The following is a 57,671-nucleotide window of genomic DNA, read 5'->3' as shown; positions in this document are numbered from 1 at the left end:
GTCGCCAGCATGGCCGCCATCGCCAGCGACTACTTCGCCACCATCCAAAAAATCACCGGCGCAACCATGGGAAAATAACCGACCTCGCCCGATTCATCCGCGACCACCGACAAACCATCACCGCAACCCTACGCGAAAAATACGGAATCGGCATCAACCAAATCGGCACCCAAATCACCTGGCAAGAAACCGACGACCTCATCACCCAAGCCGCCAAAGACACCAACACCCCACTCTGCGCCGAACTCGCCGGCTGGGCCTACCCATCCACCCTCGTCGAACTCCTCCAACTCGCCGCAACCCTGCCCGACAGCAAAACCGCCGACCGCATCATGCCCTGGAACATGAACACCCGCATCAACCGGGCACAAGCCACCCAACAGGAAATCGACCAGGCGCTCGCGGAACTCGACGAGGAAATCATCATCCAATCCATAGATCCATGACGTCAAAGGAGGTACGGGGATGGCAAAGATAGTGGCGACCGCGGCGGCCCGCATCTATCCGATCATGACCGGCTTCAAGAAGTCGGTGCGCAGCGAGATGCAGTCCGCCGGCAGCGAAGGTTCGAAGTCGTTCGCCGATGCGACCAAGGGATTCGGCGCGAAGGCCGGATCCACGCTCGGCAAGGAATTCAAGAACAGCGCCAAGGACGCCACCAAAGGCCTGGGCGACAGTGTCGGCATCAAGCAGCTGCAGAAGGACGTGGCCAGCGCCAGCCAATCCCTCAGCAAGGCGCGCATCGCCCAAGCCAACGCCAGCGCCCAGGCCATCAAGGCCGAGGACGCGTACACGCAGGCCGTGCAGAAGCACGGAGCCGAAAGCGCTCAAGCCCGTGCCGCGGCCGAAAAGCTGACCGCGGCGCAGGAACGCCTCAAGCTCGCCAACATCTCCGTCACCGCCGCGACCGGCAATCTCAAAGACGCTCAGGATACGCTCAAGACCGCGCAGGAGGAGCTGACCGCCGCAAGTCTTAAGAGTGGATCCTCGTTCAAGACGATGGCCAGCCAATTCACGGCCGGATTGTCCAGCCTGGAACGCGGCAAGTCGACGTTCACCGGTTTGGCGGGCAGCATGGGCGGCCTTGTCCGCGCCGTTTCCGGCGTCGACCTGTTCCAGCCCATCATCAATAAGGCCAACGGCTTCGTTTCCAGTATCGCCAATACGGCCAAGTCCGCAGGCAACGCGTTCACGGCGGGATTCAGCGGAACCGTTATGGCCGGCTCGACCGGGATCACCGGAGCGTTCAACAGCATCGGGCTGAAAGCGCAAGCGGCTGCCGTCAAAGTCACCGGATCGTTCAAAACCGTCGGCACCGGCATCACCGGAGCGTTCGGCACGGTCAAGACCGGAGTCGGTAACGCGCTTTCCGGCGTCAGCACGGTGGCGTCGAACGTGGCCGCGAAAGTGCCGGCCCCGTTCCGCACCGTGGGATCGGCGATTGCCGCGCCCTTCAAGGTCACCGGCTCTCTCGTCGGATCCTATCTCGGCAACGTGGGTACGGCCGCCAGCGGCGTGCTGCGCCAACTGCCGGGTTACGCCTCGTCGGCCGCATCCAGCATCTCCGAACACTTCCGCCAAGGCAGCAAAGGCGCCGAGGACAGTCTCGACGAACTTGAAAAGCAGGGCAGCGCCAAACTCGAATCGCTCAAAGCCGTAGCAGCCTCCGCGGCCACGGCGATCGGCGCCGCGCTGCTCGGAGCCGGCAAGGAAGCACTCGACGCGTACGCAACCTACGAACAGGCCGTCGGCGGCGTCGACACGCTGTTCAAGGACTCGTCCAAAACCGTGCAGAAGTACGCGGCCGAAGCGTACAAGACCGCCGGCGTGAGCGCGAACGACTACATGAACCAGGTCACGTCGTTCGCCGCCTCCCTGGTCGGCTCACTGGGCGGAGACACAGCCAAGGCCGCCGACATGGGCAACAAGGCGCTGGTCGACATGTCGGACAACGCCAACAAGATGGGCACCGATCTGGGCTCCCTGCAAATGGCGTACCAGGGCTTCGCCAAGGGCAACTTCACCATGCTCGATAACCTGAAGCTCGGCTACGGCGGCACCCAGACCGAAATGCAGCGGCTCATCAAGGACGCCTCCCAGATGACCGACGTGCAGAAGAAACTCGGCGTCACCGTCGACGGCTCGTCCACGAGCTTCGCCAACGCCGTCGCCGCAATCCACGTCATGCAGGAAAAGCTCGGCATCGCAGGAACCACCAGCCGCGAAGCCGCGACCACCATCGAAGGCGCGATGGGCATGATGAAAGCCTCGTGGTCGAACTGGCTCGCCGAACTCGGCAAAGACGACGCCGACATGTCCGGTCTCACCCAGCAGCTCGTCGAAAGCATCGTGACCGTCTTCAAAAACGTGGTCCCACGCATCGGGCAAATCGTCAAGGGCTTCGTCTCCGCGATCCCCGACATTTTCAACGAGCTCAAATCCCTGCTGCCGCAGCAATTCCAGGAAGCGTTCAGCGGACTCGGCCAAGTGGCCGCGTCGATCGCCCCCATGCTCGCGCCCATCACCGCGGCATTCGGCGCATTCACCACCGGACTGCTCGGAGACCTGCTGGTCAACATCCCCATCATCGGCGAAGCGTTCGGCGGACTCGGCGGAGCCCTGAGCATCGTCGGCGGACCGCTGGGCATGATCACCGCAGCGCTCGCCGCGCTCATCGCCACCACTCCCGCATTGCAGGAAGCGTTTGGCGCGCAGATGAGCATGCTGATAGCAAATCTCGTCATAACGCTGCAGACGCTGCAACCCATCTTCGACCAGCTGATCGCCACGGTCCAAGGCATGATATCCGCCATCATGCCGGCCATCATCGAATCGATCGGCATCCTCCTGCCCATGGTCGGCAGCATCATGCAGGCCCTCCTGCCGCTCATCCCGACGATCCTCACACCGCTCATGAGCCTGATCAGCACGCTCATCCCGATCATCGGCCAGATCGTCGCCACGGCCCTGCCTCCGCTTGCAACACTCATCGCGAGCTTCGTGCCATTGATCGTCAACGTGATATCGGCCATCGGCCAGATCATCGCCACGATCAGCAGCGCGCTCATGCCGATCATCCAAACGGTACTGCAAGCGATCAGCGGACTCATCTCCACGATCACCCCGCTCATCCTGAGCATGCAACCGGTCGTCCAGCAGGTCGTCCAAGCCGTGGTGAGCCTAATCAACCAACTGCTGCCCATCATCCAAAGCATCGCCACCAAAGTCGCCAGCGTGGTCAGCGCCGTCGTCAAATTCATCACCGGCACGCTCCTGCCCGCATTCCAAAGCATGGTCCCCTACATCACCGGCGTCATCAACAGCGTCGGACAGATCATCCAAGGAATCGTCACCGTCATCCAAGGCGTCGTCAACGTGGTCTCCGGCATCATCAGCGGCAACTGGAACCAAGTCTGGCAAGGCTTCAAGCAAATCGCCAGCGGCGCCGTCAAAGCACTCGGCGGCATCCTCGGCGGCATCAAAAACGCCGTCATGGGCGCCGTGACCGGAGCCGGCACGTGGCTCCTCAACGCCGGACGACAAATCATCAGCGGCCTCTGGAACGGCATCAGCGGCGCAATCGGCGGCCTCTACAGCAACATCCGCAACGCCCTATCCGGCCTCGTCGACAAAGCCAAAAACGCACTCGGCATCCACAGCCCGTCCCGAGTCTTCCGCGACCAAGTCGGCAAACAAATACCCGCCGGCGCAAGCCTCGGCATCAAACAAGGCACACCCGCCATGATCAGCCAAATCGACGACATGACCCGCAAAGCCACCGCCGCAGCCCAAACCGCAGCCCAAACCGTCCAAAACCAATACGAAACCGCACTCACCCCAACAACACCCACCACCACAACACCCAACAACCCCACCACCCAAACCACACCCAACCAACTCACCGAAACCGCCATCACCACCGCCATCATCACCGCACTCACCCAAACCATCCTCAAACTCCAACTCGACCCCAAAACCCTCGCCTACACCCTCGCCCCAGCACTCAACAAAGAACTCGGACGCCTACAGTAAAGGAGCCAACACACCATGAGCCAATACCACCGCTCGCTCCTCCCAGTAGACAACCAAAGCCTCACCCTCAACAACACACCCATCAGCCACTACGGCACATGGCTCACCAACGCCGCCCTCGAAATCGACGCCACCCAACCCACCACCACCATCACCGAAATCCCCGGCCACACACCCATCGACCAAAGCCTCGAAGACGCCATCGGATCCGCCATACCCAACCGCCGAACCATCACCCTCCACCTACGCACCATCGGCGACGAAAACGACGCACTCCAAACCAAAACCAAAATCGGAGCGCTCGCCGGCACCCTCGGCACCATACGATGGCGAAACCTGCCGGGCGAATACCGTGGCCGCATCACCGTCGGAGCCTGGCAGGACGTGTGGTCGTGGGGCGTATGGACCTACGCGGAATGCGACCTGACCATCGACGCCGACCCGTACCTGTACGACCGGCAGCGGTCGAAACCCCTGAAAGCCGGCGACAACCTCGTCCGCGTCGACGGCAACCGCCCCGCATGGCCCACCTACACGCTCACCCCGGCCAACGGGGCGAAATCCATCACCGTAGCCGACAAGCGCGGCCACCACATCACCATCAACCGCGGGACGGCCATCACCGGCCAAATCGTCATCGACACCAGCCAATCCACCGCACGGATAGCCGGCAACCTCGTCCCCGTCACCATCGACAGCGACTACTTCCCGATCCTGCCGAAAACCACCACCATCACCTGCACCAACTGCACCGGCACCATCGCCTACCAGCCACTCACCCTCATCTAGAAAGGACACCACCATGCGCCTCTCCCAATACAGCCGATGGGACGCCTATCTGGGCGAAATCATCCCCATCGGCACGGTGACGCGCACCCGCAACATCGACGGCACCGATAAAATCGAATTCATCACCGACCAGGACGTCGAAAAAGGCGACCGACTCGTATTCGCCGACTCCATGAACCGGATCCGCGAATACGAAGTCGATACCACCGACGCCAACCGCACCAACGGCACCCCGGCCACCACCGTCACCGCCGTCGACGCCGTCAACGAACTCGCCACCACACTCATCGAAGACAAACGCAACCGCGACACCACCGCCGGCGGCTGCCTCGCCAAAGCCCTCGAAAACACGCGCTGGACCATAGGCACAGTCCAGGCCGGCACCACCACCCAACGAGCCGACCTCGCCTTCTACCACATCAGCGTGCTCGAAGCCCTGCAAAACATCTGCGACACCTACGGCCTCGAACTCGAAACCAGCTACACCGCCAACCAAACCGGCGACGGCATCGGCGCCAGAACCATCAGCCTCCTCGAACGACGCGGCACTCCGGACACCGGCAAACGCTTCACCTACGGCAAAGACCTCACCGGCATCCGCCGCACCGTCAACACCGAACGACCCATCACCCGCCTCTACGCCTACGGCAAAGGCGTCGAATCAACCGACGACGACGGCAACAGCACCGGCGGCTACTCGCGCAAAATCACCTTCGCCGACATCAACAACGGCAAACCCTACATCGACGACAACACCATGCTCGCCACGTGGGGACTACCGGACGGGCAAGGCGGACGCCGGCACAGCGAGGGCCAGTACGACAACGGCGACTGCGAGGATCCCAAACAGCTCCTCGCCGAAGCCAAGACATACCTCAAGGAACACAACCACCCGTCCGTCAGCTACGAGGCCGACGTGATCAGCCTGGGCCAAGCCGGATACGACGCCGAAGGCACCGACATCGGCGACGGCGTGCAGATCATCGACACCACCTTCCCCACGCCGCTGCGACTGGAAGGCCGCATCCTCGAGATCGAGGAACACCTCGGAGGCGGCAACGCCGAAACCACCATCACCCTCGGCAACATCGTCCAAACCCTCACCGGCAGGCAGGACACCCAACGCCAGCAGCTCGACAAGCTCATCAACAGCAGCGGCGCGTGGAACAGCGCCGCGGCCGGCAGCGGCCCGTACATCGGCGATCTGATCAACCGCGTCAACGAGATCATGAACGCGACCGGCGGCTACACGTACCTGGTACCCGGCCAGGGCATCTACGTGTACGACAAGCCACGCGACCAGCAGCCCACCCAGTGCATCCAGATCGGCGGCGGCTACTGGCGCATCGCCGACAGCAGGAAAGCGAACGGCGACTGGAACTTCCGGTCGCTCGCCAACGGCAAGGGCATCTTCGCCGACACGCTCTTCACCGGTCGCCTCGCGGACGCGGCCGGGTTGAACTACATCGATCTGGACACCGGCGAGGTCAGTCTCGCGGCGCGGGCGCTGGTCGGCGGCAAGACCGTGCAGCAGTACGCGGACCAGACGCTTTCGGACGCGAACTCGTACGCCGAGACCAAGGCATCGGATGCGCTGGCCGCGGCGAAGGCCCAGTCCAAGTCGGACAGCGACGCGGCGAAGGCGGCTGCCCAGGCCTACGTGGACGCGCTCGACGAGTCCCTGGGCCAACGCAGCATTTTCGACCGGTTGACGAACAACGGGGCCACGCAGGGCATCTACCTGCAGGGCGGGCTCCTGTATCTGAACGCCACCTATATGAAGACCGGCGTATTGGACGCGGCGCTCGTGAAAACCGGCCGGCTGACGGACAAGAAGGGCCTGAACTACATCGATCTGGATACCGGCGAGATCAGCCTGTCCTCGCAAACCTCGATCGGCGAGGACACGACGCTGGGCGACCTGTCCACGAAAAGCTACGCGCAGCAGCTCAAACAGGAAGCACAGCAATGGGCCCAGGAGCAAGCTCAGGCCGGCGACAAGACCACGCTCGACAGCGCGAAGGCCGACGCGACCGCGAAGGCGAACACGGCTGAGGCGAACGCGAACAAGCACAGTGACGCGAACGACGCTGCCACGCTCGCCTCGTCGAAAGCGTACGCGGATAATGGGGACACGGCCGTATTGGCCGCGTCGAAGGCGTTCGCCACGGACCAGTCGAAGTCGCAGGTCGACAGTTTCGAGAAGGAACTGACCCAGACCTACATCTTCAACAAGCTGACGAACAACGGTCAGGCGCAGGGCATCGCCCTGTCCGCCGGGCTGCTGTACATCAACGCGACCTATATAGACACGGGCATCCTCCGTGGCGGCAACTCGTACTGGAACCTCGACACGGGGTACGTGTACGTGCGCGACGGGCGCATCCAGATCGACGGCAGCCTCGGCAGCATGAACGTGTCCACGATCATCGACTCGAACGGCTTCCAGATCAGCACGTCCACGGGCGTCGTGGCCGGGCTCATGCTCGACTCGAACGGACGCGTCGCCCTGCGCGCCAACACCGTGGGCCCCGACGACCGCAACTACATCACCATGAGCGGATCCACGGCACTGAGCCTGTACTCAAGCGGCAGCGAACTGTTCTCGATCGCCGGCAGCTCGTCGAGCAGCACGGGATACATGCGCCTGCAAGCCAACGGGACCACATTCCTGAAAACCGGCACCACCAGAAGCAGCACCGCCAACAGCACCATGCTGACCGACACTGGTGGCGTGGGCAGCAGCCTCAACTACGTGATGGTCTCCCCGACGGTCAGCATCCTGTCCCACGACTCCGGCGGCCTGACCTTCAGCGACGGCGGCTGGGGATACATCTACGGCGCGCAACTGCAGACAAGCGGCAGCGACGTCGAAATCGTCAACGGCAACCGCGCAAACCTGACCCTCGAAGGCAACACCGCCCACATCCGCTCCACATCCTCGGGCGAGGTCCGCATGGACATGAACCAGTCCTACGCGGCCCTCATCGCCGGCAGCTACAACATCATGGTCCACAAAACCAGCGGAGTATCCCAGACATCCAAGGCCGCGGCCGCCAGCCTCGCCAGCACGGCCGTCCTGGAATCCCGCATGATCGCTCTCGCCTCGGACGGCGTCGACCTGGACGACGCGAGCTCGTACGACACGGTGCCCGCTGGCATCGAGGAACTGTCCGTGGACCAGCTGCACGACGTGCTGCGCCTGCTCGCCGACGGGGACACGGCGGAGGCGAAGACCCTGCTCGACCAGTACGAAAGCGCGCAGAGGGTGTGGACCCAGAGGGACTACGACCTTTTGGACGCCGGAGTCGCCCAATAACAAGTGAAAGGAGCAACCATCATGGATATTGATCCGAACAAGCTCATAGACAAATTGAAGCTCATGCTGGCCGACGCGAACCTGCAGATCGCCGTCCTGCAGACCGCCACGGACCAGCTGCGAGCGGAGAACGAACGGTTGAAAAACGGAAACGGGGAGACTGCTGATGGCGAGTCTCGATGAATACCGCACCATCGACCTGACGCTCGATTCGGCGAACGACTGGCTTCCCTCGGTCCGGTTGAACGCGGGCGACGAGCAGGGGCGAGTCCTGCGCGTTGCGGTCACCGACCAGGGCGTGCCCATACCAGCCACCGGACTGTCGGCGTCGCTCCAGTACAATCTGAATCCCGGTCAGGATCTGGGGTTCGAGGAACCCATGACCGCGGTCAGCGGCGCGGACACGGCCACGTTCGAGGTTCCCGTGCCCCGCCGCGCCCTGTCGAAAGTCGGCAGGATCGCGATGGGCGTGCGCATCGCCAAAGGCCCGACGGCCGTGATGACGCGCACGTTCGACGCGTTGGTGGAGCGCGCGGTCTACGACCCGTCGTCCCCGGACGCTCAGGACAAGCTCGACGACATCCGCGAGGCGATCGACGATCTGCACGCGAGCATCGACCGAGCCAACAAACTCGCCGCCAGCGTGCAGATCACGATCGGCACCGTCACCACCCTCGACCCCGCCGCCAAAGCCACGGCCACGCTCACGAGCGGCTGGCCGAAAACCCTGAACCTCGGCCTGCCCAAAGGCCACGACGGCGCGAACGCCGACGCGAACGGCGGCATGGTCATCCAGGACACGACACCGGACAAGCCCGTCCGCGGTCAGATCTGGATGAAAACCAACGACGCGAACACACAGATCATCGACATCCAACGCTACGACGGGTCCAAGTGGGTGCCGTACGTGGTCAACACGGACCGCCGGCAGGTGTTCAGCGTGCCGGTCGGTGATAAGGGACGCGCGTGGTTCGACCGGCGCGGATACGAGGTCGACTGTTGGGTCACGTTCGAGCCGTTCACCACCGCGTCGACCTCGTCCGCCGCGTTGGATCGATTGCTTGCCCCGCAGATGTCCGGCGTGTTCCCGACCGTGACCGTCGGCCCGGCCTTGTCGGTGCCGATCGGCGTTTCGATGCCTGCGTTGGACGCGACCGCGGTCGGCCCGCAGATGATGCTCCAAATCGCCGACAAACTCGTGTTGACCCGCGTCGACTCGAAGACCGTGATGCCCGCCCTCGCCAGCGGGCACCTGTACTACATGCACATCAGGTATCGGGCCACCAACGAAATGACCGAGTCCAAGCCGGTGTATTTCACCCAGCTCACCGCCTCCGGTTCGAGCGTGCTCACGGACATGTACACGTTCGCCACCAGCGCGGAAGGCAACAGCCCGTCCGTGCTCTACATCATGGATTGAAAGGAGATCAATCGTGGATATCGAGAATCTGGACACCGATCCGCGGTGTCAGACCAAGCGGGAGTGCTGGCGTTGCGACGCAACCAGACAGGCGGAGGGCGACTGGTATTACGCGCGGCAGGACGGCGAGGACTCGTTCGCCGTCCAACCGTCGCAGAAACCGATCCCCGCTAACGGGATCGCGGTCGTCCACTACGCGAGCTCGGGGAGCGCCATGCTCGCCGCTGATGTTCCCGGCCTGTGCCGTGTCCTGTCCGACAACGGGTGGCTGCTCGTCCTGCAGGCACTCGAACGCAACATCTGCGCCATCAAGGTCACCGGCGGCAACATCACCCTCCGCCACGTGACCGTACTGTCAACCATCGAGGAGTACAACCAAATGACCAAACTCGGACGCTTCTACATCGACGAAACCATCCGACCACTAACCCATAATGGGGGGGGGATGTAGATCCGGCGGTCATGCTCGCCGCCTTGCTCACTCTTACTGGGTGGTGGCGGCATGACCAAGATCGTGAACATGTCTCAGGACCCCGCCTGCCTGTCCAATCACAGCGTGTATCAGGGCAAGGCCACGCAACAGCCGAACGGCCTGTGGAAGTACGAGCAGAAGGACGAAACGATCACCTGGTCGACGTTCATGGGCCTCAGCAATCCGGCCCGACAGCTGCTCGCGTCCACGCCGCTGGTGGTCTACCTCGAGTTCGAGAAATCGGATGCGGCGAGAATCGACATCTACAACGGCGGCACGCAGATCCTGAACGAGACGACTCGCTGCGCGTTCCTCGTCGAAACGAAATGGGCGACCGCGAAGGACGGTCCCGTGCTCTCGTTGGGCGGTCCGGCCGCCACGGCGTGGGTGATTCCCCACGCGCACGCCGAGTTCACGCAAGCCGACTGGCAGGCATGGCAAGCCGGCCACTGGCCCGTGCCGGACAGCACGGAACAGCGGCTCTTCCTCTAACCGCCTCCCTCCTCGGTTTGGGGGTGGCTGCATGAAGCTGAACAACTACTATCCCAATGCCCGGTTCCTGGATACCGGGAGGCAGCTTGTCACGACGCGCTGCACGGTTTACGCGTCCTCCGACTACAATCCGGCCGTCGGCCAGCATCCGGGCATCATGCTGACGGCGACCGAGGACGGGGACAACTGGGCCCAAATGGACATCAGCGTACCCGCCAACATGAAGATCGTTGCCGCATGCACATCCGTCGGGTATTCGGCGGAGACCGCGTCGTCCACCGGTTCGGTCATGCAACTGTGGGCAACGGACGGCAAAACGCCGATCGCGAACGTCGACCCCGGTTGGAACAAGGTCTCCCCCGAGTTCACGGCTCCATCGAACGGCGTGCTGCGCGTCACGTTCCGAGCCCCGAAAACCAACGGCAAGAGCTTCAGCGTCATGAACGTGTTCATCGGCACGCTCGCGGACTGGCAGCAGCTCGGCAAAATCCTGCCGACGCCGTGGTTTGACCTTTCGATCATGCGGCTCATTGGGGGGGGGGCTTAGCTTCCGCATCGTTCTTGCTGCTGACCCTCGAGTCTGGGGGTTGGCGGCATGACGTACCTCGAGAATCTGTGCCCGTGGGCGGATGGCAAGACCAAGGGCTACACGTGGCAGTTGCAGACGGTACAGGACACAGCCACCGGCTTGTGGACGTACACGGACGCCGGCGGGAACGGCACGGTCACCGTGGCTCCGCAGAATCTACTGACCGTCGGCTCGTACGTGGCCGTTCTGGAATCGGACTCGATCCCCTCGATGGGCTTGCGGTTCGCGTTGGGCGACAACGACACCCGGAAGATCAAAGAGCTGGAGCGCACCGAGACACGACTGGTCACGCAGGTCAACCGCGACTACGAGTCCCCAATCTGCCTGTGGCTGATGGACGGCGTCTCCGTCACTCCGCGCCGTGCCGGCCTGTTCACGCTCGACGGCTGGCAGGCACTGCAGAAACTCGCCCTCGACATCCCCTACTACCGGGACTACCCCTTGTTCAAGCAGTAGCTGCCTCCCTGTGGGAGGTGGTCGCATGACGCGCATCGAGAATCTGTCGTTGGACCCGGCGTGCCAGCGCGTGCATGCGGCATGGCGGTGTTCCGGCTCGCAGGCCAACGGCGTTTGGACGTACTCCCCGACAGACACTTTCGATCGGTATTCGATCGGATTGGAAGCCGGCGGTCTTCCGGTCGGGGATTACGTGGGCGTCGCGGTCGTCGACGAGACATTCCCGGAACTGTCCATAGGGCGTGGCGATCTCGCGTATGTCCGCCAGTTCATGCGCACGGACACCATGATCGCCTACCAGTTCCGCATCGACTCGTCCAACCAGTCAACGGCTCTGCTGTGGGTCAACGGAGCAACCCGCCCGGTCACCCTATACCAGTGCGCCGTCTACACGGCCAACGACTGGCAAGCGCTCCAATCCCAGAACCTGACATGGTTCGACAAAACCAGCCACCCCCTGTTCAAACAGTAAGTAGGAAGGAAAGAAGGCTATGACTTGACAGAGACGATTCCCGTGTGGGCGGTGGTCCTGACCGCCGTGATCGGGTCGGGGGCCACCGGCACGTTCACCGCGTGGATCCTGCGCCGGTTCGAGAAGCCCAGCGCGCTGGAACGGGCGATGCGCCTGATCCTGTTCCTTCGATTGGAGGAAATCAACGACCAGCAGGTCGAGGACGGGCACGTGTGCCCCATCCACATCAAGGAACGCGCGGAACAGATCTACTCGGCCTACCACGATCTGGGCGGCAACGGGCTCGGCACCGCCATGATCGAGGACATCAGGGACGCGCACATCAAACCCGACCCCCAATAACACAACCAAACCCTAAAGCCCGAAGGCAACCTCGCCTCCGGGCTTTTCTCATGCCCGAAACCGGGCGGAAAGGAGCACCTATGGCGTTGAACGGCATCGACATCGCCAGCTGGCAGGCCGGCATCGATCTCGCCAAAGTGCCGTGTGATTTCGTCATCGTCAAAGCGACCGAGGGCACCGGCTACGTGAGCCCGACATGGAACGCACAAATCAACGGCGCGGCAAGGGCCGGCAAGCTACTCGGCGCGTACCATTACGCTCGCGGCGGCACCGCCACGACGGAGGCCAATCATTTCCTCGCGACGTTCAATCCGTGGCGAGGCAAAGCCATCCCCGTGCTCGACTGGGAGTCCGGGGACAACACGGCGTGGGGTGACGGCACATGGGTGCGAGCATGGGTGGAGCGAGTCCACAAACGTACCGGCGTCTGGCCGCTCGTCTACGTGCAGTCGTCCGCGATCAGTCAGATACCCGATGATGTGAGGAAAAACTGCGGTCTGTGGATCGCCCAGTATCCGAACTATGAGACCACCGGCTACCAGTCGACCCCATGGAACGAAGGCGCCTACCAGTGCGCCATGCGCCAGTACACGAGCAGCGGCAAGCTCGACGGCTGGAACGGCAGCCTCGACCTCAACAAGTTCTACGGAGACCGCGCCGCATGGCAGGCCTACGCCACCGGCGGCAAAACCACAACCACCACCAAACCAACCACCAATACCAGTCTCATCGAAGGAGTCATCAGCGATATGAAAGCAACCCACATTCTCTTCCAGTACAGCGGCGCGATCTGCGTGGCCAACGTGCTCGCCGGCACATGGCGCGCATTCCACGACCCCGAAGACCAGAAGGACACGCTCAACGTGCTGCGCCAGGCCGGCGCCAAGGTCGTCGAATGGGGCGCGCTGCGCGGCAAGCCCGGCCAGAACAAGGTCGAAAACCCCGACGCGTTTGGCATCCGCATCGACGAGTAAGGAGCATGATCATGGTCAAGAACGACGGACGCCCCGATATCGACGACCTCATCGACGGCAGCGAGGCCGAAAACCTCATCCTCTGGTTCAAAGCCGCGGCGATTCGAGCGGTCAAAACCGCCGCACAGAGCGCGGTCGCCGCCATCGGCACCACCACGCTCATCGGCTCGGTCGACTGGCGCGTCATCGCCGGCACCGCCGGACTCGCCGCAATCCTCAGCCTGCTCACCAGCACGGCAGGCATCCCCGAGGTAGACGACGGCCACAACGTCGCCACCATCGCAGGACAGTAAACCCGGTCGACACCCTAGAAAGCGCCCCGTTCAACATTGCCGGCCACGACCGGCGGTGCTGAACGGGGCTTTTTTGCTTGCGTGCGAATGCCGGTATCATGGCTGGTAGCTGGAGCCAATCCAGCGCCAAAAAGCAACAAAAACGTTAGCATGACCATAGTGTGACCTAACCGGATCGTTGGGCCGTGAACGTCAACTGGCAGTAAGGATTACGGGAGTAGCGTAATCAGTCTTCCAAACTGATTACGCGGGTTCGATTCCCGTCATCCGCTCCCAGCTGAGAGGCCGGAAACCCAATGATTCCAAGGGTTTCCGGCCTCTTCTGCTTTTTCACGTCAGGTCTCGGCTCACGGCACGATTCGGAGTGTTCCGACACGATAGGGCGATCTCAGCCACGATACAAAATGAAATCCATGGGTTAATAGACAAAACGTGGGTCTTATCCGCGCGTGTCATAAACACCCAAAAAACGACTCGCACCCCGCCCAACAAGCACGACAGGCCATCAGCATATACAATCAACACCAACTCATCCAAAGGAGACCAACGATGGCCACACCCACCACCCCTGAGGTTCTCTTCGACGCCGGCAATTTCCGTCTCTATCGCAACCGCATCGAAATCGACCGACACGGCCTCTTCGGCAGGATCACACGAACCGACATCATCTACTACAACGACATCACCGGCGTCCAAGCCACCGGCAAAACCATCCGCCTCTACCGCAGCGGACTCAAGCCCAACATCACCATCCGTCTCCGCAACAAACCGGACGCACAGGCGGCGCTCGCCATCATCAACGGCAACAAGGCCTGACGGCCGGGACGTGAACCGCGCCCGGCCGTCGACTACTTCCGTTTCCTCTTGAGGCTGGTCGAATAGGAGATTCCGGGCGCGATCCTCGTGGTCACACGCCCCGTGGAACTGAACGTCGTATTGCCGACCTTGACGCTCACCGAAACGCCCTTCTTGCCGAGGTTCAGCCGCAGACCCTTGCCCAACGACTTGCTCTTTCTGAACGAAAAACCCATCGCAAGCCCTCCTCACGCATCCTGCAGAGCACGATACCGGCTCTCAAGCCCCTCGCGCAGCACCTGCGAATAGTTGATGTTGTGGCGCTCGCCGAACGTGTCGAGCCATGCGGGAATGGTCACGTTCTTGCGCACCGCCTTCTTGCCGTATTTCTCGGCGTACGCGTCCATGTCCAGGGAAATGAGGCTGACGATGCCGTTCGGCTCGTCGGGCGTCACGTCCGCGATGTTGCTGGCGTGCGGAACGTCGCGACCGTCCTCGAGTTCGGTGAGCACCCAGCCGCTGGCGGCGTCGCGCGCCATGTCCAGCGCTTCGGCGAGATTGTCTCCGCCGGTGACGAGGCCGGGCATGTCGGGCGCGGTGACGACGTAGCCGCCGCTGTGGTCCTCGTACGGGGTGAGGATGATCGGGTAGACCAGTTTCATTTCGTCCTCTTTTCGTTGATGCCGGCCTGTTTCCATATCGATTTGACGATGTAGGGGTTCACGTCGCCGAGATGGTCGGGCACAGTGACCTTGCCCGGCTTCGTCGGGTGGACATACTGGCGATGGCTGCCCTTCTGAGCGATGGACGTCCAGCCGTCCGCCAGCAGTATCTTCTCGATTTCCTTGAACCTCATACCCCATACTATACGTATAATGCGCATAATATCAAGATAGGCAGAAGGCCCCCGATGCTCATTGGCGAGCGCCGGGACGTTTCATTGTTCCACTTCCATAGGGGAGAACCATGCGGGTTTTCTGGATTGACCTCCACGCGTCTGGCCATTTCTTGCATGATTTGCGGCCACGTGGGGGGGGGCGAGGCTCCGCCAGCATCGTGATGCGTTGAATACTGGCTTGGGCGGCGGCATTGCTGCCACCGGTAGCACAACATCGCGCGATAGCGCGATATCGATATCAACGAACAGCAGCACCACGCGCCACGAAAAACGCGCCGCCCGCGCACGATGCGGGCGACGCGTCCATTTCAGGGAAGCACGGAGCAGGAGCGGCTCCGCGACGTCATCGGCGGATGATCTTGGCCTCGTACGGTTCGAGGTCGGCGTCGAGCGCGTCCATCACGTACTGGGAGCCGTTGAGGTGGGCGTGCTGCGGGTAGCCGGAGAAGTTGAACAGGCCGACGATCGTCTCGCCCGGAATCTGGCGGACGACGGCGAGCACCGCGTCATTGAACGTGTCCCACGTCGACACCCACGCGTCGGGCGCGAAGCACGGGTCGTCGCGCATCTCGCGCAGGCTTGCCATGCCTTCCCACAGGCGGTTCTGCAGCGTGCCGGGATCGTGGCGCAGTTCGGCCTTGGACCAGTCGAACTTGCTGCGGTGCAGGTTGCGGCTGTCTTCGATGCGGTCCGGGTCCTCCTTGTAGTCCCAGCCGTTGAGCTGGGCGATTTCGTCGCCGCAGTTGAGCATCGGGAAGCCGCGCAGGAACGCCATCGCGCGGTGCATGAGCAGGTCGCGGTCGACGGCCTTGTCGAGGGCCGGCTTGTCGTGCGTGATGATCGCGCGTTCGATGCCGCACAGGCTGGCGGTGGTGCCGCAGCTGCGCGCGTCGGACGTGGCCGCGTCGTAGTTGTACAGTTCGCCCATGGCCCAGCTGCCGGGGACCGCGCCCTCGTAGAAGTGGTACAGGAATTCCTTGTGCTTGAGCGGGTCGATGCCGATCTGCCGCTCCACGTCCTCGTCGAGGCCCCAGCCGATGTCGTCGTGGCAGCGCAGGTAGTTGACGAACCAGCAGTTGTCGGGCAGGGCGTTGAGCTTGTCGATCTGCGCCTTGAGCAGGCGCGTGTCCTGGCTGGCGAGCGCGCTCCACAGGTTCACCATGATCGACACGTTGTACAGCATGTGACACTCGGGCGCTTCGGGCGTGCCGAAGTACGCGGCGAGCTCCTTGGGGGCCATGACGACCTCGCCCTTGAGCACGACGGCCGGGCACACGCATTCGAGGATGATGCGCAGGATGCGCACGATGGTGTGCACGGTGGGCAGGTTGCGGCAGTTGGTGCCGAGTTCCTTCCAGATGTAGGGCACGGCGTCGATGCGGAACACTTCGACGCCGAGGTTGGCGAGGTGCATGACGCTCGACATCATGGCGACGAGCACCTTCGGATTGCGGTAGTTGAGGTCCCACTGGAACGGGTAGAACTGGGTCATGACCCACTTTTGCATCTGCTCGTTCCACGTGAAGTTGCCGGGCGCGGAGCCGGGGAAGACCTGCGGCACGACGGCGTCGTACTGGTCGGGGATGGTGCGGTCGTCGTAGCAGAAGTAGTAGTCCTGGTACTCCGGGTCGCCGGCCTGCGCGGCCTTGGCCCAGCGGTGGGTGGACGCGGTGTGGTTCATCACGAAGTCGAGGCACAGGCTGATGCCGGCCTTGCGCAGTTTCTTGGTGAGGGCGGCGAGGTCCTCGTTGGTGCCGATGGACGGGTCGACGTTGTCGAAGTCCTCGACCGCGTAGCCGCCGTCGTTGTTCGGATGCGGCATCTGCAGCAGCGGCATGAGGTGCAGGTAGGTGAGCTTCTGTTCCTTGAGGTACGGGATCTTGTCGGCGAGTTTCCTGAGGTTGCCGGCGAACAGGTCGGTGTACATGGTCATGCCGAACATGTCGCCGCGCTTGTACCATTCGGGATCGGCCTCTCGGGCGACGTCGAGCTTCTTCAAATCGGCGGGGCGGTCCTTGGCGGCGCTTTCCATGGCCGCGAGCAGCGTGCCGAACGCCTCCTCGTTGTGGTAGAGGCTCATGAACAGGCGCTCGAGTTCGTCGCGGTGACGGGCGAGACGGGTGGTGAAGATGTCGTCGGTTGCGGTTGCCTGTGCCATATGCGAAACTCCTTCGTCTGCGATGGGCTCTTCTTCTCGTCAATCCTTTGACGTACGGGTTTCGTTATATCAAACCGGTTCGACATAAAACCGGTTCGACACGCGGCGCAACGCACGATCCGCGAACGACGACCAGCTCCGGTCGGTGACCGCCGACCGGCCGGCGACGGACGATCGCGACCGAATACGTCAGTCGACCTGCAGCATCGCGACCGCGGACGCGACCGGACCGTCGTGCGACAGCGACACGTGCCATCGGATCGCGCCCGCTCCCCCGGCCGACAGCGACAGTCGCAGCTCGCGCGCGACGTCGTCGGCGAGCACGACGTGCGGCACGCCGATCGCATCGTCGAGGATCTCGATCTTCGACCACGGGAAATCGTCGATCGTATACGGCATCGACCGCGCGGCCGAGAACGCGGGCATCGCCTCGCACCACGCCTTGAGCACCGCCTCCTTGCCGGCCCACTTGGCCGCAAGATGCACCGGCTCGCCGTCGTGCTTCAGCCGCGACCGCTCGACCGCCTGCCGCAGCTCGCGCACGGAGAACAGCGCGCGCATCCGCGAGCCGGGTTCCGCCAGCTGCTCGGCGAACACCGCAACGTCGACCACGTCATGGCCCAGTCCGATCGTCGTCACGGTCGCGTCTCCCCTCTCCGGAATGTCCATGCTGCCGGTCGAACACGCACCGCAGTCCGTCCGGCATACCCAGAATACCCGGCAGATACCCGGCATGCCCATCACCATGACAGAGGCGGGGTTGCGAGCGACCGAACCAGCCGTCCGCAACCCCGCCTCAACAGCTCAACAACTCAACAACTCAATGGCTCAAACTACTCACCGGCAGCTCACAGCTCACTTCTGCCAGCCGACGTCCTCGACGTGCAGCAGCATGCCGCTGCCGGACGCCTCGAATCCGGCGGGGCCGAAGTTGGCGAGCCCGTCCTTGACGGCGAACGAGGTCGGGCCGTTCCACATGGGCAGGCGCGTATAGCGCTTCATGGCGCTCTTCTCGAGCTTGTTGAACAGGTCGCGGGCCTTGTCGGCGTCCGGCTCCGCGGACACTTGGTCAAGCACCTTCTGCTGCTCGGGCGTGCCGCCCCATTCGTTGGCCGCGTCGGAGCCGTAGGAACCCGAACCGGCAGTGGAGTAGCCGAACGGGTCGGTGTTCTCGCCGCCGAGGGCCATGGCCTGCCACGAGGCGTCGGCGAGGACCTTGGAGAAGTTCGCGCCGGACTGCACGTCGAGGTCGGCCTTGATGCCGCTCTTCTTGAGCATGCTCTGGAACGCCTTCGCGATGGCGGTGGTGGTGCTGTCGTCGCTGAACATCGTCCACTTGACCTCGAGCTCCTTGCCGCCCTTCTCGTAGTAGCCGTCGGAGCCCAGCTTGTAGCCGGCGGATTCGAGCGTCTTCTTGGCGCTGGCCGGATTGTAGTTGCCCTCGGACGGGAAGTTGTTCTCATAGCCCTTCTGGAACGGCAGGATGACGTTCGACGTGGTCACCGGCTGGTTCCAGTCGGTGCCCTGGAACTTGATGGTGGACAGCTGCTTGCGGTCGACGGCCTGGCTGATGGCCTTGCGCACGCTGAGGTCGTCGAGCGGCGCGGACTTGACGTTGAGTACGATGTAGTACAGCGAATTGCCGTAGCCGATGCGCAGCGACACGTTCTTCATGTTGCGGGCGCTCTTGATGGTGTCGGCGGTGCTGGCGCCGGACGCGTCGATCTCGCCGTTCTGGAAGGCGTTGGACGCGGCCTGGACCTCCATGGCCTTGAACGTGACCTTGTCAAGCTTGGGCTTGTTGCCCCACCACTTCGGGTTGGGGGTGAACACGATCTGCGACTCGTCGAAGCTGCTCACGACGAACGGGCCGGCGCCCCACTCGTTGTGCGGATTGTTGGCCCAGCCCTGCGCGAAGACGGTCGGATCCTGGTTCTTCGGGTGCATGAGGTAGCCGAACAGCGACTCGTACGGGTAGAACGGCTTGGAGAAGGTCACCACGGCCTGCTTGTCGTCCTTGCCGCGCTTGACGCTGGCGATGTTGCTGTAGCCGGTGGTGGTGGACGCCGAGTACGCGGCGTTCTTGCCGTTCATGGTTTTCCAGACGGTTTCGAACGCGGTCCAGTCGATCGGCGTGCCGTCGTTCCAGTTGGCTTTCGGATTGATGTCGTAGACGACGGTCTCCGGGTTCGTGGAGGTCAGCTTGACCGACGTGAGATAGTCGGGGTTCGGCGTGACCTTGCCGCCGTCGATGCTGAAGTCCCACAGCCGCGGCAGGTACATCTGCCACAGGTAGCCGGTGTAGGCGGTGAAGCCCGCGGTGGTGTTGAGGTTGAAGTTGGGGCCGATGGACGAGATCGGCAGCGTGAGCGTGCCGCCCTGCTTGATGTTGTCGCGCGGCTGCGTGTTGTTGTACGCCTTGCTGGCCGACGGCATCGGCAGCGCGCCCTTGTACGACGACGGCGTGCCGGAGGCCGCCTCCGTCTTCAGCGTCGCGGTGCTTCCGCCGTTCGTCGCCCCGCACGCTCCCAGCGATACGGCGAGCGCGACGGCGCCGAGCGCCGCGACGGCCGGGCGGATGATGCTGCGCCCGATGCGTGTGATAACGGAAACCGAATATGCCATGATGTGCTTCCTCTCGTTGGCGACCCGCGTCCGTTGCACAGGTTTGCACCGCATTGTAGAACGCAAACATCATGCTTTGTCCGGTATGGTTCACGGCGGTAACGCAAACGGCCATCCGCACGAAACAGGTTCGTAACATGCGGATGGCCGTCATGCGGGAAGTCCGATGGGCTTCCCGCAGTCGAAACGGACGGGCGCACCGAGGGCGCCCGCCCGCGAGGGGATTCCGATGACCGCCGAGGCGGATCAGGCCTCGTAGAAGCCGGATTCGGCGAGGCGGGCGTTCGGATCGAGCAGCATGGCCTTCTCGACCTCGTGCGCGTCGTAGCCGTGGCCGTCCTTGCGGAAGCGACGGTTGTCGATCGGCTCGTAGAGCGCCGCACGGCCCATCATGCCTTCCTCGAGCCGGCGCTGGCCGGCGGCCAGCCGGGCGTTGGCGCGCTCGCGCCATTCGTCCAGCGCGGCCTCGCCGTCCGTCTTCGCCACGGCCGCCTCGAAGGCGCCGGGGTGCACGAGCGCCACGAAACCGGACACGTGGCCGAAACCGAGGGACGTGGCCAGGCCGGCCTTGACCGGACGGCCGGCGCTCTTGCGGCCGAACTCGTCCTCGCCGCCGCCGATGCGCAGCGGCTTGCGCAGCCACACCATGTGGTCGTCGCGCCGGAGCTTCGGGTCCACGCAGTCGAGCGCCGCGTTCGCCGGAATCACGCCGGACTTGAACAGCTGCGTCAGGCCGTTGACCTGGAAGATGCAGGCGCCGCCCTTCGCGTGGCCGGTGAGCGTCTTCTGCGAGATCACGAACAGCGGGTTGCCGTCGGTGCGGCCGATGGCGTGCGCCAGCGTGTTGTGCAGCTCGGATTCGTTCGGATCGTTGGCGTTCGTGGACGTGTCGTGCTTGGAGACCACGGCGATGTCGTCCGGCGTGACGCCGAGCTTCGCCAGATCGCGCACGAGCTTGGAGTCGCGCCCGCCGAGGCCGGCCGCGAGCGCGCCCAGTCCCGGTGCCGGGATCGACGTGTGCGCGCCGTCCGCGTAGGAGTGGATGAAGCCGACCACGGCCGCGACCGGCAGGCCGAGCTTGAGCGCGATGTCGCCGCGGGTCACGAGGATCGTGCCGCCGCCCTGCGATTCGAGGAAGCCGCCGCGGCGACGGTCGTTCGCGCGGGAGAAGAACCGCGCGTCGATGCCCTTGCCGTACATCTCCGCGGAGTTGGCGGTGGCGTTCATGTTACCGAAGCCGATCACCGATTCCACGCCGATGTCGTCGATCGCGCCGGTGACCACGAAGTCGGCCTTGCCGAGGGCGATCTTGTCGACGCCCTCCTCGAGGGAGACGGCCGCGGTGGCGCAGGCGGAGACGGGCTGGATCATGTTGCCGTAGCCGCCGATGTACGACTGCATGACGTGCGCGGCGACGACGTTCGGCAGCGCCTCCTGCAGGATGTCGGTGGGGATCTCGTGGTTGAGGAAGCGGTCGAGGTACAGCTTGCGCATCGACATCATGCCGCCGAAGCCGGTGCCCTGCGTGCTGGCCACCAGCGAGGGGTGGATGGACCGCAGGATTTCGGCCGGGGTGAAGCCGGCGGACAGGTACGCGTCCACGGTGGTGACGATGTTCCACAGCGCGATCTCGTCGACGTCGCCGACCATCGAGGCGGGGATGCCCCAGCGGGTCGGGTCGAAGCCGGTCGGGAACTGGCCGCCGACCGTGCGGGTCATGGCGGCGCGGCGCGGCACGCGGATCATCGAGCCGGCGTGGCGGGTCACGTTCCATTCGCCGGATTCCGCGTCCGGCGCGATGGTGGTGTGCGCCTCGTCGAGCTTGACGTATTCGTCGGCGGCTTCGCGGGTGGGCACGGAGAAGGTGACGTCGTGGTCGAGGAAGACCTCGGCCTCCTCCTCGTCGGCGCCGTCCTTGTAGTCGTTGCCCATGCCCTCTTCGAAGGGGCGGATGCCGGAGCGGGCCACGACCTCGTCGTGGTAGCGTTCGGCGATGTCCTCTTCGGGCACGAGGTTGCCGTCGGTGTCGTACCAGCCGGGCTTCGGGCTGTCCTGCCACGTGAGCAGGCCCATGTTCCACGCGAGTTCGAGTACGGCGCCGGCGTTGAGGTCGACGGTGCCGTCGGAGTGGATGCCGAGTTCGGCTTCGGCGCGCGTGCGGCCGGAGCCCCACGGGCCGAGCTCGCCGATGGAGACGATGACGATCTCGTCTTCCGGACGCGCGGTGACGTTCGTCCAGTCGTTGAGATCGACCGGCGCCTGCTCGGCGACGATCGGCGTGGGCAGCGCTTTGAGCACAGATTTCTTGGACGTATCGGGTGTGACGCTCCCCCAGCCAGTTTCGCTGACAGCCCCCTCAGCCGAGGGGGCCGAGGCTACCGCCTGCTTCTGAGCCGCGTCCGCTTCCGCCTCGGCGCGCAGCGCCTTGATGTCGATCGGCTCGTTGCCGAGACCGCCTGTCAGGTCGACGTCGAGCGGCGCCTTCGCGGCGGCCGCGCGCGATGCGGCGGTGCACAGGTCAAGCAGTTTGGCCGCGATGTCGGCGGTCGAGTACGTGCGAATGCCGTGGCGTTCGACGACGTCGACGAGCGGATCGTTGCCGCCCATGAGTCCGGTGCCGCGCACCCAGCCGATCTTCGGGTGGGCGAACGTCACGCGATCGGACCACACGCGCTCGGCGCGGGCGCGGTTGACGATCGCGTCGAACGCGGACTTGACCTCGCCGTACGCGCCGTCGCCGCCGAACACGCCGCGGTTGGGCGAGCCGGGCAGCACGACGTGCATGCGATGCTGCACGTCCGTGTCCGCGCCGATGGACGCGAGTCCGGCGATCGCGCGTTCGACGCCCCACAGCATGAGTCGCGCCTGCGATTCGAACAGTTCGCCGGAGTCGGCCATCGTGCCGTGCACCGGCGGCGCGGCGAACGGGAAGAACAGGGTCGGCTCATACGCTGGCTTGAGGATCGTCGTGGTCGCGCCGCTCGTCTTCTTCTGCTCGTTGCCGACCCACTGCACCAGCGCGTCGACGTCGCGGTAGCTGGACAGGTTCGCCGGGACGAGCCAGAGCTTCGCGTCGCCCGCGGCGTGCTCGCGGTACGCCTGCTTGGCCCATGCCTTGACGGACGGCTTGAAGCTGTGCGACGTGGCGATGACGGTCGCGCCGCCGGCGAGCAGGCCCTCGACGACCTGCGCGGCGATCGAGTTCGGGCTGACGCCGGTGACGATCGCGACGTCGCCCGCGAAGCGCGACGATGCCGGGTCGTCGGACGCGGGTTCAAGCGCTTCGGCCGCGATGCGTTCGAATGCGGTCTTGAGATCGCCACTCGCCTTGCCCGCGAACCAGCGGGCCTCGTCGGCCACGGCCTTGCCGAGGCCGCGGAAGCCGCCGTCCAGCAGCGCCGGGTTGCCGTCGTAGAACGCGCGGGCGAGGTCCTCGCGGGCGGATGCCCAGCGGTCGTCGAACAGAATCGCCTTGTTCTGGTCGAAGCGCGGTTCCACCTGCTTCGGCCAGTCGGAGCCGAGCTCGGCGGTGACCGCGTTGACCACGGCCGCGTTGCGTGCGGCCTCGTCGGCGTCGAAGTCGACGGCCGGCGCGGAGAGTCCGAGGTGGTTGAGCACGGTGCGCGCGGCGGTCGCCAGCACGCCGTTCTCGCCGGTCACCTTCGCGGCGAACGCGTCGAGCGCGGCGGAATCGACGACCGCGCCGCCGGCCGAACCGCCGGCAGACGGCTTGGAGACGGCCACGCCCTTGGTCTGGCCGACCAGCGCGACCGCGTCGTCGATGAGCTTGTCCGCGGCGGCCGCGTTGGCGGCGGCGCCGGTCGGCAGCTTGGCGAGATCGCCGCCGCGCGAGCTGGAGCCTTCACGGGTGTCAAGCAGGAGCGCCGCGGTGGTGGCGGCCACCCAGCCTTCGCCGAGTCCCCACACGCCGGTGACGCGCTCGCGGATGTGCGCGGGCTTGACGCCGGCCGCGCCGAACAGCGCGCGCAGACGGTCGCGGATCGCGTCGGAGAGGACCGGTCCGAACGGCTTGTAGTTCGGGGCGGCCTTGTTGACGATCACGGCGAGCTTGTCGAGCGTCGCCTCGGCCGCGCCGTCCACGCTGGCGACTCCCAGCTCGGAGCTGATGTCCATGAGCAGCTGGTTGCGGCGGGACGAGACACCGTTGGTGAGCGTGTCGGTGGTGTCGTTGCTGCCGATCTGGTCGAGGCGCACCTTGGCCGAGTACGCCATGAGCACGCCGATCGCGTCGGATGCCTTGAACGGCAGGTCAGAGACCGGTCCACTCGGCGCAGAGCCAAGCTCGCTCACGGCGCTGGCGGCCTGTGGGACGACGGAGGAGGATCGACCTGCGGTCGATGCGTTGCCGTTGGCGGCTGCCGTCGCAGACGCTCCCCCAGTCGACCCGCGGTCGACAGCGTCCTGCAACTGCGGACGGCCTGCGGCCGCGCTCTGCTGGCTCGCTGTCGCTCGCACCTCGCCTACAAACGCCGCCGGCGTTTGCTTCACGGCTCGGCCCTCAGCCGAGGGAGCCGAGGCTGCCGCCTGCTCTTCAACGTCGTCGACTTCCGGCGCGAGCGAATCGGTATCGGTCATGTACACGCGTCCCTCGTCGCGACCGACGTTGTAGACGGCGACGGAGCGGTTCACGAACTGCGGCAGGCGCAGCGTCTTCGAGCCGAGGTTGGCGAGCGTCGGCGCGTTGCCGAGACCGACTTCGACGTACTCCTCCACGCCGAGCCCGCCGGCCGTGCGCTCGCCGAACATCAGCGCCTGCGTCTCGATCCAGCGAACGGGCGACGCGAACTGCCACGAGAGCAGTTCGGTGAGCAGCAGTCGTCCGAGCTTCTGGTCGTCGGCGGCGTACGCATCCCACACTGCCGGATCGTCGAGCGCGGCCTTAATCCGCTCCGACGGCACGACCTCGAGGATCTTCGCGGCGAACTCCTTCGTCATCTCGAACGGGCAGGCGACGAGGTTCGGAATGTAACGGCCCACCAGTCGGCCGCGATAGTCGATCTCGGCCGGCAGCAGCGCGTCGAGCTTGTCGCGGAACTCCGGCACACCCTTCCTGAGCAGCGTGGAGTGGAACGGCACGTCGATGCCGGGCACGAGCATGAACGCCGGCTTGCCGCCGTATTCGGCGACGCGGCGGGCGGAGTCGGCCTGCAGCGCTTTGAGTCCGGCGATCGTGCCGGCCACCGCGTACTGCGCGCCGGCGAGGTTGTAGTTGACGATCTGCAGGAACTCGCCGCTGGCCTTGGCGACCGACTCGACATATTCCTTCACGCCGTCGTCGCCCACGCCGAACTGGTTCGGACGCAGCGCGCCCATGCGGTAGTTGGAGCGGCCCTGCGCGTCGCGCGGGATGAGGTGGTGCATGGTCGAACCGCGGTGGAACACGAGTTCGAGCACGGTTTCGAGCGGGATCACGCCGGCGAAGGAGCTCAGCGCGTTGTATTCGCCGAGCGAGTGGCCCGCGAAGTAGCTCGGCCAGATGTCGGCGCCGGCCTCGTGCAGGCGCGCGGTCTGGGCGAACGCGACGGTTGCGAGCGCGACCTGCGTGAACTGCGTGAGGTTGAGCAGTCCATCGGGATGGCGGTAGGTGACGCCGTTGGCGGTGAGCTCCTTCGGGTTGTCGCGCACGAGGGCGAGGATCGAGAACCCGAGCTTTTCGCGGGTCAGGCGATCCGCGCGCTCCCACACGTCGCGGGCGGCGGCGGACTTGGCGCGCTCGTCGAGCACCATGCCCTGCTTCTGGATGCCCTGGCCGGGGTAGACGAACGCGCTGATCGGCGCGCGGGTCACCGCTGTTCCACGTGAAACAATCGCCCCGTCGATGCGGCAGGTCACTTCGAGCGCGAGTCCGCCGTGACGCACCTTGCCGACGCGTTCGACGGTGATTTCGACGCGGTCGTTGAGCTGCACCATGCCGTACATGTTGTAGGTCCAGCCGGCGATCTCGTAGTGCGCGCCCTTGACGTCGGTCGCCTGCGCGACGTGCTGAGCGACGGCGGACAGCCACATGCCGTGCACGAGCGGGGCCTTGAGGCCGGAGATGCGGGCGCCGCGCACGGAGGTGTGGATCGGGTTGAAGTCGCCGGAGGTGCGCGCGAACGCGGTCATGTCACCGGGTGCGGTGACGGTGACGCGGCGGAGGATGCGGCGCGCGGTCGGCGCGGTTTCGGCGCCGTGCAGCGCCGTCCAGTCGCCGTTGTCCGGCGCGGTTGCCGGCAGCGCGTCGGAGTAGACGCGGCCGCGGATGGCGAAGCGTTCGGTTTCGCGGGCCAGCAGCGTGCCGTCGGCGGCGGTGTGGGTCACGTGGATGGTGACGACGCGGCCGGACGCGGACTCGAAGTAGTCCTCGGCCCATGACGTCAGGGTGACGGTTTTGCCGATGTGCCGGAGCAGGTGCTCCTCGTCGGTTTCGAGTTCGATGAGATGGTCGAGATGAACGGCGTTGAGCAGTCCTTCGATGACCGGATAGCCATCGACCATGACCGAGCCGAGCGCTGCGTAGATCGCCGGCCATGCGGGGCCGACGAGCGCGTCGGGCGCGATGCGGGACGCGGCGAGATCCTGCGGCAGCCGGCCAGCGGTCGCGGCCTCGTGGTCGAAGCCGAGGTTCGCGGACAGCGTGTAGCGGGCGTGCGCTTCTCCGAACGACTTGCCTTCGGCGGCCACGATTTCGGGCATGGACTCGAGCTTGTCGCCGGTGATGGCGGTGTTGCCGATGCCGGCGGTGGCGGCGAGCATCGCGTAGACGTCCGGGATCAGCCGTTCGCGGTCCACGACCGGCACGCGGCCGGGTTCGGCGCCGTCGACGACGAGCGGGATGACGATGTCGCGCACGGCGTGCTTGGACAGACCGCCGTCGGGATCGTTGTCCCAGTACGTGTCGAGATGGATGTCGAGATCGTACTTGCCGGCCGCGGCGTCGACCGCGCGGATCTCGTAGTGCCGGTCGCCGAGCGCGGTGCCGTAGGCGGGATTGTCGGTGATGTGGCCGACCCACGAGATGTTCGGCGACTTGCGGATGAAGTCCTCGGCGTCGCGCGCCTCGCCGAGCGCGGCGAAGCCGTCGTGTTCGGCGGCGGCAGCCGTATCGGCAGCACCGGACGCGCCGCGTTCGTCCCGCACGCGTTCGATCGCGGCGGATTCGAAGCGGCCGAGGATGTCGGCGATCGGCTCGTCGACCGTGGTGATGCCGGCCACGGAGATCGGACCGGGGATGGCGCGCACGGAATCGGCGGAATACCGCGCATCCTCGGACTGCCACAGCTGGTCCTGACCCCACCAGCGCAGCAGGTCGTGGTCGATGACGGGCACGAACGGCATGGGCTTGGGATATTCGCGCACGAGCACGGGGAACCAGGCCACGTCGGCCGGCACGACCGTGAGCTCGCCGGCCTGCGGATAGACCGCGGCGAGCTTGTCGAGCGCGGACGTCGGGTCGGCGGCGAGATCGTCGCGGGTCAGCAGGCCGGCCGCGGCGGCCTCGTCGGCCGTGGCGTCGTCGGCGGCGAACAGCTTGGACGCGAACTTGCCGGAATCGGTGTCGGCCACGCGGGCTTCGATGCGCTGCAGCAGGTGCTGGAAGCGGTCGACGTAGGTCGGGTCGACCCACGGGAACGCGAGTTCGGCGAAGTGCTTCGCCCATGCGAGGTAGGTCATGGACGCCAGGTCGCCGAAATAGGGCTTGGCGGTCTTGTCGAGCGCGTCGATGATCTCCTGACGGCGCGAATCGAGCTCCTCTGGGTGCTTCATCACGCGCACGAGCAGGCGGCCGCACGCGGCGGAGGCGTTCTCCAGCTCGTAGATGTCGGCGTGCAGGTGGCTCAGGCCGGAGGAGACGCCGCCGACGGCCTTGCCGGACGGCACCCAGTGGGCGGCCTGCGGCGCGAACACGTCGTCGGACTTGGCGTCGGCGGGAATGCCGGGCGTGTTGACGAGCATCCGCTTGACCTTGGGGCTGGTGTGCGCCTCCTTGGCGGTCATGGCGGCGGTGCCGACGAGCACGCCGTCGACCGGCATGTCGGGCAGGCCGTAGGCGTGCGCCCACTGGCCGGAAATGTAGTCGGCCGCGCGTTCGGGCGTGCCGATGCCGCCGCCGGCGACGAGCACGAGGTTGTCGCAGGCGCGCACCTCGGCGTACGTGGAGGCGAGCAGGTCGTCGAGCGCCTCCCAGCTGTGGTGGCCGCCGGCCTCGCCGCCCTCGACCTGAATCATGATGACGGTGGGCGCCACGGCCTTGGCGATGCGCACGACCTGACGGATCTGGTCGACGGTGCCGGGCTTGAAGCTCACGTACGGCAGGCCGTCGGCCTGCAGCGACTTGATGAGCGCGACGGCCTCGTCGAGTTCGGGAATGCCCGCGGAGACGACCACGCCGTCGATCGGCGCGCCGGACGCGCGCTTCTTCGGCACGATGCGCGAGGAGCCGAACTGCAGGTTCCACAGGTAGCGGTCCATGAACATGGCGTTGAATTCGACCGTGCGGCCTTCTTCGAGCAGTTCCTCGAGGCGCGCGACGTGGCGGTCGAAGACCTCGGCGGTCACCTGGCCGCCGCCGGCGAGTTCGGCCCAGTAGCCGGCGTTGGCGGCCGCGGCCACGATTTCGGGGTCGACGGTGGTGGGGGTCATGCCGGGCAGCAGCACCGGCGGCTTGCCGGTGAGCTTGGAGAACTTGGTGACGAGCTTGTCGCCGGCCGGCGTCCGGACGACGCGGGGCGCGAACGCCTTCCAGTTCTGCGTGCGTTCGGGCTCTCCCTCCAGCGTGGACAGCGCGGCGCGTTCGGACAGCGTGGTCGCCTCGACCACGCCGATGCCGGTGCCCTGCACCACGTTGCCGATGAGCTTGCCGAGCGTGTTGCCGGGGCCGAGGTCCGCGATCCACAGCTTGGCCGGGTCGGCGACGCCGGACAGCGCCTTGACGCGCGCGTTCCAGTCGACGTGGTTGAGCAGCACCTCCTCGGCGAGCGCGCGGGCGCGGGTCTGGTCGAAGCCGCATGCGCCGGCCCATGCCACGGTCTGTTCGACCGCCTCGGCCATGAGCGGCGAGTGGAACGGCAGGGTGACCTCGAGATATTCGAGGGTCGGGCCGAACACGGCGCCGCCGCGCAGCTTTCGTTCGCGCAGCTTGGCCTGATGCCGGTGCTCGCGTTCGGTTTCGATCGCGAAGGCGGCCAGGTCCTCCGGGTAGCCGGAGAGCACATGATGGTTGTCGGAGTTGGTGACGGCGATGGAGATCGGGCCGCGCGCGTGGTCGACGCGGGCGATGAGCGCTTCGACCTGTTCGCGCGTGGCGCCCTTGACGGACAGCATCGGACTGGCTTCGCCGACCTTGGGGTTGAGGCCGAGTTCGCGCACGCGGCGGGTGCCGGCGGCGCCGATCAGGGAGGCGACGGCGAGGATTTCGTCGAGCACGGGCGCCGCGGCGTCGATCGAGCCGGCGTCCTGGATGGCGCGGGTCATGTGGACGGCGAGCACGCCCTGCGAATGGCCGAGCACGGCGACCGGCTGGGCGGCGGCGACGTCGTACCCGAGGTTGGCGAGGTCGTGCAGCGCGCCGAGTTGGGCGAGCGCGATGCCGGGAACGGAGGCGGTCGCGTCGGCGGCGGGGCCGAGCTTGGCCGGGTTCGGGGCGAAGCCGAACAGGTCGACCGGCTGGCCGGTGGTGGCGAGCAGGTCGGCGGCGACCGGCGCGAGTTTCGCGTCGGCGGCCGCGGCGTGCCCGCGCAGCGCGGCGTCGATGGTCGGATCGGTGGTTTCGTCCGCGAGCGCGACGGTCCACGGCGTGGACTGTCCGGCGAACGCGAGCGCGTGCGGCTCGTCCGCCAGCTTGTTCAGAAAGAAGGTGGTCATTGGTGTTCCTTACGTGAGGTTGATGGTCGAAGTATGGATATGACGTTCGTGCTGCTGTATCGGAATCGCGCTTCGCGCGATGCCGTGTTGTTGGCGGTGCCGATGCACCGCAGACGCTCCCTCAGTCCGCCTACGGCGGCCAGCTCCCTCAGCCGAGGGAGCCGAGGCTCCGCCAGCTTCATATCCGTTCGACGGACATGAAGTGAAAGCTCATAACACGCCTTGCAGGCTCCCTCGGCTGAGGGAGCTGTCACGCGAAGCGTGACTGAGGGAGCGTCTGCAGCGCGGAAGCGCTGCTCACGACGCAGCATCGGCGCAAGCCAATTCCGTTACAAAGGTTGGTTGCCGTGGTGTTTGGTGGTGGCGCGTGTCCGCCGTTTGCCGGCGAGCAGGCGGAGGGATTCGGCGATGGCCTCGCGGGTCTGTTCGGGGTCGATCATCGCGTCGATCTGCCCGGTTTCAAGCGACAGGTTCGCGTTGACGGTCGTCCGCTGGTAGTCGGCGACGAGCTGCGCGCGCAGCGCGTCGACGTCCTTCCCGCTTTCCTTCGCCTTCTGCAGGTCCTTGCGGTGGATGATGTTGACCGCGCCGGTCGCGCCGAGGACGGCGATCTGCGAGCTGGGCCATGCGAAGTTCATGTCCGCGCCGATCGCTTTGGATCCCATCACGATGTACGCGCCGCCGAACGCCTTGCGCAGCACGACGGTGACCATCGGCACCTGCGCGTTGCCGTACGCGTAGATCACCTTCGCGCCGCGGCGGATGATGCCGGCGTGCTCCTGTTCGGCGCCGGGCTTGTATCCGGGCGTGTCCACGAGCGTGATGACGGGCAGGTTGAACGCGTCGCACAGGCGCACGAACCGCGCGACCTTTTCCGACGAGTCGACGTCGAGGATGCCGGCGTTCACGTTCGGCTGGTTCGCGACCACGCCGACCGGATGCCCTTCGATGCACGCGAATCCGACGACCGCGGAGCCGGCGAACAGTTCCTGCACCTGCACGAACTCGCCGTAGTCGACGATGCAGCGGATCACGTCGAGCATGTCGTACGGCTGGCGGTCGTTGTCGGGCACGATCGTCGCCAGTCGCTTCGCGGTGTCGCGTTCGGCGCGCGTGACGGCGTACGCGTACGTCGGCGGCTCGTCGTCGGAGCTGGACGGCAGGTAGGCGAGCACGGTGCGCGCGTAGTCGATCGCGTCGGCCTCGTCCTCGCCGAGATAGTGCGCGACGCCGGAGACGCGGTTGTGCACGAGGCCGCCGCCGAGGTCGTCCATGCTGATGACCTCGCCGGTCGCGGCCTTGACCACGTCCGGTCCGGTCACGAACATGTTCGAGTGCTCGCGGGTCATGATGATGAGGTCCGTCAGGGCCGGGCAGTAGACAGCGCCGCCAGCGCACGGCCCGAGGATGACGGAGATCTGCGGCACGAACCCGCTGGCCTTGCAGGTGCGGCGGAAGATGTGCCCGTATTCGGTCAGGGCCGCGACGCCTTCCTGGATGCGCGCGCCGCCGGAGTCGATGAGCGCGACGATCGGCACCTTGAGTTCGAGCGCCTTGTCCATGAGCCGGCAGATCTTCTCGCCTTCCGCGCGGCCGAGCGTGCCGCCGCGCACGGAGAAGTCCTGCGCGTAGACGGCGATCTTGCGCCCGTACACGTCGCCGAATCCGGTGATGACGGCCGCGCCGGCCTTGCCGTTGTTGATGTCGCCGCCGGCGAAGCGTCCGATCTCCTCGAACGTGCCGGTGTCGAGCAGCAGGTCGAGCCGTTCGCGGGCCGTGTTCTTGCCTTTGACGTGCTGGCGTTCGCGGGCGTGCGCTTCGGCGTCGCGCGCGAGTTCGGCCGCGCGCGCGACGGCCGCTCGGATCGGCTGATGGTCGCCGTCCGGCTGTTTCACATACTGTTTGACGGCCGGGGACTGCATGATGTCGGTCATTGCGCGTCTCCCTTCGTCGCACCGGCCGTACCGGCAGTACCGGTCGCGTCGGTCTTGGCCTTCGCGTCCGCGCCGTCCACGTCGAGCGTGACGAGCGTCTCCCCCGCCTCGACGCCGGTCGCGGGCCCGACGAAGATCTTCGTGACGGTGCCGGCGGCCGGCGCGTACACGTAGTTCTCCATCTTCATCGACTCGAGCACGACGAGCAGGTCGCCCTTGGCGACGTGCTGCCCTTCGGCCACGTTGATGCGCGTGACGACCGCCTGCATCGGCGCGGCGATCACGCCCGGCCGGTCGGCGGTCTTCTGCTGCGCGGATTCCGCGCGGTGCAGGCCGGCTCCGCGCAGCGGCTGCGTCGGCCGCTGCGCGCCGCGGGCGCGGGCCGAACCGGTGATGTTCTCGACGATGTCGAGCGGCACGGTGAGCTTGACGCGCTTGTCGTTCATTTCGATCACGAACGTTTCGGTCGGCGTCGGCTTCGCCTCGGCCGCCGCACCGGTCGCGCCGGTCGCACCGGCGCTGAGCGACGCGGGCTGGCCGGCGCGCGTCGCGTTCGCCTCGCGGTTGAGATACTTGCGTTCGAGCCATTTGGTGCTGATGTCGAACGGATGGCCGTGTTCGGCGGTGAATTCGTCGTCGCGGAACACCTGCTCGAACAGGCTGGCGGGCGTGGGCACGCCTTCGATGTGCAGTTCGCCGAGCGCGCGGCGCACGCGGGCCACGGCGGCCTCGCGGTCCTGCGCGGTGACGACCAGCTTGCCCATCATCGAGTCGAATTTCGGCGAGATCGTGTCGCCTTCCACCACGCCGGAGTCGACGCGGATGCCGGGGCCGGACGGCCATTCGAGCCGCGTGAGCGTGCCGGAGCTGGGAGTGAGGTTCTTGGCCGGGTCCTCGCAGGTGATGCGCAGTTCGAAGCTGTGGCCGCGCGCCGCGGGAGGCTCGGTGAGCGCGCCGCCGTCCGCGATGGTGATCTGCTCGCGCACCAGGTCGAGCCCGCACACCTGCTCGCTGACCGTGTGCTCAACCTGCAGGCGCGGGTTGACTTCGAGGAAGTACACCTTGCCGGTGTCGGTGAGCATGAATTCGCAGGTGCCGAGGCCGACGTAGCCGACCGCGTCGAACAGGGCGCGCGAGTAGCGTTCGAGCTGCTCGTGCACGCCCTCCGGCAGGAACGGGGCGGGCGCCTCCTCGATGAGTTTCTGGTTGCGCCGCTGCACGCTGCAGTCGCGCGTCGAGTAGACGGCGAAGTTGCCGTGGCTGTCGCGTCCGCACTGCGTTTCGACGTGGCGGCCCTTGTCGATGAAGCGTTCGACGAAGTATTCGTTCAGGTCGCCGCCCTGCAGCGAATCGTGGTTCATGTAGAAGCCGCGCAGTTCGTCGTCGCTGCGCACGATGGTGATGCCGCGTCCGCCGCCGCCGTCCGTGCGCTTCATCATGATCGGATAGCCGTGCGTGTGCGCGAAGTCGTACAGCGCGCGGATGTCGCCGACGGATTCGCTCAGGCCCGGCACGGGCGGCACTTTGGCGCGCGTGGCGACGCGGCGGGCGGTGATCTTGTCGCCGAGGTCGGTCAGGGCCTCCGGGCTCGGGCCGATCCATGTCGCGCCGGCACGGTCGACCTTGTCGGCGAAGGAGGCGACTTCGGAGAGGAAGCCGTAGCCGGGGTGCACCGCGTCCGCGCCGGAGCGGTGCAGCACGTCGATGAGCAGGTCCTCGTTGAGATACGTGTCCTTGTAGGTGTCGCCGGGCAGCAGGTACGCCTCGTCGGCGAGCGCCACGTAGGGCGCTTCGCGATCCTGTTCGGCGTAGACCGCCACCGTGGCGAGGCCCATTTCGCGCGCGGTCCGCACCACGCGCAGGGCGATTTCACCTCGGTTCGCAATCAATAGTTTTTTGACATTTTGCGTCATGGCGTCAAAATATAGGCCCGCTGACTGAAAATACATGGGAACGATCTCAACAAAATTCCCGACGATCTTTTGTAAAGCTACACAAACGTAACCGCAACATCGCAGGTCTAGCGTAAGGCCTTGTAACTTGACGAAACTGCACGCTGCTGCAAGACAGGTCACGCGTTTTCGTCAGACTCGCTTACTCGAGACAAGGGGAATCATCATGCCGTCCATCACCACTTCCGCGGTCGCGGGCAGTCGCGCCCGCCGCACCGTTCTCGCCGTCGCCAAGCCCATCGCGTTCGCCGTGCTCCTGTGGCTCGCATCCGCCGCCGGCGCGGTGCCGATTCCGGGCACGCCGGTGCCGATCACGCTGCAGACGTTCGTGGTCATGGTCGCGGCGCTCACGATGGACTGGCGTCAGGCCGGCGCCGCGGTCGCGCTGTATCTGGCCGCCGGCGCGGCCGGTCTGCCGGTGTTCGCCGGCGGTTCGTCCACGGCCGCGCTGTTCGGCCCGTCGGCCGGCTTCCTGCTCGGCTTCCTGCCGGGCGTGATCGTCACCGCATGGCTCAAGGGCGCATCCCGTCGCACCGTCGCCGCGCATCATGCGGCCGCCGGTTCCGCCGACATCGCCGATGCCGCCGACCGTGCCGATCTCGCAGCATCCGTCGCGGACGCCGCCGCTTCCCGTCCGCTCGTCTTCGCGCTGACGTTCCTGCGCTACTTCGCGGCCGCGATGGTCGGCTGCGTGGCCGTCGTCTACGTGTTCGGTTTCGCCGTGCAGGCCGCGCTCACCGGCGCTCCCCTGCCCGCGATCATCCTCGCGTCGATGCCGTTCATCATCGGCGATGTCGTCAAGTCCGCCGTCGCGTCCCTCACGGTTGCCGCAGCCGTCGCGCTGCATCGATAATCGAAAGGATCGGGCGCACCACCGCCCGCATTCAGGCCAAGACGCCCACGTCCGCGGTGCGCACGACGTGGGCGTTGCCGTCCTGCGTGCGGATGGTGAGCGAGGCGTCGGCGTTGAGCGCGAGCGCTTCGCCGCGCAGGGTCGAGCCGTCGGTGAAATGCGCTTCGACCCCGTGGCCGAGCGTCCAGCAGACGCGGCGCGTTTCGTCGAGCAGCCGCGCGGCCTGTCCTTGCGGGTCGGCGGCGAAGGCGGCAACGCGCGAGCGCAGTCCGGCGATGATGCCGGCGGCGATCGCGTCGCGCAGCGCGTCCGTATTGTCCGAAATGTCGTAATGCAGCTGCAGCGACGTGGATTGCGTAGTGGGCAGACAGCCGGCCGGCACAGCCAGGTTGATGCCGATGCCGAACACGAGCGTCACGTCGCCGCCCGCAAACGGACCGACGCTAGACCCAGCCAGCGGCATGACCATTTCGGCGAGGATGCCGCCCAGCTTGCGTCCGTCGCAAAACAGGTCGTTCGGCCATTTGAGCATCAGATTGCCGCTCCCGAAATCGCGCACCGCCGCGCGGATCGCGTCGAGCGAAGCGAGGCCGGCGATCATCTGCAGCCATCCGTTGACCCGCTCGTCGGTCGCGATCGCACGCGGAGCGCGCACGACGAACGACACCGTGAACGACTCCCCCGGACGGCTCGTCCACGTGTGATCGAGCCTGCCACGACCCGCGGTCTGCGCGTCCGCCGCGACCACGGCGACCGGCCGTCCCGCCGCGGCCAGATCGCGCGCCGTCGTGTTCGTCGACCCGAGTCTGTCGAACAGCAGCACGTCGCCGCCCGCCGCCGCAACCGTGCGCGGCATCCGCATCGCGGCCCGGTTGACGGCCGCAACGCACGCCATCGCCGTGCGCGCCTGCTCAATATCACTGGCATCATTGGCATTCGCATATTCGCTCATGCCTTCAGCCTACCGCCGTCTGCGGCATCGGCGGGCCTTCGTCTCGACGATGAACGGCATCGGCGACTCCGGCATCGCGCACGCCGCACCGTGCGCGCCGGCGTCCGTCACTGCCCAAGCGCGGCAAGTTCGGCCTCGGTGAGCGCGACGATGCTGCCGTGGTTGGCACCGGCCGGCAGCCGGTATTCGCCCGGTTCGAGCGCACGGTACGAGTCTTCGGCGAGCGGGTCGGACGTGACGAACGGGCGGTATCCGGTCCATCGCGGCAGGTATTCGTCGGTCATGAGCAGCGTCCGGCCGTCCGGCAGCACGCACGACGTGGGCCCCTCGAAGCCGCCGGGGAAACGTTCCAGCGCGGGGTTCGCGAGCCGCTCGTACGGGCCGAGCAGGTCATCGGCCGTTTCGACGTACACGTACTTGTCGTCCTCGTTCTTGATGTGCATGACGATGCGCCCGCCGCGCACGCACAACGCCGCGTCGATGACGGCATGGTCACGTTCGACGAGCACGAACGGCGCGCCGAACGTCGTGAAGTCACGCGTCCACGCGGCCCAGATGCGCTGTTTGGCGTAGTCGTCGGCCGGCGTGCAGCTCGACCAGTACACGAGATATGCGCCGCGCGAACCATCCCAGATCGCGCGCGGCGCCCACGCGTTGCCGGCCCGCACGCTCGAGGCGACGTCGACGATGCGCTCGTTCGACCAGTGGATCAGGTCGTCGGATTCCCATACGCAGATGCCGGTGCTGCCGCGGCGCACGGTGGCGGCGAAGTCGATGCCGCCGTCCGGCTTGGCATACCACGGCGCGTTGAAGTCGAGGTCCGTGCCGATGAGCACGAATCCGTCGCGGTCGGACCGTCGCATGAGAAACGGGTCGCGCACCGCGCGCTCGCCGATCGTCGAACTGATCGTCATGGACCGCACCGGGTCGCTCCAGTGCAGGCCGTCGCGGCTGAACGCGAAATAGATCTTCTGGTCGTCCTCGACGCGGCCGTCGGGGGACGCGAAGTACACGTAGGCGAAGCCGGCGTAGTCGGCGGGCGCGCGGTTCGCCGTGACCGGGTCGGCGACGCCGGATGCGGTGACGGACGGGAGGGAGGTGAAACGTGCGGCTTGTTCGGACGGTGCGGGCAGTATGCCCGATGACGGCGGAGAAGCGATGACGACGGTCATGATTGCGGATTCCTTACTTGCTGGACTTGCTGGCCCTATGTGCTGGATGATGCGGAAAAGCCCGGCGACGTACGCACAGAGATGCGCCGGCGGCGCGACGGCGGCCGATAGGACACGGACGGCCGGAGCGTTGCGCCGGCGGCACGCGATGTCGCCGGGACGAATGTTGTTGGGAGATGGCGTGATCAGCGTGGGTTGGGCGCAACGCCCGCGCCGCACGGTCAGTGCGGGTTGCGTCACTCCTTGGCGTAGGCGTCGTACCATTTCTGCCACAGTTCGACGTTCTGGTCGATGTTGAGCTTCTTGAGACCGGCCTTGAAATCGTTCCACGCCGCGTCGTCGAGTCCGCCGTTGACGATCCATTCGACGGTCTTCGGCACCACGTAGTCGAGGATGGCGACGTTGTTGTTGGAGATGGTGGTGTTGTCGGTCTGGTCGGGCATCACGTAGAACGGCATGTAGTTGCCGTCGCCGGGCATTTGGGCCTGCGTGGCGGCGAGGTCCCCGTTGTAGACCTTGAGATCGTCCACGCCGTCGATGACGGTGCCCTTGTTCCAGAACGCGAACACGCGGTTGCTCCAGCCGTACTTGACCGCGGTGCCGTCCATGGCCTCGGGCTTGACGAGATAGTCGCCTTCTGCGCGCTTTTCAACGTACTTCGGCATGTCGCCCCAGTAGGCGCTCACCGACACGTCAGGTTCGACCATCTTGTCGATGATCTTGAAGATCGCGTCCTTGTTCGGAGAATCGGCCTTGACCGCGGCGCCTGCGTACGCGGAGTCCTGTCCCTGCTCCCACACGGCGGTGTGACCGGGCGCGGACGGCGTGGCAATGGACACGTACTGGTCCTTGAGGTCGCCGAAGGCGTAGCGGTCCCAGCCGATTGCCATGCCGACGAGCGCGGTCTTGCCGTCGCTCTGCAGTTCGGCGTTGTACTTGGAGGAGTCCTTGGTCATGGCGTCGGAGGGCACGAGGCCCTTGGAGATGAGCTCGTGCAGGTAGCCGACGACTTCGCGGTATTCGTCGTCGAGCATGAAGTTCGCGACCTTGCCGTTCTTCACGTACATGCCCTGCGAGCCGGAAGCGGACGTGACGGACGTGGAGATGCCGGTGGAGTTCATGAGCAGGAACGGCGAATACCAGCTGAAGCCGTTGGTGCCGAGCGCGTTGATGTCGAACGGGATCTCGTCCTGCTTGCCGTTGCCGTTCGGATCCTGCGTCTTGAACGCCTCGAGCACCCGGGTCAGCTCGTCCCACGTGGTCGGCACCTTGAGACCCAGCTTGTCGAGCCATGTCTTGTTGATCATCCAGTTCTGGCCGGTGCCGACGTTTTCGATGGTGGGCGTGTAGGACGGGATCTGGTAAAGCTTGCCGTCGAGCGTGTACGCGTACTTCTTGACGGCCTCGTTGTTCTTGTTCTCGAGCAGCTTCCTGACGTTGGGCATTTTGTCGAGGTCGTCGGAGAGGTCTTCGAACACCGGGTTGAGCGAGAAGTCGGTCTGGTCGTACAGGTTGAACGAAAGGTCGGCCACGTCGCCGGAGGCGAGGACCGCGTTCTTCTGCTGGGTCCACGAGGTCGGGTTGCTCTGCGTCCATTTGATCGTGCAACCACAGGCCTGTTCCAGTTCCTTGGCCCACTGCGCGTCCTTGAGCTTGCCTTGGGCGTCCGAGTTCTGCAGCAGCGCGACGGTGACGACCGGCTTGCCGGACCTGTCGGTCGCCGCCGCGCCGTTGCCGCAGGCCGATACCGCGGTCATCGACAGGATCACGCCGGTCGCCGCGACGATGCGGCCCCACTGCCGTGTGCTTGTTGCGTACATCATGTTCCACCTTTCCTCGTGGCGGATCGATATGGACGAGACCGTTCTCGCCTTCTTTTTCATATCGATCTGATGTCATAACGATATGACACTGCGCCGCCGTTGTCAAATCGATATGAATTTGCCCATTAACTCCGGCGTTTCCCTTGCGATTCCAACGTTTTTGCACGAGCACGCGTATGCGTCAATCAACACCGATCGACGAACTGTTCACGAGCTGAGCACCGTGACGCATCGCAAAACCGTCCAGAGGCATCAGCATAGCGCCGTGCAGCGCTGCGGCCGACGCATCAGCGCATCAGCGGCTCGACTCGCGTTCGACGAGCGCAAGACGGCCCTCTTCGCGACGTGACGGCCCATCATACGACCCCTCCACGCGCGAGATCAGCATGCTCACGGCCTTGTCGGCCAGATCATCCATGTCGAGCGCGACCGTGGTAAGCGACGGCACCGTGAACCCGTCCAACGACAATCCATCGAATCCGACGATGCGCACCGCGTCGGGCACGTGCACGCCGCGGTCGGCGAACCCGCGGATCAGGCCGACCGCCAGCGAATCGGTGGCGCACACGATTCCGTCGAACGGCATGCCGTCGGCGATGATCCGGTGCGCGACGTCGCGCCCAACGTCCATGTTCCATTCGCCGGAATACAGGTTCTCCCGGCGGTATTCAAGACCTGCCGCTTCAAGCGCCTCCGCATAGCCGCGCAGCCGCATCACGCGGCTGACGCGCCGGTCGAGCCGGCTTTTCGGCGTCCAGTCGGCACCCACCATCGCAATGTCGCGGCAACCACGCGCGATCAGATGCTCGGTCGCCATGCGAATGCCGGTTTCGCCGGGTACGACGATCGCGTCAAACGCGGGCCGCGAGGAAAAATCGTCGATGAGCACGAGCTGACGGCCTTTGCCAAGACGCGTGAGCTCGGCGGCAGACAGGCCCCCGGCATGGATGATCAGCCCGTCGCACGGCTGGTCGGCCAACCGTTCCAGCGAATCGCGCACGCTGTCCTCGTTCCAGCCGAACCGGGCGACGAGCGCCTTGTAGCCGGCCCGTTCGATCCGGTCGACCATGTGCTGCGCGAACCGCGAATAGAAGTACGGCATGTCGAGCTCGTGCACGCCGACCATGATCGTGCCGGTGCGCCCCGAGCGCAGCGTGCGCGCCGACTGGTTGGCCGTATAGCCGAGTTCGTCGACCGCAGTGCGGATCCTCGCGGCCACGTCGTCGGACACGTACGGACCGCCGCGCAGCGCGTACGACACCGTCGCCACGGACACGCCGGCCCGTTTCGCCACGTCCTTGAGCGTCACCGTCATGCCGTCCAGCCTTTCATTGCGTTCATACTCGATATCATAACGATATGATAACGATACGATAACGATTCAACACAACGTCAGGCGAGCACGCTGACCTCGCTGGCGAGCAGATCCTGCATGTCGCCCGATTCGAGGCGCACGCTGATCGACGCATCGTCGTTGAGCGCGACGACCGTGCCGCGCACCTCGCTGCCGTCGATGAGCTGCGCCTCGACGTCGCGGCCCATCATCCAGCACACGTGGCGCATCTCCGAACGCAGACGGCTCGACTGCACGATCGGCATCTCCACGAATGCCTCGAGGCGCGTGCGCAGCGACTCGACCAGACGCGAGGCGATCATGTCGCGCAACGTCTCGATCGGAGGCAGCGGCGCGAAGTGCATCTGCAGCGACGTGGCCTGCGACGTGGGCAGCCGGTCGGCCGGCATCATGAGATTGATGCCGATGCTGAACACGACCGCCACGCTCACGTCGTCGTCGGGCAGCGGCACCGGTTCGGTGAACGTGCCGCCGAGCTTCAGACCGTGGCAGTACACGTCGTTCGGCCACTTGAGCTTGAACCCGCAATCCGGGTAGAACGAATGCGCGCCGCACGCGTCGAGCGTGCCCTCGAGCGCGTCGAGCGTGGACAGCCCCGCGATCATCGACAGCCAGCCGTTGACCAGCTCGTCCTCGGCGATCGTGCGCGGGATCACGGCGACGAACGACATCGTGAACGAATGGCCCGGATTGCTGATCCACGGGCGTCCGAAACGCGCCAGGCCGTTCGTCTGGCTGTCTGCGGCGATCACGGAAATCGAAATGCCGCGCTCGTCGTCATGCGCGATGTCCCCGGCCTCGATCATGCGGCGGGCCTGCGCATGCGTCGAGTCGATCTCGGCGAACGCAACGGTTTTGTCGGCCACACGCTCGGTGGCGTCAAGTCGCGGCTGTGCGATCTTCAACATTGAAATCATGCGATTCACCTTACGCCGGCCTCTCCGGCGCGTCAAAAATCGTGTCAATATACCGGGCGAGCGGGGTGTCGCGGGCCGATTTGCCGGGTTTTGCCGCGACAATCGCACACCGCGCCGCACATAACGCGACATAAGGCGACAATCTCCGTCCCTGTTGCGAACCGACCGTTGGACCTGTTGCCAGACCCGTTGCGGACACCGACCGTTAGAATGGCGTGATATGACCACAGCCAGCGATTCCCAGTCCCCCGCCCTCGCGATCCCCCGCGCCTCCCGCATCGCCCGATTCGCCGCGGCGGCACGATGGGCGCTGGCCGTGCTCGCCTGCCTGTGGATCGCACTGTGCGTGGCGATCGGCCCGCTGTACTGGGCGGAAGGGTCGATCGCCGACTGGACGCAGGCCAACAGCCTGTATTTCGTCGCGACGTTCCTGATCACGCTGTCGATCGTCGGCCTGCTCGTGCGTTCGGGACGGCCGCGCGACGCGGCGCAGTCGCGCGAACCGTCGTTGTGGCGCAGCGTCGTCGCGCTGGTCACGCAAACGCTTGCAGAGCGTCTCGCACGCACCCATCCCCGCGTCGACCGCGCGCTGCGAACCATCGCAACGTACACGTCGTCCTTCGCTCGCCGAGCGGCCGCGGCGACCGGCCGGGGCCTCACGCGCGCCACCGACCGCGGCTGGAAGATCGCGCTCATCCTCATCCTCGGCTGGCTGTGGGTGCCGACCACGCTCATGAGCGCGTTCGGTGCGGACGTGCGCTCGCAGGCGCGCGAGTTCAGCTGGGCGTGGAACCAGTGGACCGGCATGAAGCAGCCGTACATCGGCTTCTTCTCGTTCGTGCCTATGGACATCTACCCGACCGCGCACTACATGTGGCCGAGCGACCCGACCTACCTGACCGACCAGCACAACATCGTGCTCACCGTGTTCTACGGCGGCGCGGCGGCGATCTCACGCTACCTGACCGACTCGAACGACGCCGGCTTCGTGGCGCTGTCCGTGCTGCAGTGGCTCTTCGCCGCGTTCTGCTGCGCGTCGGCCGCGAACCGATTCCTCAACCTGCCGTGGCTCAGGCCCGCGCACGCCACCGAACGCGTGGACTATGCGCATCCCGAACGCCCGCATTACCTGCGTCCCGTCGACTTCTCCCGCCCCGAACGCGGCGCGGTTTCCTCGCTGACGATCACGAAGCTGCGGCCGCAGCCGTATCCGAACCGCGCGGCCGGCGGGGTGGCGCGCTTCATCACGCTGCTCATGTTCCTGGCCTGCCCGCTCGTGCTGTTTTCGACGATCTCGCTCACCAAGTCGCCGCTGTTCGCGTTCGCGTTCACGTGGTGGTTCGGCGTGTGGTACGAGCTGCTCATGACGTGGCGGCCGGGCGGGCGCAACCCGCTCGACGCGATCGTGCGCACACCGGTGCATACGTTGGCTGCATTCGTGCTGTCGACGTGCGTGATGCTGATCTCCGCGAAGTACGCGTGGTACATCATCGCCGCGCAGATCGTGCTCGTATTGTTCGCCGATCGCAAACGTTGGCGGACGTACGCGGTCGCGCTGCTGCTGCCGGTGATCGTCATCCACGGCGGCATCACGCTGCTCGGCTCGACCGGTTCGATCATCACCGGCGACCCGATCGAAAGCCGCGGCGTACAGCTGCAGATGATCGCGCGCGTCGCCAAACTCAACCCGGACGGCATCCCCGAATCCGCGCGCAAGCAGCTCGCACCGATCTTCAACCTCGACCAAATGGCCGAGGCGTATTTCCAGCAGGACGCGGATCCGGTCAAATCGTCCGGCATCCAGTCGAAGAAGGTGAGCTACAAATGGCGCACCGTCACGCCCGACGACATGAAGAATTTCAATTCGGCGTGGCTTGAGATCACGAAGGCGAACCCGGTGATCGCGCTCGACGCGCTGCTGGCGGAATGCTACGGCTACTTCGACCCGACCGACATGCCATACGTGTCGATGGACTACTACGTGACCAGCGACTACGTGCAGAAGTCGAGCACCTGGCTCAAGCTCGTGAACCACGACTGGCGCGAAACCGTCGCGAAGCGGGCGCGAGCCTGGGGCGCGATCCCGGTGCTCGGCTGGGTCACGCACGGCAATTTCTACGTGACGCTGACCCTGCTGATCGGTGCGGCCGAGGTGATTCTGCGCCGTTGGCGCACGCTGCTCACGCATTTCCCGCTGCTGCTGCTCATGGGCGTCATGGCCACCGCGCCGGCGAACAACTTCGAGCGGCACATGCTGCCGGTCGCGTTCGTGTTCTGCTTCGTGTGCCTCACGTTCTGGCGCGAGTCGCGCGCGGCGCAGGCCGGTTCCGCGGCGAACCAAGATGGGACAGAGCAACGGCCGGAAGACTGAAATCAAGCGAGTTTGACGATCGAGAGGCTAATTCCAACCTCTGCAAAGGTCGGTTCTACGATCGAGAGGCTGCCAAGGACCTGCTTGAGAGCCATCGTATTGCGGTTTTCGGTGAAATACAGGCTAGTTCATGGGGAAAAATCGTCTATGACGGCCTCTCAATCGTCAAACTGACGTCGGCAAAGCCGGAAATCAGCCTCTCGATCGTCAAACTGGTATGGTCTCATGTCATTTGTCGCCGGAATCAGGGCGCAGGCCGACTAAGCTGAGGGGCATGGCGGAACGTATGAACGGGGATTTTCTGGAGCTGCTCGCCGCGCACGGCTGCGATGCGGAGGCGGTTGCGTTCGAATGTCTGGTGAACGGGTTGACGGACGCGCGCACCGCGTCGCTGATGCACGTGCTCGGTTGGCCCGACGACGCGCGATGCTTCGCCGTCGCGGGCTATCCGGGCGAATCGGGCGGCGTATCCACGACGCTGCGGCGGCTGCGTGCGGCCGTGCGCGATTTGGGTGGATCGTTGACGATCGCCGGCGTGCATGACGGCGTGTGCGTCGCGTTGACGGCGGCGCAGGCAGCGGCGACCCCGGAAGTCACGTGCACGGCGATGATGGCGGCGTTCGCGGCTGACCGTCCGGTGGCGCTCGGTCCGGTCAGGCATGGGGTGAATGGGGCGTCGGCGACCGTGCTCGCCGCGTTGAGCACGCTGGCGGCGGCTCCGGCCGTCCGGTTTGCGCCCGGCGCGTCCGGTTCCGTCGGTCCTGCCGGCTCAGCCGGCTCGGCCGGAACCGTAGGCGCCGCTTCCGCGTCGATCGCGGCGGCGTCCGCATTATCGTCGGCTGCGTCATCGCATGGCGACGGCCCGTCGCAAGCCGCCGCATGGCGCAATCCGCGCGAGGACATGCTGCGCCTGATCCGAGCCGAGGACGCGCTGCCGGAGCGCGCGCTGATCGGCGACGCCGACGCGAAGCGCGAGCTGGTCGAGGCCGTGTACGGCAGTCTCACCGCGTCCGGCCCGGACGATCCGACCTTGGAAACCGTCTCAACCTTTCTGCTGTCCGGCGGCTCGCTGGAAACCACGGCAAAGGCGCTCAACGTGCATCCGAACACGGTCCGATACCGTCTGAAGCGAGCCGCCGACGCCACCGGCTGGGACGCCACCGACCCGCGCGAGGCATACGTGCTGCGCACCGCCATCGCTTTGGGCCGCATGACCCTCCGCTGACCGGCGTCGGCCCGCACAACGTTGAGGAAAAGGTCGCGGACATGCGAGAACCCCCGCGATGCGGAATGCAACGCGGGGGTTCTGCGTAAAACCGTTCTCAGCGAGAATCAGGCAACGGTCATCGGATCGACCGGGACGCCCGGGTTCATCGTGGAGGTGATGGTCGCCTTGGTGACGTAGCGGCCCTTCACGGTGGACGGCTTCAGACGCTTGACTTCGTCGGCCACGGCCTTGAAGTTCTCGTCCAGAGCGGCCTCGTCGAAGCTCATCTTGCCGATGAGGAAGGAGAGGTTGCCGTGCTTGTCGACGCGGAAGTCGACCTTGCCGCCCTTGATCTCCTTGATGGCCTTGGTCACGTCCATGGTGACGGTGCCGGTCTTCGGGTTCGGCATGAGACCACGCGGACCGAGCACGCGGCCGAGGCGGCCGACCTTGCCCATCATGTCCGGAGTGGCGACGACGGCGTCGAAGTCGAGGAAGCCGTCGGCGACCTTCGCGATCAGGTCGTCATCACCGACGATGTCGGCGCCGGCCTCGGTGGCCTCGGTGGCCTTCGGGCCACGGGCGAACACGAGGACCTTGGCGGTCTTACCAGTGCCGTGAGGCAGCAGGACGGAGCCACGCACCAGCTGGTCGGCCTTGCGCGGGTCCACGTTCAGGCGCAGCACCGCTTCCACGGTCTGGTCGAACTTGTACTCCGGCATGCTCTTGAGGAGCGCGATGGCCTCGTTGGCGGTGTAGAGGTTGTTGCGATCGACCTTCTCGGCCGCTTCGCGATACTTCTTGGAACGCTGTACCATTAGTCCTTCTCCTCTTCTCAGTCGGTGACCGTGATGCCCATCGAACGGGCGGTGCCCTCGATGATCTTCATGCCGGCTTCGATGTCACGAGCGGACAGATCGGCCATCTTGATTTCGGCGATCTCGCGGACCTGAGCCTTGGTGACGGAGCCGACCTTGTGGGTCAGCGGGTTCTCGGTGCCCTTGTCGACGCCGGCGGCCTTCTTGAGCAGAGCCGCGGCCGGCGGGGTCTTGAGGATGAAGGTGAAGGAACGGTCTTCGAAGACGGTGATCTCGACCGGGATGACCTGACCCATCTTGTCCTGCGTCTGGGCGTTGTACGCCTTGCAGAAGTCCATGATGTTCACGCCGTGCGAACCCAGAGCCGGGCCCAGCGGCGGGGCCGGGTTGGCCTTGCCAGCCTGGATCTGGAGCTTGATCAGCGCCGTGACCTTCTTTTTAGGAGCCATGTTATTGGTTCTTCTTTCTATGAAGCGGTGGTAGTGGCGAACGCCTTGGTTTCCCGCGGCGGACTCCTCCCGCAATCGTATGGTTGCTGTGCTGTGCTAGCGGGCTTGAGCGCGCGTCGCCGCCGCATCCGGCCCTCCAGACACAAACCATTCCATTATGCTGTGCCCTCCGGACGACACGCCGTGCCACAGCCGTATCATTGCGGCCGGCACACCCACAGGGACGCAGACAGTCGGATACGAAAAATCCCCGCACAAAGGCGGGGATCACATTTATCAAGTAATTATCGCTACGCGTGCGACTTCAAGGCGCACCGAGGGAAGCGGTACTTCGTACCGCGACCGAGGAGCAACGCAGAAGGCGCTCCGTAGCGGAAATTACTGAAGTTTTTCGACTTGGTTGAAGCCCAACTCCACCGGCGTGTCGCGGCCGAAGATGGACACCAGCACGGTGAGCTTCTGCGTGGTGGGCTCGACGTCGGAGACGACGGCGGCCATGGTGGTGAACGGGCCGTCGGTGACGGTGACCTGATCGCCGACCGCGTAGGAGACCTCAACCGTGCGCTTCTTGGCGGCGGCGGGCTTGTCGCCGGCCTTGCGCAGCGCCTCGGCGGAGATCATCGGGGCCATCATCTGCACGACTTCCTTGCGGGACAGCGGCGCCGGATCCTTGGTCGGGCCGACGAAGCCGGTCACGCCTTCGGTCTCGCGCACGATGCGGCGCGCGTCCTCGTCCGGCCACATGCGGATGAGCACGTAGCCCGGCACGCGCACGCGGGTGATGACCTTCTTGCCCTTGTCGGTGTGCTTTTCGACTTCCTCCATCGGCACTTCGACCTGGAAGATCTTGTCTTCGAGACCAAAGCTGACGATACGGGATTCGACGTTGGTCTTCACGCGCTTCTCGTAGCCGGAGTACGTGTGCAGCACGTACCACTTGCCTTCGAGGGTGCGCAGGGACTTGGCGAATTCGTCGACGGCCTTGGCGCCAGCGTCCTCAGGAGCGTCGGACTCGCCGTCCTCACCTTCGGAGTCGGATTCGACGGACTCGTCGGACGACTCGCCCTCGGCGTCTTCGGCAGAATCGGCAGCGTCGGCAACGGTGTCGGAAGCCTCGTTGGCGACCGGAGCACCCGGCAGATCAGCGGAGACGGACTCGTTCATTTCGTCCTCGTCCGCGGAGGCCACGGCGTCGAGGTTCACCTCGGGCTCGGCCTGAGCCGCATCGTCATCGGTCACGTCGGGACGCGCGTCGAGATTTTCGAAATTCACTTCATCAGTCATTCGTTATTTCACCTTTTGGGTTGTGTCGTAACGATCAGCCGAACACCCACAGCGTGAGCTTGCCCAGACCGAAGTCCATGCCGGTGACAAGAGCCATCAGGAAGAGCACAAAGATGAACACGGCCAGCGACCAGAAGAACAGTTCCTTGGCGGTCGGGGTGACGACCTTACGCATTTCGTCGATAATCTGCTTGATGAACAGGCCGACGCGCATAAAGATGTTCGGTTTCTTTGCTTCCACAGATGTGCTTGCCTTCGCCATAACCATCCTTACGCTAGAGCATGTTTTCAAGAGACTTGGCAGGGAAGGCGGGACTCGAACCCACAACCTACGGTTTTGGAGACCGTTGCGCTACCAATTGCGCCACTTCCCTAGGTGAACTTGCCATCCAGCGCAACCCGCCCAGCTCAAAACCGGACGCTTGCGCTTGGCAAAACCGCCAAGTCGCTATAGTAGCGGGTATTTTTCGATTCGTCCAATCGAACAAAAAATCCCGTGGAAAAACCACGGGATTTCAACGTTTCTTCGGCATGTCGCGAAAGGCGTCCAACGGACCTCGCTGCGCGAGGGCTCAACGCTGCCTTCGCTCGACTCCCGTCTCGCTCAGGGCTCGCCTACGGACAGTCCACTGGACTGTCCGTTTAACGGCTCGCCCACTTTTGGAACCGGCGCATGCCCTCGGCGAGCTGGTCGTCGGCCAGCGCGTACGAGAATCGCAGGTATCCGGGCGCGCCGAACGCCTCGCCCGGCACGGCGGCGACGTGCGCCTCGTCGAGCAGCGCGGCCGCCAGCTCGCTCGAGCTGGACGACACGGTGCCGTTCGGGCCCAGCGGGCGGTTCAGCAGCGCGCTCACGTCGGCGAACGCGTAGAACGCGCCGGTCGGCGTCGGGCAGTTCACGCCGTCGATGGCGTTGAGCGCGGCGACGATCGCCTTGCGTCGCGCGTCGAAGCCCTCGCGCATCATGTGCACGACGTCGAGCGGACCGGAGACGGCCGCGATCGCCGCGCGCTGCGACACGTTCGCCACGTTGGACGTCATGTGTCCCTGCAGCTTGGCGGCGGCCTTGGCGACCGGCAGCGGCGCGATCAGCCAGCCGACGCGCCAGCCGGGCATCGCGTACGTCTTGGCCACGCCGTTGAGCACGATGAGCTGCTCGCGGCATTCCGGCACGGCCGCGCCGATGTACGTGGTCTTCGCGTCGTCGTAGTTGAGGTGCTCGTAGATTTCGTCGGAGATGATCCAGATGTGGTGTTCAATGGCCCACTCGGCGATGCCGCGCACCGTTTCGGGCGACCAGACGGCGCCGGTCGGGTTGTTCGGCGAATTGACGATGATCGCCTTGGTGCGTTCGGTGCGCGCCGCCTCGAGCGCGGCAAGATCCGGCTCGAAGCCGCGGTCGGCGCCCGCGAACACGGTGACGGGCACGCCGCCGGCAAGCTTGACGGCCTCCGGATAGCTGGTCCAGTACGGGGTCGGGATGATGACCTCGTCGCCGTCGTTGAGCAGCACCTGGAACGTCGAGTAGACGGCCTGCTTGCCGCCGTTGGTCACGACGACCTGCTCGGGCGCGACCTCGTAGCCGGAGTCGCGCAGCGTCTTCGCGGCGATCGCCTCGCGCAGCTCGGGCAGGCCCGGGGTCGGCGTGTACTTGTAGTTCTTCGGGTCGCGGCACGCGGCCGCGGCGGCGTCCACCACGTAGTCGGGGGTCGGGAAGTTCGGCTCGCCCGCGCCGAATCCGATGACGTCGAGTCCGGAGGCCTTCATTGCCTTCGCCTTCGCGTCGACGGCCAGGGTGGCGCTCGGGGTCACGTGGTTGATGCGGTCGGAAAGAGTTTGCCATTCAGCCATAGTCATGGCTTCTAAGATAAACCCGCCACGCGATGTATGGAAGCGTGTCGCGCCGGCATCGCGCCGGCACGATCACACCGATCGCACCGCCGCGATCACACCAGCACGAGGTTGTCGCGGTGCACGAGCGGATGCGCGTATTCCTCGCCGAGGAATCGCTTGAGCTGCGTGGTGGTGCGGCCGAGCATCTGCGGGATCTCCTCCGAGTCGAAGCCGGCGAGGCCGCGCGCCAGATGCGTGCCGGACTCGTCATCGACCCACACCGGGTCGCCCGCGGAGAACGCGCCGCGCACTTCGAGCGCGCCCGCGGCCAGCAGGCTTGCGCGTCCGCCGCGCACGGCCGTCGCGGCGCCCTCGTCGACGACGATCGTGCCGCGCGGTTCCGCCGCGAATCCGATCCACAGCCGACGCGACGATCCGCGCTGCTTGACCGGCGCGAACGCGGTGCCCACCGGGTCGCCCATCAGCGCGGGCCCCGCGTTCGACGCGCACGTCAGCACGGTCGGAATGCCCGACACGGCGGCCACGCGCGCGGCCTCCAGCTTGGTGACCATGCCGCCCGTGCCAACCCCGGACGTCGGTCCGGTCACCGTCACGTCGACGAGCGTCTCGACCACGTTCGGCACGAAGCCGATGCGCCGCGACCCCGATTCGGACGGCGGGGCCGTGTACAGCGCGTCCACGTCGGTGAGCAGCACGAGCGCGTCGGCGCGCACGATGTTCGCGACGAGCGCCGACAGCCGGTCGTTGTCGCCGAAGCGGATCTCGTTGCTCGCCAGCGAATCGTTTTCGTTGACGATCGGCACGACGCCGAGGTCGAGCAGGCGGCCGAGCGTGCGCTGCACGTTGCGGTACTGCTGCGGCCGGATCGTGTCCTCGGCCGTGATCAGGATCTGCCCGACGCGCACGCCGAACCGGCCGAACGCGGCTTCGTACTGGGCCATGAGCAGGCCCTGGCCGACCGCCGCGGTCGCCTGCTGCGTGGCGACGTCGGTCGGCCGCGACGCAAAGCCGAGCGGGCCGAAGCCGGCCGCGATGGCGCCGGACGAGACGAGCACGACGCGCGCGCCCTCCGTCGCCGCCGCGGACAGCGCGGCGACGAGCGCGTTCAGCCGGCCCGTATCCAGATGGCCGGACGGCTTGGTCAGCGAGCTCGACCCCACCTTGACGACGACGGTCCGCGCCCCCGCGACCGCCTGCCGTACTTCGGATTCGGTGACCATGATGCTCCTCCCCCGCTTTCGGCTGCGCCGTTACGCCTCGTCCGCGTCCTCGCCGCGGCCGAACAGGCTGTTCTCGTCGTGACGGTCGTCGTCGATGGACGGATCGGCCCAGTGGCCGGCCTCGCGTTCCGCCATCATCGCCTCGCGCACGGCGGCGCGCGCGTCCATCATCTCGTGGTACTGGCGGCGACGCTCGGAGTTCGTGCGGCGGCGTCCGCCCGGCTCCTCCGGCTCAAGGCGCAGATCCTTGCCGCGCGCGCCGAGCTGGGCGCCGTCGAGCATCTCCGCGCCGGCCGCGATCGTCGGATCCCAGTCGAACTCGACCGCGCGGTCACCACGCCCGATGCGCACCTCGTCGCCCGGCTTGGCGCCCTTGCGGCGCAGCTCGTCCTCCACGCCCAGCTTGGCCAGACGGTCGGCGAGATAGCCCACGGCCTCGTCGTTGTCGAAGTTGGTCTGCATGACCCAGCGTTCCGGCTTGGTGCCGAGCACTTCGTACCAGACCTCGCCGTTGCCGTTCTCCTTGCGCTCCACGGTGAAGTCGAGCGCGGTGCCGCCCTCGTCGGCGCGGCGACGGCGGCGCGCGGCCTGCTCGAGCGGCTTGATGACCACGCGTTCCTGCTCCTCGGCCTCCTCGCGGCGGGCGACCTCCTTGCGCATGTCGGCCACCATCGCGGCCAGCGCGAAGTTCAGTTCCTTCAGGCCCTCGTGCGAGGCGGTGGAGATCTCGAACACCTTGAAGCCGAGCTTTTCGAAGTCCGGGCGCACGAAGTCGGCCAGTTCCTTGGCCTCCGGCACGTCGACCTTGTTGAGCACGATCACGCGCGGACGCTCCGGAATCGGAATCGCGCCCAGCGGCAGTTCGAGCTTGTCCGCATACTGCGCGAGCTCGTGCTCGAGCGCCTCGTAGTCGGCCATCGGGTCGCGGTTCGGTTCGAGCGTGGCGCAGTCGATCACATGCGCGATGATCTCCGTGCGCTCGATGTGGCGCAGGAACTCGAGGCCGAGGCCCTTGCCCTCGGACGCGCCCGGGATCAGGCCCGGCACGTCGGCGATCGTGTAGCGCGCGTCACCGGCCATGACCACGCCGAGGTTCGGCACGAGCGTGGTGAACGGATAGTCGGCGATCTTCGGCTTGGCCGAGCTCATCGCGGCGACCAGACTCGACTTGCCGGCCGACGGGAAGCCGACCAGCGCGACGTCGGCGATCGACTTGAGCTCGAGGATCACGTCGCGTTCGTCGCCCAGCTCGCCGAGCAGCGCGAAGCCCGGCGCGCGGCGCGTGCGATTGGCGAGGGCCGCGTTGCCGAGGCCGCCGGCACCACCCGCGGCGGCGACGAAACGGTCGCCCTCGCGGCGCAGGTCGGCCAGCTGCTCGCCCGGCTGCTTCGGCTTGCCGGACGGGCCCTTCGCGGCGAAGATGACCGTGCCGACCGGCACGGGCAGGATCAGGTCCTCGCCCTTGGAGCCGTCCTTGGTGTCGCCGAGGCCCATCGTGCCGTTGCCGGCCGCGCGGTGCGGCATGAAACGGTAGTCCAGCAGACTGTTCGCGTTGCGCGTCGCCTCGAAGATGACGGAGCCGCCGTCGCCGCCATTGCCGCCGTTCGGGCCGGCGAGCGGCTTGTACTTTTCGCGTCGGATGCCGGCGGAGCCGTTGCCGCCGTCGCCGCCCTTGACATGGACGGTCACGCGATCCACAAAATCACTCATGTATTTACCTTACGTGTCAGGGTATAGAAAAAGCCGCGTCCGTGGGGCGCGGCTTTTTCTTACGTTTGTTGGTGCGTGTCTCAGGCGGCGATCACGTCGACGACCTTGCGGTCGCGGCGAACGCCGAACTTCACGCTGCCGTCGGTGAGGGCGAACAGGGTGTGATCCTTGCCCATGCCGACGTTCTCGCCCGGGTGGAACTTGGTACCACGCTGGCGGATGATGATGTTGCCGGCCACGACGGCTTCGCCGCCGAACTTCTTGACGCCGAGGTACTGCGCATTAGAATCGCGACCGTTACGCGAGCTGGAAGCGCCCTTCTTATGTGCCATGATCTGTTCCTTTCGGTCCTAGCTAAGCCTGGTCGTTTCCGCTCAGGCGATCGCCGTGATCTTGACGGCGGTCAGCTTCTGACGATGACCCTTGCGACGGGCCACGCCGGTCTTGTTCTTGTACTTCATGATGTTGATCTTGGGGCCCTTGGCCTCATCATCAACGACCTCGCCCTTGGCGGAAACCGCAGCGAGATCCTTGGCGCCCAGCACAACCTTGGCGCCGTCGACAACGAGGGCAACCGGGAACTCCACGGCGTCGCCCTTCTTGGCGTCGAGACGGTTGACGAGGATGACGTCGCCGACCTCGACCTTTTCCTGATGGCCACCGGCCTTCACAATCGCGTACATGCTTAGTCCTAACTATGGTGTTATAAAGCTACTTGCCTGACGCACGCAAGCCGCTGGTCAGACACCGACTGTCTAACTTACACCGACCCGTGTACTAACGCAAGTTGAATTCGGCGTGTCAAATCGGCGCGTGTCGCGCCGACCTGCCACATGCCGCGGCGAACGGGCGAATCCAGCCGGGAATCCCGGCGGGGCGGCCCGCCCGTCGCGGCGCGTTTTCCGTTACTCCTCGCTCTCCGCGTTGTTCGCGGCAACCGCAGCCGCCGCGATCTGCGCGAGCTTGGCCTTCACATCCGCCGAGGAGCCCTGCGGCACCTGCACGTCCGTGCCGCGGCCGTGCTTGTTCGTGCGGATGAACGGATCGCCGCCCTTGAGCGCATACGGATCATCATAATCCGCGTTCACGGTCGGCTCGTCGTGCAGGATGAAGCCGCGGCCCTTGCAGGTCGGGCACTCCTCGGAGAACGCCTCGACGAGGCCCTGTCCGATGCGCTTGCGCGTCATCTGCACGAGGCCCAGCGAGGTGACCTCCGCCACCTGATGCTTGGTGCGGTCACGCGCCAGGCATTCGATGAGGCGGCGCAGCACGAGGTCGCGGTTGGCGGGCATGACCATGTCGACGAAGTCGATCATCACCATGCCGCCGATGTCGCGCAGGCGCAGCTGGCGCGCGATCTCCTCGGCCGCCTCGAGGTTGCACCGGGTCACGGTCTCCTCGAGCGACTTGCCCTTGCCGATGAACCGGCCGGTGTTCACGTCGATCGTGGTCATGGCCTCGGTGCGGTCGATGACGATCGAGCCGCCGGACGGCAGGTAGACCTGCCGTTCCATGCCCTTGCGCAGCTGCGAGTCGATCTGCCACTTGTCGAACACGTCCTTGCCGCCGTGCTCGGCCGGATCCCACTTGACGAGCTTGTCGCGCAGGTCCGGGGCCATCGTCTCGAGGTATTCCTCGATGCGCTCGTACACCTTGTCGCCCTCGACGATCATCTGCTTGAAGTCGTCGTTGAAGATGTCGCGCACCACGCGGATCGCCACGTCCGGCTCGCCCTGCAGGAGCTTGGGCCGGCGGCCGTGCAGGAACTCGTCGCGCTTGGACGTGATGCGCTCCCACTGGCGCACGAGGCTTTCCAGATCCTTGACGATCGCCTCCTCGGACGCGCCTTCGGCGGCCGTGCGGATGATCACGCCCATGTCTTTCGGGGCGATCTTCGAGACGATGTTCTTCAGGCGCGAACGTTCGCGGTCGCTCAGCTTGCGGCTCACGCCGGTCATGCCGCCGGACGGCACGAGCACTAGGAAGCGGCCGGCGAGCGTGACCTGCGAGGTCAGGCGCGCGCCCTTGTGGCCGATCGGATCCTTGGTGACCTGCACGAGCACCGGGTCGCCCGACTTGAACGCGAGCTCGATGCGTCGCGGCTGGCCGTCGAGACGCGCCGCGTCCCAGTTGACCTCGCCCGCGTACAGCACGCCGTTGCGCGCCTGGCCGATGTCCACGAACGCGGCCTCCATGCTCGGCAGCACGTTCTGCACGCGGCCGAGATACACGTTGCCGACGGTCGCGACCTCCTGGATGTCGGACACGTAATGCTCGACGAGCACGTTGTCCTCGATCACCGAGATCTGCGTGTGGCGGCCGCGCTCGCGCACGACCATCAAACGCTCGACGTTCTCGCGGCGCGCGAGGAAATCCTGTTCCATGAGCTGCGACTGGCGGGAGCGCTCGCGACGGTTGTCGCGGCGGCGCTGCTTCTTCGCCTCGAGTCGCGTGGAGCCCTCGATGTCGGTGATTTCGTCGATGTACTGCTGCTTGCGCGAGCGGCGCGGCACGAGATCCTCGACGTCGTCGCCCGACTTGGAACGGCGACGGCGACGGCGACGGGTCACGCCCGCCTCCTCGTCCTCGCTCTCCTCGCGACGGCGGCGCGACGGCACGTCCGGTTCGTCCGCGTCCACGCCGGACGGCTGATCGGACGCCGATTCGACGTCCGGCGTCTCGCGTTCGGCGTCGCGTCCGCCGCGGCGGCGACGGCGACGGGAGCGGGTCGGGCCTTCCGTGAGGTCCTCCTCGGTGATCGGGGCGTACGTGATGTCGTCGAACTCGAGGTCCTCCTCGATCTGCTCGACCTCGGCGGCGGCGCGGCGCTCCTGCGCGTTCAGGCGGCGGGAGCGGCGCGAACGGCCCGATTCGGCGGACGCGTCGGAGTCCGCGTCCGCAACGCCGTTCGACGCGTCACGATCCGGCTCCCGATCCTTCGGGGCGATCTCGACGATCGCGTCACGCGAATCGTCGGACGCGTCCTGCGAGCCGCCGCGGCGGCGACGGCGACGGGAGCGGACGGTCTCCTCCGGCTGATCGTCGCGGCCGGCGTGATCGTCATGTGCGTCGCGTCCGGCGCGATCCGTCCGTTCCGCGCCGTCGGAGCGACGCGAGCGGCGTGAGGCGTCGCGGTCATCGTCCGCGGCGTCGTCATGCGCGTGATCGGCCGGCGGCAGCTCGGGCAGCACCGGCTCCTGAAACAGCAGCGACGTCATCGGCTTCGCGCCGCGCGCAGCGGCGGCGGGACGAACGGCCCGTCCGGCGCGGGACGGGCGGGCGTCGCGGTCGTCGTGATCGTCGAGATCCAGCAGCGACTCGACGGCGTCGAGCGCGCGGTCGTCGCCGGAATCGGCATCGTCACGGGACGCGCGGCGACGGGAACGACGCGGCGCCTCGTCGATCGGCGCATCGTCGAACGCGGCGGCACGGCGGCGGGAACGGACGCGACGGGAGGACGGGGCGTCGTCCTGGCGGTCGTCGCGGGCGTCCTGACGGTCGTGATCGTCGCCGGACTGCGACGCGTCGACGAAATCGACGGCGGAATGCCGGACCGCGCTGCGGGACCGGTGTTCGGACCGTTCGGCCGCGGACACGTCCGGGGTGACGACGAGATCGGCCACGCGCGGTTCCTCGAACAGCGGCGCGGCATGCTCCTGCACAGTCAGTTCGACGGCCGCGCCGGCCGCGCCGGCTCCGCGCACCACGCGGCGGCCGCCGCGACGGCGACGGGGGGCAGGAGCCGCCGGAACGGGCGGCTGGGCGGCGGACTGGTCCGCGGACGGGGATTCCGCCGCGCGGGCGGACGAATCGGATACGACGTTATCTGCGACTTCGGCGTCGCCGAAGCCCTCATGGTTCACACTGGGCACAATGCTCCTAACGACGCGCTGCAATCGCATCGCCTATGTCAAAGCCCCATGCGGCTGTCACACCACGCTCTCACCGTGGCCGCGCATCGATTGCGCCCGCATAAAGCAACGGTCAAAAAGTCCTTGCTGCGACGGCGGACACCGGCCCCGCGGAAAAACCACGCGAGGGGATCGACGCCATCGGTTGCTGCGGCGGCTTGCAGCACCGCCACCCTTAAGTATGACACAAGAATTGACAATCGGTGAACAACGGCGGAATCGCGGGCGGTCAGCCGCCCGACGTTCATCCGACGCGCGTCACGCGACGAGCCACGCCTCCAGAATGTCGGCGAGCAGGGCGAGCTCGGATTCGGGCAGCTGCTCGTCGTGCTTGTGGGCAAGCAGCGGGCTGCCGGCGCCGAGGTTCACGGCCGGAATGCCGAGGATCGCGAAGCGGGCCACGTCGGTCCAGCCGAGCTTGGCCTGCGGGTCGCGGCCCGTGCGCTCCTTGACGAGGCGGGCCAGCGAGGCTGCCAGCGGCGAGTCCATGCCCGGGCGGGCGCTCGGCGACTCGTCCTTCATCTCGATGCCGAATCCCGCGAACATACCGCCCGTGGCGACGTGCTCGCCGTTGCCGAGCTCCGCGCCGCAGTCCGCGCCCATCATGAGCGCCTTGGCCTCGGCGATCGTCTTGTCGGGTGCGAAGCGATAGTTGACGTGGACGCGGCACTCGTCGGGAATCACGTTCGTGCCCTTGCCGCCGGAGATCAGCGTCGCGTTCACGCCCTCGCGGTAGACGAGCCCGTCCACCGGCACGTCGGCCGGCTCGTACGCGGCCAGACGGTTCAGAATCTCGGCGGCCTTGTGGATCGCGTTGTCGCCCATCCACGCGCGCGCCGAATGCGCGGCCACGCCGTGCGTGACCACGTCGAAGCGCATCGTGCCGTTGCATCCGCCCTCGATGCCGCAGTCGGTCGGCTCGCCGATGATCGCGAAGTCGCCGGTGATCCAGTCGGGATGGCTTTCGACCACCTTGCGCAGGCCGTTCTTCTCGGCGGCGACCTCCTCGTGGTCGTAGAACACGTAGGTCAGGTCGTACTTCGGGTCGATGCCGCCGGTCGCACCGGTCGCACCGGTCGCGCCGCCGCGGCGGCCGTCCAGCGCGGCGGCCAGATACAGCATCACCGCGTCGGACGCCTTCATGTCGGTCGCGCCGCGACCCCACAGCACGCGCTCTCCGGGGTGACCGGCCGCCACGTCCTCGCGGATCAGCGGGTCGCCGGGTTCGAGCCAGCGCGGCGGGAAGTTGTCGATCACCGGCACGGTGTCGATGTGGCCGGCCAGAATCACGCGCTGCGGCTTGCCGAAATCCGTGCTCGCGACCACCGTGTCGCCGTGGCGGCGCACGGTCAGGTGCGGCTGCTTGCGCAGGAACGCCTCCACCTCGTCCGCAAGCGGCGTTTCGTCGTCGCTCACCGAATACGCGCCCATGATCTGCTCGAGCAGGGCCGCGAGCGCCTGTTCGCGCGTCGCCCCCGCCGGGAATCCGAGTTCCGTCGCCGTCTGCTGTGCCAGTTCGTTCGTCATGCGCCTCATCGTAGCGGGTTTCGCCCCGCCACTCCCCCGCCCGTCCCAAGTTCCGGGGAGCGGTTTGACGATCGAGAGGCTGAATTCGTTCCGTGCTGATGTCAGTTTGACGATCGAGAGGCTCTTGAGGCGTGATAGTGCATGTTGCACGGGCCTTCACACACCAATTTCCGCCCCTTCCAGGCGGGGGCACGAAAGATCACAGCCTCTTGATCGTCAAACTGACCTTGGCAAAACCGATATTTGGCCTCTCGATCGTCAAACTGCCGCGTTCTGCGATGAGTTCTCCAATTAGACGGGGTGTGGCAGTATGGGATAGGTTTCAGGTTCGCGGGGTCTGCCGGCGCGGCGCCCGCGACGCATGCGGCGGTTT

Annotated in this window: 44 protein-coding genes and 2 tRNA genes (1 of these 46 running past the window's edge); 19 read left to right on the top strand and 27 right to left on the bottom strand. The window is 66.0% G+C overall.

What is annotated here, in order from left to right; translation table 11 throughout:
* On the top strand, nucleotides 1-78 hold the end of the coding sequence (locus KIH79_RS06710; protein WP_219058712.1) for a hypothetical protein. 291 nt of this gene lie to the left of the window's left edge; only the last 78 of its 369 coding nucleotides appear in the window; its start codon lies off the left edge, out of view; it ends in the stop codon at nucleotides 76-78.
* A 50-nt stretch (nucleotides 79-128) separates the two neighbouring features.
* Here KIH79_RS06710 and KIH79_RS06705 read toward each other — a convergent pair whose 3' ends face one another.
* The gene (locus KIH79_RS06705; protein WP_219058711.1) at nucleotides 129-431 is read right to left on the bottom strand and encodes a hypothetical protein; all 303 of its coding nucleotides are present in this window, start codon (nucleotides 429-431) and stop codon (nucleotides 129-131) included.
* Nucleotides 432-465: 34 nt separating this feature from the next.
* On the opposite strand from KIH79_RS06705, the gene KIH79_RS06700 reads away from it, so the two are divergent.
* From KIH79_RS06700 to KIH79_RS06630, 15 genes are all read left to right on the top strand, one after another.
* A complete protein-coding gene (locus KIH79_RS06700) occupies nucleotides 466-4,032 on the top strand; it encodes a hypothetical protein (protein ID WP_219058710.1) in 3,567 nt (1,188 codons plus the stop codon).
* A 15-nt stretch (nucleotides 4,033-4,047) separates the two neighbouring features.
* Entirely contained in the window at nucleotides 4,048-4,821 is a 774-nt protein-coding gene (locus tag KIH79_RS06695; protein WP_219058709.1) for a phage distal tail protein, read from the top strand.
* 13 nt (nucleotides 4,822-4,834) lie between these two features.
* Nucleotides 4,835-8,140, top strand: coding sequence for a phage tail spike protein (locus KIH79_RS06690; protein WP_219058708.1), 3,306 nt, complete (start codon nucleotides 4,835-4,837; stop codon nucleotides 8,138-8,140).
* A gap of 21 nt (nucleotides 8,141-8,161) precedes the next feature.
* Nucleotides 8,162-8,323 carry a hypothetical protein gene (locus KIH79_RS06685; RefSeq protein ID WP_219058707.1) on the top strand — a complete coding sequence of 54 codons (162 nt, stop codon included), beginning with the start codon at nucleotides 8,162-8,164 and terminating at the stop codon, nucleotides 8,321-8,323.
* The gene (locus KIH79_RS06680) at nucleotides 8,307-9,560 is read left to right on the top strand and encodes a BppU family phage baseplate upper protein (RefSeq protein WP_219058706.1); all 1,254 of its coding nucleotides are present in this window, start codon (nucleotides 8,307-8,309) and stop codon (nucleotides 9,558-9,560) included. Before KIH79_RS06685 ends, KIH79_RS06680 begins: the two co-directional genes overlap by 17 nt.
* Nucleotides 9,561-9,573: 13 nt before the next feature.
* Nucleotides 9,574-10,011 carry a hypothetical protein gene (locus KIH79_RS06675; protein WP_219058705.1) on the top strand — a complete coding sequence of 146 codons (438 nt, stop codon included), beginning with the start codon at nucleotides 9,574-9,576 and terminating at the stop codon, nucleotides 10,009-10,011.
* Nucleotides 10,012-10,062: 51 nt separating this feature from the next.
* Entirely contained in the window at nucleotides 10,063-10,524 is a 462-nt protein-coding gene (locus KIH79_RS06670; protein WP_219058704.1) for a hypothetical protein, read from the top strand.
* A 31-nt stretch (nucleotides 10,525-10,555) separates the two neighbouring features.
* Entirely contained in the window at nucleotides 10,556-11,071 is a 516-nt protein-coding gene (locus tag KIH79_RS06665) for a hypothetical protein (RefSeq protein ID WP_219058703.1), read from the top strand.
* 48 nt (nucleotides 11,072-11,119) lie between these two features.
* A complete protein-coding gene (locus KIH79_RS06660; RefSeq protein ID WP_219058702.1) occupies nucleotides 11,120-11,569 on the top strand; it encodes a hypothetical protein in 450 nt (149 codons plus the stop codon).
* 25 nt (nucleotides 11,570-11,594) lie between these two features.
* Complete coding sequence (locus tag KIH79_RS06655; RefSeq protein ID WP_219058701.1) at nucleotides 11,595-12,041, top strand: hypothetical protein; 447 nt, start codon at nucleotides 11,595-11,597, stop codon at nucleotides 12,039-12,041.
* A 24-nt stretch (nucleotides 12,042-12,065) separates the two neighbouring features.
* A complete protein-coding gene (locus KIH79_RS06650; RefSeq protein WP_219058700.1) occupies nucleotides 12,066-12,383 on the top strand; it encodes a hypothetical protein in 318 nt (105 codons plus the stop codon).
* An 80-nt stretch (nucleotides 12,384-12,463) separates the two neighbouring features.
* Entirely contained in the window at nucleotides 12,464-13,357 is an 894-nt protein-coding gene (locus tag KIH79_RS06645) for a GH25 family lysozyme (RefSeq protein ID WP_219058699.1), read from the top strand.
* Nucleotides 13,358-13,368: 11 nt separating this feature from the next.
* On the top strand, nucleotides 13,369-13,650 hold the full coding sequence (locus KIH79_RS06640) for a holin (protein ID WP_219058698.1): 282 nt from the start codon (nucleotides 13,369-13,371) through the stop codon (nucleotides 13,648-13,650).
* A 185-nt stretch (nucleotides 13,651-13,835) separates the two neighbouring features.
* Nucleotides 13,836-13,922: transfer RNA gene (locus tag KIH79_RS06635), tRNA-Ser, on the top strand.
* 277 nt (nucleotides 13,923-14,199) lie between these two features.
* Nucleotides 14,200-14,466 carry a hypothetical protein gene (locus tag KIH79_RS06630; protein WP_219058697.1) on the top strand — a complete coding sequence of 89 codons (267 nt, stop codon included), beginning with the start codon at nucleotides 14,200-14,202 and terminating at the stop codon, nucleotides 14,464-14,466.
* Nucleotides 14,467-14,498: 32 nt separating this feature from the next.
* Here the strand turns inward: KIH79_RS06630 and KIH79_RS06625 are convergent, their stop codons facing one another.
* From KIH79_RS06625 to KIH79_RS06585, 9 genes are all read right to left on the bottom strand, one after another.
* Complete coding sequence (locus KIH79_RS06625; protein WP_219058696.1) at nucleotides 14,499-14,681, bottom strand: DUF4236 domain-containing protein; 183 nt, start codon at nucleotides 14,679-14,681, stop codon at nucleotides 14,499-14,501.
* Nucleotides 14,682-14,693: 12 nt separating this feature from the next.
* The gene (locus KIH79_RS06620; protein WP_219058695.1) at nucleotides 14,694-15,107 is read right to left on the bottom strand and encodes a type II toxin-antitoxin system HicB family antitoxin; all 414 of its coding nucleotides are present in this window, start codon (nucleotides 15,105-15,107) and stop codon (nucleotides 14,694-14,696) included.
* Nucleotides 15,104-15,301: a type II toxin-antitoxin system HicA family toxin gene (locus tag KIH79_RS06615; protein ID WP_219058694.1), complete on the bottom strand. Its 198-nt coding sequence runs from the start codon at nucleotides 15,299-15,301 to the stop codon at nucleotides 15,104-15,106. Before KIH79_RS06615 ends, KIH79_RS06620 begins: the two co-directional genes overlap by 4 nt.
* 385 nt (nucleotides 15,302-15,686) lie before the next feature.
* On the bottom strand, nucleotides 15,687-17,501 hold the full coding sequence (locus KIH79_RS06610) for an alpha-amylase family protein (protein ID WP_219058693.1): 1,815 nt from the start codon (nucleotides 17,499-17,501) through the stop codon (nucleotides 15,687-15,689).
* 189 nt (nucleotides 17,502-17,690) lie between these two features.
* On the bottom strand, nucleotides 17,691-18,140 hold the full coding sequence (locus KIH79_RS06605) for a holo-ACP synthase (RefSeq protein WP_476695641.1): 450 nt from the start codon (nucleotides 18,138-18,140) through the stop codon (nucleotides 17,691-17,693).
* A gap of 216 nt (nucleotides 18,141-18,356) precedes the next feature.
* Nucleotides 18,357-20,126 (bottom strand): ABC transporter family substrate-binding protein, encoded by a 1,770-nt coding sequence (locus KIH79_RS06600; RefSeq protein WP_219058691.1) that lies wholly within the window; start codon nucleotides 20,124-20,126, stop codon nucleotides 18,357-18,359.
* 246 nt (nucleotides 20,127-20,372) lie between these two features.
* Nucleotides 20,373-29,990 carry a type I polyketide synthase gene (locus KIH79_RS06595; protein ID WP_219058690.1) on the bottom strand — a complete coding sequence of 3,206 codons (9,618 nt, stop codon included), beginning with the start codon at nucleotides 29,988-29,990 and terminating at the stop codon, nucleotides 20,373-20,375.
* Nucleotides 29,991-30,319: 329 nt separating this feature from the next.
* Complete coding sequence (locus KIH79_RS06590) at nucleotides 30,320-31,924, bottom strand: acyl-CoA carboxylase subunit beta (protein ID WP_219058689.1); 1,605 nt, start codon at nucleotides 31,922-31,924, stop codon at nucleotides 30,320-30,322.
* Complete coding sequence (locus tag KIH79_RS06585; RefSeq protein WP_219058688.1) at nucleotides 31,921-33,837, bottom strand: ATP-binding protein; 1,917 nt, start codon at nucleotides 33,835-33,837, stop codon at nucleotides 31,921-31,923. Before KIH79_RS06585 ends, KIH79_RS06590 begins: the two co-directional genes overlap by 4 nt.
* A 202-nt stretch (nucleotides 33,838-34,039) precedes the next feature.
* Here KIH79_RS06585 and KIH79_RS06580 point away from each other — a divergent pair, with 202 nt between their 5' ends.
* On the top strand, nucleotides 34,040-34,729 hold the full coding sequence (locus tag KIH79_RS06580) for a biotin transporter BioY (RefSeq protein ID WP_219058736.1): 690 nt from the start codon (nucleotides 34,040-34,042) through the stop codon (nucleotides 34,727-34,729).
* A gap of 31 nt (nucleotides 34,730-34,760) precedes the next feature.
* On the opposite strand, the gene KIH79_RS06575 is transcribed toward KIH79_RS06580, so the two are convergent.
* The 5 genes from KIH79_RS06575 to KIH79_RS06555 all read right to left on the bottom strand — a co-directional run bounded on the left by KIH79_RS06575 (nucleotide 34,761) and on the right by KIH79_RS06555 (nucleotide 40,947).
* A complete protein-coding gene (locus KIH79_RS06575; RefSeq protein ID WP_420829367.1) occupies nucleotides 34,761-35,585 on the bottom strand; it encodes a biotin--[acetyl-CoA-carboxylase] ligase in 825 nt (274 codons plus the stop codon).
* Nucleotides 35,586-35,788: 203 nt separating this feature from the next.
* Nucleotides 35,789-36,853 carry a glycoside hydrolase family 43 protein gene (locus KIH79_RS06570; protein WP_219058687.1) on the bottom strand — a complete coding sequence of 355 codons (1,065 nt, stop codon included), beginning with the start codon at nucleotides 36,851-36,853 and terminating at the stop codon, nucleotides 35,789-35,791.
* A gap of 236 nt (nucleotides 36,854-37,089) precedes the next feature.
* Nucleotides 37,090-38,676, bottom strand: a complete 1,587-nt coding sequence (locus KIH79_RS06565) for a type 2 periplasmic-binding domain-containing protein (protein ID WP_219058686.1) — start codon at nucleotides 38,674-38,676, stop codon at nucleotides 37,090-37,092.
* A gap of 295 nt (nucleotides 38,677-38,971) precedes the next feature.
* A complete protein-coding gene (locus KIH79_RS06560; RefSeq protein WP_219058685.1) occupies nucleotides 38,972-39,991 on the bottom strand; it encodes a LacI family DNA-binding transcriptional regulator in 1,020 nt (339 codons plus the stop codon).
* 77 nt (nucleotides 39,992-40,068) lie between these two features.
* The gene (locus tag KIH79_RS06555; RefSeq protein WP_219058684.1) at nucleotides 40,069-40,947 is read right to left on the bottom strand and encodes a biotin--[acetyl-CoA-carboxylase] ligase; all 879 of its coding nucleotides are present in this window, start codon (nucleotides 40,945-40,947) and stop codon (nucleotides 40,069-40,071) included.
* A 220-nt stretch (nucleotides 40,948-41,167) separates the two neighbouring features.
* Between KIH79_RS06555 and KIH79_RS06550 the strand changes: the two genes are divergently transcribed.
* Both KIH79_RS06550 and KIH79_RS06545 read left to right on the top strand, forming a co-directional pair.
* On the top strand, nucleotides 41,168-43,318 hold the full coding sequence (locus KIH79_RS06550; protein ID WP_219058683.1) for a DUF6020 family protein: 2,151 nt from the start codon (nucleotides 41,168-41,170) through the stop codon (nucleotides 43,316-43,318).
* 274 nt (nucleotides 43,319-43,592) lie between these two features.
* Nucleotides 43,593-44,543 carry a PucR family transcriptional regulator gene (locus tag KIH79_RS06545; RefSeq protein ID WP_219058682.1) on the top strand — a complete coding sequence of 317 codons (951 nt, stop codon included), beginning with the start codon at nucleotides 43,593-43,595 and terminating at the stop codon, nucleotides 44,541-44,543.
* A gap of 107 nt (nucleotides 44,544-44,650) precedes the next feature.
* Here the strand turns inward: KIH79_RS06545 and rplA are convergent, their stop codons facing one another.
* From rplA to dapE, 12 genes are all read right to left on the bottom strand, one after another.
* Nucleotides 44,651-45,343, bottom strand: coding sequence for a 50S ribosomal protein L1 (gene rplA / locus KIH79_RS06540; protein WP_033493473.1), 693 nt, complete (start codon nucleotides 45,341-45,343; stop codon nucleotides 44,651-44,653).
* A gap of 17 nt (nucleotides 45,344-45,360) precedes the next feature.
* Nucleotides 45,361-45,792, bottom strand: a complete 432-nt coding sequence (gene rplK / locus KIH79_RS06535; protein ID WP_033493471.1) for a 50S ribosomal protein L11 — start codon at nucleotides 45,790-45,792, stop codon at nucleotides 45,361-45,363.
* 378 nt (nucleotides 45,793-46,170) lie between these two features.
* Nucleotides 46,171-47,076, bottom strand: a complete 906-nt coding sequence (gene nusG / locus KIH79_RS06530; RefSeq protein WP_219058681.1) for a transcription termination/antitermination protein NusG — start codon at nucleotides 47,074-47,076, stop codon at nucleotides 46,171-46,173.
* Between the two features lie 34 nt (nucleotides 47,077-47,110).
* Nucleotides 47,111-47,338: a preprotein translocase subunit SecE gene (gene secE, locus KIH79_RS06525; RefSeq protein WP_219058680.1), complete on the bottom strand. Its 228-nt coding sequence runs from the start codon at nucleotides 47,336-47,338 to the stop codon at nucleotides 47,111-47,113.
* 36 nt (nucleotides 47,339-47,374) lie between these two features.
* Nucleotides 47,375-47,450: transfer RNA gene (locus tag KIH79_RS06520), tRNA-Trp, on the bottom strand.
* Between the two features lie 268 nt (nucleotides 47,451-47,718).
* A complete protein-coding gene (locus KIH79_RS06515; RefSeq protein WP_219058679.1) occupies nucleotides 47,719-48,927 on the bottom strand; it encodes a pyridoxal phosphate-dependent aminotransferase in 1,209 nt (402 codons plus the stop codon).
* A 95-nt stretch (nucleotides 48,928-49,022) separates the two neighbouring features.
* Nucleotides 49,023-50,150: a glutamate 5-kinase gene (proB, locus tag KIH79_RS06510; protein ID WP_219058678.1), complete on the bottom strand. Its 1,128-nt coding sequence runs from the start codon at nucleotides 50,148-50,150 to the stop codon at nucleotides 49,023-49,025.
* 30 nt (nucleotides 50,151-50,180) lie between these two features.
* Complete coding sequence (gene obgE / locus KIH79_RS06505; protein WP_219058677.1) at nucleotides 50,181-51,860, bottom strand: GTPase ObgE; 1,680 nt, start codon at nucleotides 51,858-51,860, stop codon at nucleotides 50,181-50,183.
* An 80-nt stretch (nucleotides 51,861-51,940) separates the two neighbouring features.
* Nucleotides 51,941-52,192: a 50S ribosomal protein L27 gene (gene rpmA / locus KIH79_RS06500; RefSeq protein ID WP_152357956.1), complete on the bottom strand. Its 252-nt coding sequence runs from the start codon at nucleotides 52,190-52,192 to the stop codon at nucleotides 51,941-51,943.
* 42 nt (nucleotides 52,193-52,234) lie between these two features.
* Complete coding sequence (rplU, locus tag KIH79_RS06495; RefSeq protein ID WP_219058676.1) at nucleotides 52,235-52,543, bottom strand: 50S ribosomal protein L21; 309 nt, start codon at nucleotides 52,541-52,543, stop codon at nucleotides 52,235-52,237.
* A gap of 222 nt (nucleotides 52,544-52,765) precedes the next feature.
* Nucleotides 52,766-55,732, bottom strand: coding sequence for an Rne/Rng family ribonuclease (locus tag KIH79_RS06490; RefSeq protein ID WP_420829366.1), 2,967 nt, complete (start codon nucleotides 55,730-55,732; stop codon nucleotides 52,766-52,768).
* 297 nt (nucleotides 55,733-56,029) lie between these two features.
* Nucleotides 56,030-57,298, bottom strand: coding sequence for a succinyl-diaminopimelate desuccinylase (dapE, locus tag KIH79_RS06485; RefSeq protein WP_219058674.1), 1,269 nt, complete (start codon nucleotides 57,296-57,298; stop codon nucleotides 56,030-56,032).
* Between the last annotated feature and the right edge of the window lie 373 nt (nucleotides 57,299-57,671).

This window comes from Bifidobacterium miconis, assembly GCF_019331735.1.
GTDB lineage: Bacteria > Actinomycetota > Actinomycetes > Actinomycetales > Bifidobacteriaceae > Bifidobacterium > Bifidobacterium miconis.
This window is presented reverse-complemented; position numbering and strand designations above follow the sequence as displayed.

What these genes read in the sequence shown, in the direction of transcription:
- KIH79_RS06575 (WP_420829367.1), bottom strand. Translation starts at nt 35,585, where the DNA reads ATGCCGCGCACGGTTGCGGCGGCGGGCGGCGACGTGCTGCTGTTCGAC.
- KIH79_RS06670 (WP_219058704.1), top strand. Translation starts at nt 10,063, where the DNA reads ATGACCAAGATCGTGAACATGTCTCAGGACCCCGCCTGCCTGTCCAAT.
- KIH79_RS06555 (WP_219058684.1), bottom strand. Translation starts at nt 40,947, where the DNA reads ATGATTTCAATGTTGAAGATCGCACAGCCGCGACTTGACGCCACCGAG.
- KIH79_RS06570 (WP_219058687.1), bottom strand. Translation starts at nt 36,853, where the DNA reads ATGACCGTCGTCATCGCTTCTCCGCCGTCATCGGGCATACTGCCCGCA.
- obgE (WP_219058677.1), bottom strand. Translation starts at nt 51,860, where the DNA reads ATGAGTGATTTTGTGGATCGCGTGACCGTCCATGTCAAGGGCGGCGAC.
- nusG (WP_219058681.1), bottom strand. Translation starts at nt 47,076, where the DNA reads ATGACTGATGAAGTGAATTTCGAAAATCTCGACGCGCGTCCCGACGTG.
- KIH79_RS06690 (WP_219058708.1), top strand. Translation starts at nt 4,835, where the DNA reads ATGCGCCTCTCCCAATACAGCCGATGGGACGCCTATCTGGGCGAAATC.
- KIH79_RS06625 (WP_219058696.1), bottom strand. Translation starts at nt 14,681, where the DNA reads ATGGGTTTTTCGTTCAGAAAGAGCAAGTCGTTGGGCAAGGGTCTGCGG.
- KIH79_RS06615 (WP_219058694.1), bottom strand. Translation starts at nt 15,301, where the DNA reads ATGAGGTTCAAGGAAATCGAGAAGATACTGCTGGCGGACGGCTGGACG.
- rplA (WP_033493473.1), bottom strand. Translation starts at nt 45,343, where the DNA reads ATGGTACAGCGTTCCAAGAAGTATCGCGAAGCGGCCGAGAAGGTCGAT.
- dapE (WP_219058674.1), bottom strand. Translation starts at nt 57,298, where the DNA reads ATGACGAACGAACTGGCACAGCAGACGGCGACGGAACTCGGATTCCCG.
- KIH79_RS06685 (WP_219058707.1), top strand. Translation starts at nt 8,162, where the DNA reads ATGGATATTGATCCGAACAAGCTCATAGACAAATTGAAGCTCATGCTG.
- KIH79_RS06640 (WP_219058698.1), top strand. Translation starts at nt 13,369, where the DNA reads ATGGTCAAGAACGACGGACGCCCCGATATCGACGACCTCATCGACGGC.
- KIH79_RS06545 (WP_219058682.1), top strand. Translation starts at nt 43,593, where the DNA reads ATGGCGGAACGTATGAACGGGGATTTTCTGGAGCTGCTCGCCGCGCAC.
- KIH79_RS06680 (WP_219058706.1), top strand. Translation starts at nt 8,307, where the DNA reads ATGGCGAGTCTCGATGAATACCGCACCATCGACCTGACGCTCGATTCG.
- KIH79_RS06560 (WP_219058685.1), bottom strand. Translation starts at nt 39,991, where the DNA reads ATGACGGTGACGCTCAAGGACGTGGCGAAACGGGCCGGCGTGTCCGTG.
- KIH79_RS06550 (WP_219058683.1), top strand. Translation starts at nt 41,168, where the DNA reads ATGACCACAGCCAGCGATTCCCAGTCCCCCGCCCTCGCGATCCCCCGC.
- KIH79_RS06590 (WP_219058689.1), bottom strand. Translation starts at nt 31,924, where the DNA reads ATGACCGACATCATGCAGTCCCCGGCCGTCAAACAGTATGTGAAACAG.
- proB (WP_219058678.1), bottom strand. Translation starts at nt 50,150, where the DNA reads ATGGTCACCGAATCCGAAGTACGGCAGGCGGTCGCGGGGGCGCGGACC.
- KIH79_RS06610 (WP_219058693.1), bottom strand. Translation starts at nt 17,501, where the DNA reads ATGGCACAGGCAACCGCAACCGACGACATCTTCACCACCCGTCTCGCC.
- KIH79_RS06665 (WP_219058703.1), top strand. Translation starts at nt 10,556, where the DNA reads ATGAAGCTGAACAACTACTATCCCAATGCCCGGTTCCTGGATACCGGG.
- KIH79_RS06655 (WP_219058701.1), top strand. Translation starts at nt 11,595, where the DNA reads ATGACGCGCATCGAGAATCTGTCGTTGGACCCGGCGTGCCAGCGCGTG.
- KIH79_RS06630 (WP_219058697.1), top strand. Translation starts at nt 14,200, where the DNA reads ATGGCCACACCCACCACCCCTGAGGTTCTCTTCGACGCCGGCAATTTC.
- KIH79_RS06620 (WP_219058695.1), bottom strand. Translation starts at nt 15,107, where the DNA reads ATGAAACTGGTCTACCCGATCATCCTCACCCCGTACGAGGACCACAGC.
- KIH79_RS06600 (WP_219058691.1), bottom strand. Translation starts at nt 20,126, where the DNA reads ATGGCATATTCGGTTTCCGTTATCACACGCATCGGGCGCAGCATCATC.
- rplU (WP_219058676.1), bottom strand. Translation starts at nt 52,543, where the DNA reads ATGTACGCGATTGTGAAGGCCGGTGGCCATCAGGAAAAGGTCGAGGTC.
- KIH79_RS06565 (WP_219058686.1), bottom strand. Translation starts at nt 38,676, where the DNA reads ATGATGTACGCAACAAGCACACGGCAGTGGGGCCGCATCGTCGCGGCG.
- KIH79_RS06585 (WP_219058688.1), bottom strand. Translation starts at nt 33,837, where the DNA reads ATGACGCAAAATGTCAAAAAACTATTGATTGCGAACCGAGGTGAAATC.
- KIH79_RS06645 (WP_219058699.1), top strand. Translation starts at nt 12,464, where the DNA reads ATGGCGTTGAACGGCATCGACATCGCCAGCTGGCAGGCCGGCATCGAT.
- secE (WP_219058680.1), bottom strand. Translation starts at nt 47,338, where the DNA reads ATGGCGAAGGCAAGCACATCTGTGGAAGCAAAGAAACCGAACATCTTT.
- rplK (WP_033493471.1), bottom strand. Translation starts at nt 45,792, where the DNA reads ATGGCTCCTAAAAAGAAGGTCACGGCGCTGATCAAGCTCCAGATCCAG.
- KIH79_RS06515 (WP_219058679.1), bottom strand. Translation starts at nt 48,927, where the DNA reads ATGGCTGAATGGCAAACTCTTTCCGACCGCATCAACCACGTGACCCCG.
- KIH79_RS06695 (WP_219058709.1), top strand. Translation starts at nt 4,048, where the DNA reads ATGAGCCAATACCACCGCTCGCTCCTCCCAGTAGACAACCAAAGCCTC.
- KIH79_RS06660 (WP_219058702.1), top strand. Translation starts at nt 11,120, where the DNA reads ATGACGTACCTCGAGAATCTGTGCCCGTGGGCGGATGGCAAGACCAAG.
- KIH79_RS06595 (WP_219058690.1), bottom strand. Translation starts at nt 29,990, where the DNA reads ATGACCACCTTCTTTCTGAACAAGCTGGCGGACGAGCCGCACGCGCTC.
- rpmA (WP_152357956.1), bottom strand. Translation starts at nt 52,192, where the DNA reads ATGGCACATAAGAAGGGCGCTTCCAGCTCGCGTAACGGTCGCGATTCT.
- KIH79_RS06700 (WP_219058710.1), top strand. Translation starts at nt 466, where the DNA reads ATGGCAAAGATAGTGGCGACCGCGGCGGCCCGCATCTATCCGATCATG.